A 47,889-nucleotide genomic window follows, 5' to 3' on the forward strand; every position below is an offset into this window, starting at 1 on the left:
CGCAGCCCCCGCATGATGGCGGTGTGCAGCGCCGCACCCATCGCGGGACCGACGAGCCCGACCACGACGATCAGCGCCGGCCAGACCGGCCAGCCCCACCGTTCGGTGAGGTGCCAGTACAGGAACGTGCCGAACATCGCCTGCGCACCATGGGCGAAGTTGAAGATGCCCGAGGTGTTGTACGTCAGTACGAGCCCCGAGGCCGCGATGAAGTACACCGATCCCAGGACCAGGCCCAGGGTGGTGTAGGTCAGGAACGTCGTCATGTGTTCGCCGCCTCCGGCGGTCGGATCAGGAGGACTGGGGCTTGATGACGTCGCCGGTCAGGAACTTCGTCGCGATGCGGTCGTCGTTCAGCTTCGTCCCCCAGCTCTTCGGGTCGGTCTTGACCAGGTACTCGTCGCTGCAGTCGAACTCACCGACGTTCTTCGGGTAGACCTGCTCGTACTTGGTCTTGTTGAGCTTCACCATCAGCGAGCAGGAGCCCGGCTTGTTGGCGCCCGGGTCGGTCGGCGTGTGCAGGCCGCCGCCCGTCCACTCGTGCACCTTCGACAGCTCGTTGATGACGCACTGCCGGGTCAGGTCCGAGCCGCACTTCTGCGCGGACTGCGCCCACAGCAAGAACGCGGAGGTCGCCTGCATGCCGAGCATCGCGACCTTGCCCTTCCTCGCGTTGACGAGGTCCATGTACTGCTTGACCGCGGGGATCTTGCCGGCGTTCTCCAGCGGCTGGAAGAACATGCTCACATGGAGGTTGTCACCGGCGCCCGCGGTGTTCCACTGCGCGACCTGCCGGCTGTACCAGGTCGACTCGAACACGTACTTCGGCTTCGCGCCGACCCGCTCGATCGACTCCAGCAGGCTGAACTGGCCCGGGTCGGGCGAGTCGGACGACCACAGGTAGCCCGCCCCGCACTTCTTGATCTTCTCGGCGAACGGCATGTAGCTGCTCTCGCCCTTGTCGTTCAGCCGGACGCCGCACTTCAGCGGCTTGACGCCCATCCCCCGCAGGGCGCTCTCGATCTTGCTGGTGCCGGTGCTGACCGCCGGGGAGGTGGACAGCAGGATGTCCGTCTTGTCCTTGAAGTCGGGGAACAGCTTCTCCGCGATGCGCAGACCGCCGATGTTCATCAGGTCCACCGGGTACGGGACGGCCTCGTACTTCATCGGGCCCATCGTGGCGTTCGGGCCGACCGTGAACCCGGCGACCGTCGGCAGCTTGCAGCCGACCCGGTACTGCTCGGCGGCCTCGTCCATCGCGAAGCCCTGCCCGACGAGCATGAAGTCCTGCTTGCAGGACTCCTGCATCACCTTCGCGGACTGCATGTAGGCGGCGTCGTACTGGTTGCCCTTGATCTTGCGCCCGTTGATGCCGCCCTGCTTGTTGCACCAGTCGATCATCGCGGCGACGGCGTCGCCCATCTCCTTGGACAGGCCGGGCGCGGCGGTGAAGCCGCGGTCGTCGCCGAACCCGATGCTGATCTGGTCATCGGTGACGCCCTGGTCGGTCTTGCCCTTGGCGTCGCCGGGGCCGCACGGGGACGGCAGCGTCCCGAACGACTTGCTCGCCCCGGCCTGGCCGCCCGAGCCGTTCCCGCCGGACGTGCCGTCCGTGCCCGAACGCTCGCTGGAACAGGACGCGGTCACGAGCGCGACCGCCAGGGCGCCTGCCGCGAGGCGCCCGATCTTGTCGACCTTCATCGGTCGTACTCCTTTCACCGCACAGCGGTGCTGTTTCAAGCAGGCGGGGGACGGGGTTGTGGGTACGGTCCAGCACCGGCGGTCCTCTGGTGACGCCGGCCGGTGGTGGTGACGGGAGGCGGTGACGGGAGGCGGTGACGGGGTGTGGTGAAGAGGTGAGGTGGGACGGGGTCAGCCGAAGTTGGCCTGGCCGCCGTCCAGCGGGATCGTCGCGCCGGTGAGGTAGCGCATGGCCGGCTGGACGAGCGCCACCACGGCCCGGCCGATGTCGGTTTCGCAGTCGCCGATGTAGCCGAGCGGGATCGTCTTGCGGAACTCCTCGGCCGCCTCGGGGTTGTTCTCCGCCCACCACTTCAGGCCCGGTGAGAGCGCGTGGGGGGCGATGTTGTTGGCGCGGATGCCGTCCGGGCCCCATTCGGCCGCGGCCGTCCGGGTCAGCGAGCGAAGGGCCTGCTTGGCGGCGGCGTAGGCGCCGTACGTGGCCGGGTCCCAGCGGACCATGGCGGACGTGACGAGGTTGATGATGCTGCCTCCGCCGCGCGCCTTCATGTGCGGGTGGCACGCCTTCATGAACGCGAACGCCGCGAACGGGCCGGTGACGAACCCCTTCTGGAACTTCGCGTCGCTCATCTCCAGCAGCGGGCCGTAGGAGCCGGAGTAGGCGTTGTTGACGAGGATGTCGATCCCGCCGAAGGTCTCGGCGATCCGCTCGACGACACCGGGGATCGCCTCGGTGCCGGCGATGTCGCACACGAACGGCTCCGCCTTCGCGCCCCGCTCGCGGATCAGCGCGCAGGTCGCGTCCAGTTTGGCGGCCGTCCGGCCGAGGACGGCGATCGCGGCGCCCTCGGACGCCAGCGCGAGCGCGATGCCCTGCCCGACGCCCTGGCCCGCTCCGGTGACGATGGCGACCTTGTCGCTGAGACTCTCCATGGGTACTCCTACTCAGTCCTGCTTGCGCGCCCAGCCCGGTCCGCCGGGTCATGCCCGGCCGGTCCGGTCTGCTCAGTCCTGGTGCGGTCATCGTGATGTGACGCGGCGCACGTAAAAGGTTCAGTCCCGCTCAGCGGGAACGCGTTCGTCACGGGACGCTCCGTGACGGTCCCGCTGAGCGGAATGCCCTGGTGAAGCCGGGGATGCGGCGGCCGACAATGAGCCGTCCGGCGAGGAGGAGGGGTCCGATGGAGACGATTCGGAAGCTGACCGGTCCCGGCGGCGAGTTCGAACTGAGGGAGGAGGACGTGCTCGGCGCGCGGCTGCCCGTGTTCGCGGGCCGCGCCCGCAGCCTCGGCGAGGTGCTCACCCGCTCGGTGTCCTACGGCGACCGGGACTACCTCGTCACCGCGTCCCGCCGGATGAGCTTCGCCGAGCACGCCGCCGCGGTCGCGTCCATGGCCAAGGCGCTACGGGACGATCTGGGCGTGCGCCCCGGCGACCGCATCGCGATCAACGCCGCCAACAGCCCCGAGTGGATCGTGTCGTTCTGGGCGACGATCGCCGTCGGCGGCATCGCGGTCGGCTACAACGCCTGGTGGGCGCCGCGCGAGATCGAGTACGCGCTCGGGCACACCGACCCGAAGGTCGTCATCGCCGACGAGAAGCGGGCCGCGCTGATCTCCGAGGACGTGCTGACGATCGAGAAGGACGTCCCGTCCCTGATGGCCCGCTACCCCGACGCCCGCTTCGAGATACCGGAGGTCGCCGAGGACGACCCCGCGGTCATCCTGTACACGAGCGGCACGTCGGGACGGCCCAAGGGCGCCGTCCACTCGCACCGGAACCTCACCTCGGTGATCGAGTACCACCGGTTCAACGACGCCATGATGGCCGCGTTCGGCATGGACCCGTCGACGCGCCGCTACCTGCTCGCGCTGCCGCTGTTCCACATCGCGTGCCTGCACAACCTCGCCGTCCCGCGGCTCGCCACCGGCACCGCCGTGATCCTCCACGAGGGCGGCTTCGACGTGGACAGGGTGCTCGGCCTGGTCGAGAGGGAACGCGTCACGAACTGGGGCGCCGTCCCCACCATGGCGCACCGCATGGTCGAGCACGGCGACCTGTCGAAGTACGACCTGTCATCGCTCACCGCGTTCTCGCTGGCCACGGCGCCGTCCTCGCCCGCGTTCAAGGCGCGGCTCCAGACGGCGTTCCCGCCCGCGAAGGGCGGTCTCGTCGACAGCTACGGGCTGACCGAGTCGTGCACCGCCATCTCCACCGCCACCCCCGCCGATCTCGCCGAGGCGCCCGGGACGCTCGGCCGTCCCACGATCGGCGTCCAGCTGGAGATCCGGGACGCCGGCAACAGGCCGGTTCCGGAGGGCGTGGAGGGCGAGGTCTGCGTCCGCAGCGCCTACAACATGATCGGCTACTGGCGCGATCCCGAGGCGACCGCGCGGGCCTTCGACGAGGACCGCTGGATGCACACCGGCGACATCGGCGTGATCGAGCAGGGCCGGCTCCGCCTCACCACCCGCCGCTCCGACCTCATCATCCGCGGCGGCGAGAACGTCTACCCGGCCGAGATCGAGAACGTCCTCGCCGAATACACCGGGGTCCGGGAGTGCATCGTCATCGGCGCCCCGCACCCGGACCTCGGCCAGGAGGTCGCGGCGGTCGTGGTCGCCAACGGCCCGCCGCCTTCGCCGGAGGACCTGGCGGCCTTCGCCCGCGAGCGGCTCGCCTACTTCAAGGTCCCGACCCGCTGGCACATCACCGCCGACCCGCTCCCCCGCAACGCGACCGGCAAGGTCCTCCGCAAGCAGGTCGAGGAGGCGGTGTCCTGACCCTCCAGGACCGGCCGCGAAGGCCCCGGGCGAGTTCACCGACGACCGCACGGTCCTCGCCCGGGACCTCCCCGCCAGGGGGCCGGCCGGCCTCGACCGGGCGGCCTACAGCCATTCCGCCTGGAAGAGCTGGTGCGGGATGCCGTCGCTCCAGCGGCCGGTCGAGGCCAGGGACGCGGTGAGGCGGCCGAGTTCGTCGGCGGCCATGACACCGCGTTCGCCTTCGACGACGACGATGAGGTTCTCGTCGGCGTGGTCGATGTACGGGTGGCCGGTGTGGTTGCTGGAGACCAGGCATGGCCTCACCCGGGCCTGGCCGAACGCCGCAGCCGTTTCCGCGGGGAGCAGTTCCCGCAGGAGGGTGAGCGTCGGTGCGATGTCGTCGGTGGAGCCGCCGGTGCGGACCCACGCGGAGATCTCGTCGCGTGTGGTGAGGGGGTTGCCGAGCAGGCTGTCGCCAGAGCACTTGATGTACCAGCGGCCGTCGGGGTAGCGCAGTGGCGACATGACGATGCCGCCGTAGAGGAGCTTCTGGCCGCGCTGCTTGAAGTACATGATCGCGGGCAGCTCGACCGCCGCCGGGTCGGGGACCTCGACCAGGACGACGGTGGCGCCGAAGGTGTCCATGGCGAGCCTGCGGGGCAGCAGGCCGCCCGCGTTGGTCGACGCTCCCGTGGCGACGACCACCGTGTTCGCGGTCCACGACGAGCCGGACCGGGCGGTCAGCCTCCGGCCGGGTCCCTCGGCCGTGATCGCGGTGATCTCGTCGCGGACGAGGGTGGCGCCGGCGGCCGTGGCGGCGGTGAGTTCGGCGGCGGTCAGGCCGCGCGGGTTGACGATCAGGGCGTCCCGCTGCACCACGCATTCGTGTCCCGGCTCGAAGGTCAGGCCCGGGTACCGGTCCCGGAGCCGGGCCGCGGAGAGGTGTTCGACGGGGTGCCCGACGTCCTCGGCGTTCCGCTTCAGCCTGCCGAGGTCGAACCACTCGGACGGCTCGCGGCCGTCGAGGGCGGCGGGCATGACGGCGAGCGAGTGGACCGGATGGGTGAACTCCACACCCGTGCGTTCCGTGAGTTCGCCGAACCGCCGTATCGAGCGGGCGGCGAGCAGCGAGGCGACGAGCGGGACTTCGAGGATGTGCCCGAGCCTGCCCTGGTCGTAGTGGCCGGACCACACGCCGTCGTGGCCGGCGTAGTCCGGGGGCTCCGCGGGGCCCACGATCAGGACGTGTGCGCCTTGGTCGGCGAGGTGCCGGGCGGTGGCGGCGCCGATGGGGCCGGCACCGACCACGGCGACGTCGAATCCGGTGGGTTGCTGCACGGGAATGCCTTTCGTTAGGGGGCGCCGGAGCACGGAGCGGGGCTCTCGGGCCCCGGGCTCAGAACACGCGGCGGGTCTGGGCGGTGGTGTGATGCAGGGCGAGGCCGAGCCGCGGCATCACCTCGTGCAGGAACGGCTGCGGGTCCACGCACGCTTCGGGCGCGAGGACGCCGGTGCGGTCGATCTCGCCGTCGACGAGCCGCCGCAGGAAGGCCGCGGCGGGAATCGCGGTCATGTCGGCGCCGTCCTCCAGAACCCGGTTCGCCATGTCGTGGTGCGTCTCGATGACCACGGACGCGGCGGCGCCGTCCTTCTCGCCTTCGGCGCGGATGTGGAAGACCGAGCCGATCGGGGCGTCGGAGACGTCGATCTGGACGGCGCGCCCGCCTTCCGGTGTGCAGAAGTGGCGGGCGAGGAAGGACTGCGGCGACATGGGGAGGTCACCGCGTTCGGAGCTCATCAGGCCGAGTCCGGCAAGCCGCCGGTAGATCTCGTTGCCTTCGCTCTGCCACCAGGTGAACCGGCTGGTGGCCTCCTTGAGGCCGGGGATGAACCGGGGCAGCGTGATCGGTTCGGCGTGTCCGAAGTAGCCGAACTCGCGGCGGCCGTACGGGGGGAGCAGCTCGAACGTCTTTGGATCGCTCCAGGCGGGCACCTTGCGGTACTCGCCGTCGAGGAACTGGGTGATCTCGCCGCTGAGCGAGTGGAACATGTGCTCCAGGATGGTCGGCCCGAGGTTCGCGACGAACGGGAGGCCCATGACCACGTGGACGGCGTCCGCGCGGTCGAGCCCGTCGCACGCCCAGCGCGCCATGAGGTTGGTGGCGCCGGGCGCGACGCCGCAACCGGTGAGGACGGCGACGCCCGCGGCCTTCGCCCGCTCGTCGTACGCGGGGTCGGTCACCAGAGCCTCGGCGACGTCGAACTCGTCGCAGATGTCGATGTAGTGCGCTCCGGTGTCGATGGCGGCGCCGACGATCGGCAAAGCGAAGCGGTAGAACGGGCCCACGCCGTTGAAGACCACGTCGGCGTCCGCGACGACCGCGGCGATGCTCTCCGGGTCGGTCGCGTCGAAGCGTGCGTGCCGGGCGCCGATGGCCTCGCCGAGGGCCTTCGCGCGGTCGGCGTCGAGGTCGGCGACCACCAGGTCGCCGACGCCGTCGAACGCGGCGGCGCTGCGGGCGACCCGGCTCGCGACCGAACCGCAGCTGAGAATGGCGACCTTCATGTTTCCTCCGTGGAAAGGGCGATGGGGGCGGGGCCGGCGGGTGGCCGGGCATAAAGCCGCGCGTATAACCGTGGCCGTGGAACAGCCCCGAAGGCGATGCCGATCACGTCCCTGCGGCCTGGCCACCACGGGGCGTAGTTCATGATGGGACCAGGACAGCGCTAAAGTCAACAGTGAGACCCTTTAGGGGATGAGATGAGCGACGGCACCACCCGGCGGGCAGCCCCGCCCTCCCGTCCAGAGGGCGCGGCGCCAAGCGACGCCGCCCAGACGCCGCGTGAACGCGTTCGCACCGGCGGACGCAGCGAACGGGTCCGCCAAGCCGTCGCGCAAGCCGTCCTCGATCTGCTCGCCGAACGCGTCGTCGACTTCGGTCCCAGCGAGGTCGCCGCCCGCGCGGACCTCAACCGCAAGACCATCTACCGCTGGTGGCCCACGTTCGCCGACCTGGTCCGCGAGGGGCTCAACGCCCATTCACGCGGCGTCGAAGTGCCCGACACCGGCTCGTGGGAGCAGGATCTCCGCGAACTGGCGCACCGCCTCGCGCTGTTCTTCGCGAGCCCCGTCGAGGTCAGCACCAACGCGATCATCGCCTCGCGCCGCACACCCGAGTTGAGCGCGCTCATCTTCGAGCACTTCGAGCCGGTCCAGGAGTCCTGGCGCGCCGTCGTCACCCGCGGCATCGCCCGCGGCGAGGTCCACCCCGGCTGCGCGCCGGGGACGGTGCTGAACATGCTGGTGAGCCCGCTCATCCTCACCCCCCTCACGCTCCATCGAGCCGCGACGCGGCAGGAGGTCGACACCCTCGTGGACCTCGTTCTCCGCGCGACCCGTCCCTGAGCGGACCGTCCCCGAGCGGACCGTCCCCGAGCGGACCGTTCAGGGACGGCGGGTGTGGGACAGGAGCGCGGCGGCCGGCCCGGACGGGGTGGTGCCGGTCCGCCAGACGGCGCGCAGCGACCGCTCCAGCGTCACCCCGTCGATGGGGATTTCGGCGAGCACGCCGGTGGCCAGGTCGGCGGCCACGACGAGTTCGCTGATCAGCGCCGGGCCCGCGCCCGCGACGACCGCGTTCCGCACGGCGGTGCCCGAGCCGAACTCCAGGAGCGGCGGGGCGAGGCGCAGACCGTGCGCGGCCATCGCCTGAAGGGCGGCCTGCCGGGTGCCCGAGCCCGCCTCCCGGCTGATCAGCGGGGTGGCGGCGACCTCGGCGGGCGGGACGGGACGGTTCCGGCGCGTCCAGCGGTGGCCGGGCGGCGCGACGAGGACGAGCCGGTCCCGCGCGACGGTCCGGGAACGCAGCCCGGCCGGGCGGCCCGGCGACTCGATGAAGCCGATGTCGACCTCGCCCCGCCGCGCGAGCTCGCAGACGTGCGCCGAGTTCGTCACCCGCATGCCGACGTACAGGTCCGGGTCGGCGCGGCGCAGGTCCCCGATCCAGGCGGGCAGCAGGTGCTCGGCGATGGTGAGGCTGGCCGCGACGGTGAGGTTGCCGGTGTGCTCGCGGCGGAGCGCCTCGACGCCGTCGCCGAGCGCGTTCAGGGCGTCCAGGACGCGCTGCGCCCACCCGGTCACCAGCGTCCCGGCGGGGGTGAGGGACGAGCCGCGCCGGGTCCGCTCGACCAGCCGGACCCCGAGCCGGCGTTCCAGCCGGGCCAGCCGCTTGCTCGCGGACGGCTGGCTGATCCGCAGTTCCCCCGCGGCGGCCGTCAGGCTGCCCCGCTCGGCGACCAGGACGAGCAGCCGCAGCGAATCGATGTCGGGGTGATAGGTCATGCCCGCAGGCTATGACGTAAGGCCGAACCGGCCGGTACCGGGACCGCGGACGGCGCGCAAGCCTCGAAGCATGAGCACAGTGGAGGCGGCTCGCCCGGAACGGGCGAAAGCATGGTGGGGCCGGACGGGGCCCGGGATCGCGGTGGCGGCGGGCGGCGCGGCCGTGGCGATGGCGATCAACCGGCTCGTCCCCGCGCTGAGCGCACTGACCGTCGCGGTGCTCCTCGGCATGCTGGCCGGCGGGGCGCTGCCCGCGGTGCTGTCCCACGGCCTGCGGTGGGCGACCCGCGCGTTCCTGCGCGCCGGCGTGGTCCTCCTCGGCCTGCAACTCAGCCTGACCGAGGTGGTGCGGCTCGGGCCCGGCATGGTCGCCGTGGTCGTGGCCACCGTCCTGCTCGCGTTCACCGGGACGCTCGCGCTCGGCCGGCTGACCGGCGTGCCGCGCGGCCTGGGGCTGATGGTCGCGACCGGGTTCTCGATCTGCGGGGCCTCGGCGATCGTGGCCATGGACAGCGTCGCCCACGCCAGGAAGGAGGAGGTCGCGACCGCCGTCACACTGGTGACGATCTACGGCAGCGCCGCCATCGCCGCCGTCCCGTTCCTCGGTTCCCGCGTGTTCGGGCTGGAGCCCGAGACGCTCGGCATGTGGGCCGGGCTGAGCGTCCACGAGGTCGCCCAGGTCGTGGCGGCCGCGTCCCCCGCGGGCACGGCGGCGGTCGGCACGGCCGTGATCGTGAAGCTGACCCGGGTGGTGCTGCTGGCGCCGATGGTGGCGGGGATGGGCGTCCTCGAACGCAGGGCCGGCCGTACCGCCGCCGGGAAGCGCCCGCCGATCATGCCCCTGTTCGTCGCCGGCTTCCTGGTCATGCTGCTGCTGCGCAGCGCGGACGTCGTGCCCGTCCCCGCCCTGACGGGGGCGAAGGACATCTCGACGGTGCTGCTGGCGGCGGCGATGTTCGGGCTGGGGACGTCCGTCCGTGTCGGCGCGCTGCTGCGCACGGGCCGGCGCGGCCTCCTCCTCGGCCTCCTTGCGACCCTCCTGGTCGGCGCGGTCTCCCTCACCGCCCTCATGATCATCGGCCGCTGAGAACTGTCGGAGGCGGATGGTCGACTGGTCGGCCATGAACGAGGAACACTTCTGGGACGTGATCGAGGCGGCTTGGGCGCCGCTGGGCGGCGGGGTGAACCGGACGCGCCGGGCCCTCGCGACCCGTGACCCGGGCGGCGACGTCTGGGAGATGCCGGAGCTCGCCCGCGTCGAGAGCTCGCTGGAGGAGTTCCTGGAGAACCTCGCGGCCGCGACCGGGGACCTGTCCTCGGCGGAGCTGACCGACCTGGACCGGGTACTCGAACGCAAGCTCCACGACATCGACCGGGCCGACATCCACGCGGTGACGGACGGCTCCGACGACGGCTTCCTCTACGCCCGCGGCCTGATCGTCGCCCTCGGCCGCGCCTTCTACACCGCGGTGGCGGCCGACCCCCGCATGGCGATGCCGGACGGCGAGTGCGAGGAGATGTGCTACTTCTTCGACCGCCTGCACCGCGAACGCTACGGGACGCACACCGAGACGGGCTCGGGCATCACCCGCGAATCATGCTCGAACCCGTCCGGCTGGCCCACCTTCTGATCGAGCCCCGCGAATTACAGTGCTGACTACCCGCTCGGGTCGAGTTTCCAGCATCCGGCACGGGCGACCCACGACTCCGACCATCCGATCGCTGGGAGGGAGACCGTCCGCTGAGGCGGTCTCCCGCATGAGAGGAGAACAATGCGTGCCTCACGCGCATGTACGCGCATCATGGCCGCGGGCACCACGGCGCTGGCCGTTGGCGGCCTGACCGGCGCACCCGTGCTGGCCGCGGACGCGCACCCGCCCGGCCAGGGCCGTCCGGTTCCCGCGGGCTTTCGCGCGCAGTCCACCACGTGGCCCTTACCTCGGTACGGCTGGGTGCTCGGCAGCGCGCCGTGTACGACCGGGCAATGCACCACCGTCGTCACCACCCGGGACGGCGGCGGCACCTGGTCGGCGGTCGGCGCGCCGGCCGCGCCGCTCGCGCCACCCGGCGAAGCCGGCGTCACGGAGATCAGGTTCGCGGACCCCCGGCACGGCTGGGCGTTCGGGCCGTCCTTCTTCCGGACGTCCGACGGCGGACGCGACTGGCGCGAAGCCCCACTGCCCGGGAACGGACGGCGCGTGCTCTCCCTCGCCGCCGGCGCCGGAACCGTCTACGTCGCGGTCTCACCGTGTGCGCCGGGCGAGGAACCCTCGGCGTGCCGCAAGCCGCCCTCCGTCTGGCGCGCCGGTGTGCGTCACGGAAAGTGGCGGCGCGTCCCGGTGAAGCTACCGGCCGGGGCCGCGGACGGTGTCGTCATCGCGCTGCACCACCGCACCGCCTACATCGCCGTGCCCGGTCCGGCGGGGCAGCCCGACACGTTCTTCGCGAGCGTCACGGGACGCCGCTGGTCGCCCCGGCCGTCACCGTGCGACAAGCGGCAGGCCGAGGCGCTCGTGGACGTCGCGCCGATGCCGCGCGGCCGGGTGGCGTTGCTGTGCGTCGGCGACGCGGGCTTCTCGAAGGCCACCAAGCACGTCTTCCGCTCCGCCGACACCGCCAGAACGACGTCGGACGCGGGCACCACACCGCGGTTCGGCATCCAGTCCGGGCTGGCGGCCACCCCCGCGGGCACCCTCGTGGTCAGCTCCGTGTCCTCCGGGAGCTGGCTCTACCGCAACACCCGCGGCCGGAACTGGGGCACGGTCCTGGACATGGCCGACGGGGGCAGCGGCTGGAACGACCTGCTGTTCACCACCGGCAGGGACGGTTTCGTCGTGTACGGCCCGGCCGCCGGATCGGACCGGGCCGGCGTCCTGCTCGCCACTCACGACGCGGGCGGGCACTGGGCCCCGGTGAAGATCGGCCCCTCCGCGGCCGGAGGCGGCCGGTAGCCGCGGCTTCGATCATCGGCGCCAGGCGGCCATCACGTCGGCCGGGGTCCAGGTCAGGGCGACGCTGTCGGTGATGTCCGTACCGGAGAGCGAAACCACGACGAGCCCTGTGGTCGCCGGGTCCAGGCCGGGCACCTCGGTGGCGGCTCGGCGGAGGTTCGCCAGGTCGTGGTCGTCGAACGGGCCGTTGAGCCATTTGATCGAGCCGACGAAATGGATCCGGTTCGCCACGGGGGCGCGGTCGGCGCCGACGAGGTCGATTTCGGGATCGAAGCGGCGGTTCCACCAGCCGCCGACCGCTCCGACGTCCGGCCAGGGCAGGTCCGCCAGTTCCAGAGCCTGGCGGATCAGTGGTTCCACGGCCCGGCCGCGCCAGGACGTCCAGCGGCGTTCGATCACCCGGAAGCCCGCTTCCGGCCGCCCCCGGCGGGCCTGCTCGTGGGCCGCCCGGAGGACCGCCAGGTAGAGGCGCATGTTGCTGTCGGCGATCCGGTACAGGGCGGGTTTGCCCGGCTTCGTGGACAGGGGCTGGTCCGCGACGACGACGTGTTTCTCCCGGGTGAGCCGGCGCAGGAGAGGCGACAGGGTCCCCGACGGGAGCGCTTCGCCGCGGCCGCCGGCCGCGGCGGCGATGTTCGCGTGTGTCCGGTCGCCGGAGCCGATGGCCTCCAGGACGCGCCGCGCCGTGTCGGGGTTGGGGAACTCTGCTAGAAGGGACGCCTCCGGGACGCTGAACAGGGCCGCGGCCGGGTCGGCGCACTCGTCCCGCATGAAGTCCAGGGCGGGCGTGCCGTGGGGCCAGGTCCGGACGATGCCGGGCAGCCCTCCGGAGACAAGGTGCGCGTCGATGGCGTCGACGGCGTCCAGACCGAGCGCCTGACCCACGTCGGCCGGGTTCAGCGGGCCGAGCACCAGGTTGTCGGCGCGCCCGTAGAACGGGCGGTCGTAGGCGGTGAGGCGCTCCATCATGTGCAGATCGCTGCCGAGGAGCAGGAGCAGGACGGGCTTGGCCGACAGCAGCCGGTCCCACGCGGTCTGCAGTGCGCCGTCGAACACGGGGTCCTGCTCGGCGAGCCACGGCAGTTCGTCCAGCACGACGATGGACGGAGTGTCCGGCAGCGCCGACGCCAGGACCCTGAACGCGTCCGGCCAGTTGCCGCTGTCCAGCCGGGGGACGAGTTCGGGCTCGCTCGGCAGCGCCGACTCCTTGAGGTCGCGTGTGAACGCGGCCACCGCCTCGACGGGCGACGCCCCCTTGGTGGCGGCCGAGAAGAGGTACGGCACCCCGGCACGGTCGCAGAACTCCTGGACGAGCCGTGACTTGCCCACCTGGCGCCGCCCGCGCAGGGCGACCGCCGTCCCGGCACCCGTGGCCGCGACGCGCTCCAGGCGCTTGGCCAGGAGCCCCAGTTCGGTCTTCCTGCCGATGAACACTGCCGCACCCCAACTATGTAGCCCGAATCTACGTAGATTCAGTCTACATAGACCGTGGCGGCCCCGGGCCGGGCCTGAATAATCGTGAGAAACTATGCGATCTGACTGGTAGAGGCCGGGTACGGAGGATGTGGTGGAGGTCCGCTCTTTCACGGAGGCTGATCGCGGGGAGCTGCGTGAGCTGTTCGGCCGCGCCGGCGAAGGGTCCCCAAGCGCTTCCCTGTGGGGCCACGAGGATTCCGAAGCGGCCATCTACCTGAACCCGTACATGGACCTGGCACCGGATTCGCTCTTCGTCGCCGTGATCGACGGAGCCCTGGTCGGTTACCTGACGGGATGCCTGGACGGCTCGAAGTTCCCCACCGAGAGCGAGCGCATGAGCAAGGCCATTCGGGAGCACCGGCTGTTCTTCCGGCCCGGGACCGTCTTCTTCTTCGCCCGCGCGATGCTCGACACGGCGTCGGCCACCCTCCGGCGGGAGCCCACCGCAGGAGACTTCCACGATGCCCGGTGGCCGGCGCACCTGCACATCAACGTGGCGCCGGAGGCGCGGGGCACCGGTGCCGCCGACGCGCTGATGAACCGGTGGTTGGACCGGCTCAGGGAAACCGGTTCGCCCGGATGCCACCTGCAGACCTTGACGGAGAACACCCGTGCCGTGCGGTTCTTCCGGCGCATGGGGTTCGCCGAACACGCTCCGACTCCGCTGGTCCCGGGCATCAGGTACGGCGGCGAGCGACTCCACCAGCAGACAATGGTCTGGAATCCGTAACCGGCTCCTGCCGGTCGCTCCGCCACCGCAACCCCCGCCCCCGCTGATCACTTGTTCAGCGGGGGCGGGGCGGGTTTTTGGCTATGAAGAGCCCCTCGGCCGTCACGCAGGTTCTGCCCGCCGCCTCGATGGCGCCCACCGTGCGGATCTTGCGGCCGTCCACGGAGATCTGGCGGGCGCTGATCATGAGCGGTTCGAAGAGGGGCGTCAGGTGGTGGTAGCGCAGGGTCAGCTCCGCCGTCACTCCCGACGCGCCGGCCCAGCCGTTCGCCACGCCCAATGTGTGGTCGAGCAGGAGGGCCGATATGCCGCCGTGGACGCTGGACGGCGGCCCCTGGTAGGGCAGGCCCAGCGTCGCCGTTCCCTCGATGCCGTGGGAGTCGACGGCGGTGTAGGCGAGGGGCGGGGCGATCGGGTTCTCCGGGCCGGTGACCGGGTCGTGGCGGGTCATGCCGTCGCCGCGCCACATGTCCACCAGGCGGTCGTGGACGGGCGGGGCCGCCGCCTCAAGGTCGTCGGCGACGGCGTTGAGGCGGTCGGCGATGGCCGACATGTCGGTGTCCGTCATGTCGCCGGCGCGGACGAGGGCGTCGATGACCCGGCGGGCCGCCTCGGCGGCGGCGTCCACGCCGGTCGGACGGGTGTCGGACTGCAGGTCGATCGTCATCACGCCACCGGGTCGCGGGGCAGGCCGAGGATGCGTTCGCCGATGATGTTGAGCTGGACGTCGGTGGTGCCGCCCGCGATCGACATGTTCCGGGAGTTCAGGAACATCCAGGTCGGGTCGCTCATGCCGCCCCTGCCCCGGCCGGAGAGGGCGTCCGGGCCGATCCAGTCCACGGCGGTCTCCCACACCTGCTGGATGTGCTCGACGCCGATCAGCTTGCCGATGCTGGACTCGGCGCCCGGCTGGCCGCCCGCCAGGGAGCGCAGGGTGGTGCGCAGGCCGAACAGGCTGCTGGACTGGGCGTCGCAGAGGATGCCGCCGAGGGTGGTGAGGCGCTCGTCGTCCGCGCCTTCGGCGGCCAGTTCGAGGAGGGCCTCGCCGCCGCTGCCGAGGGACGAGTCGTTGGAGAGCGAGACCCGCTCGTTCGCGAGGGTCGTGCGGGCGAGTTTCCAGCCGTCGCCGGGGCCGGCCACGAGAAGGTCGTCCGGGATGAACACGCCGTCAAGGAAGACCTCGTTGAACAGGGTGTCGCCGGTCAGCTCGCGGAGGGGGCGGATGTCGATTCCCGGTGACTTCATGTCCAGCAGGAAGTACGACAGTCCCTTGTGCTTCGGGACGGACGGGTCCGTCCGCGCGAGCAGGATGCCCCAGTCGGCCTCCCGGGCCATGGACGTCCACACCTTCTGACCGGTGATCTTCCAGCCGCCCTCGACCTTCTCGGCGCGGGTGGACAGCGCGGCCAGGTCGGAGCCGGCGCCGGGCTCGGAGAACAGCTGGCACCAGCGGATGTCGCCGCGCAGCGAGCCGGGCAGGAACCGCTCGTGCTGGGCGGGCGAGCCGTGCGCGATCAGCGTCGGGACCACCCAGTTGCCGATGATCATGTCGTGGGCGCGCAGGTCGGCGGCGCGCATCTCCTCGGCGATGACGAGCTGGGTGACCGCGTCCGCGCCCTTGCCCCACGGGGCGGGCAGGTGCGGGGCCGTGTAGCCGCGGTCGGCGAGGTAGCCGGCGCGTTCCCGGCCGGTCAGGACCTTGGCCGGTTCGAGTTCGGCGCGGACCTCGGCGCGGATCCGCGCGGCCTCCGGCGGCAGCTCGACGCGGAGTTCGCGGCGGACGCCGTCCAGGGTGAGGCGTGCGACGCGGCGGTGCCACGACGCGGTGGAGCCGAGCAGGACGCGCAGGGTCTGGGCTCGGCGCAGGTAGAGGCTCGCGTCGTGTTCCCAGGTGAAGCCGATGCCGCCGAGGGTCTGGATGCAGTCCTTGGCGGTCTGGAACGCGGCCTGGACGCTGGTGGCCCCGGCGACGGCGGCGGCGAGCGACGCCTCCCGCGGGTCGGTGCCGGGCTCCTGCGCGCGGGCGGCGTCCCAGGCGCAGGCGCGGGCCTGCTCGGCGTGCGCGAGCATCCGGGCGCAGCGGTGCTTGACGCCCTGGAACCGGCCGATCGGGCGTCCGAACTGCTCGCGGACCTTGGCGTACTCGGCGGCGGTCGCGGTCGCCCAGTCGGCCAGTCCGGACGCCTCGGCCGCGAACAGCACGGCGGCCAGGTCGCGGACGGTCTGGTCGTCCACGTCCAGCACCGACGCGACGACGCCCTCGCAGGAGATGGTGGCGAGGCGGCGGGTCAGGTCGTGGCTGGGGAGTTCGTCGACGCCGACCGGGCCGCGGGGCAGGACGACCCAGGCCGTCCCGTCGCCGTCCTTCGCGGGGAGGACGAGGACGTCCGCCGGCGGAGCGCCCAGGACCGGGCCCGAGACACCGGTCACCGTGATCTCCGAGCCGCCGCGCGACAGCGTCAGGCTCCCCGCGTCCAGCCCCACCGCGCCGGCCTTCGTGCCGTCGGCCAGCAGCGGCAGAAGCTCGGCGTGCCCCGCGCGGTGCAGCACGGCGCTCGCGAGGACGGTCGGCAGGAACGGCCCCGGCGCGATGGCGCGGCCCAGTTCCTCCAGGACGACGGCCAGTTCGGTCAGGCCGTAGCCCGCGCCGCCCGCGTTCTCCGGAAGGTGCAGGCCGAGCAGGCCCTGCGCGGCGAGGTCGTCCCAGAAGGGGGGTGTCTTCTCCCGGTCGGCGTCCACGGCGGTGCGCACCACCGCCGGCGTCACCTGCCGATGGGTGAAGGCGCGCACGGCGTCGCGGAGGTCGCGGTGCTCCTCGGTGAGCCCGATGGTCATGGATGTCCTCAGATCCGTTCGATGATGGTGGCGGTGGAGTGCGCGCCGCCCGCGCACATCGTGACGAGCGCGGTCGACCTGTCGGAACGTTCCAGTTCATGCACGGCCTGCGTGATGAGGCGGGCGCCGGTCGAGCCGACCGCGTGGCCGAGCGCGATGGCACCGCCGTTGACGTTGACCTTGTCCATGTCCGCGCCGAGCACGGACGCCCACGACAGGACGACGGACGCGAACGCCTCGTTGATCTCGACGATGTCGATGTCGGACAGCTTCATGCCCGCCCGGTCCAGGACATGCCGCGTCGACTCGATCGGCCCGTCCAGGTGGTAGTACGGGTCGGAGCCGACCATCCCGGACGCGACGATCCGGGCGCGCGGGCGAAGCCCCAGCTCGGCGGCCCGGTCGGCCGACATCAGCAGCACGGCGGCGGCGCCGTCGCTGATCTGGGACGAGTTGCCGGCGGTGTGGATGCCGTCCGGGATGACCGGGTTCAGCCCGGCGAGCGCCTCGGCGGTGGTGTCGCGCAGGCCCTGGTCGCGGGTGACCGTGGCGGTCTCGCCGGTCGGGCCCTCCTTGGTCATGACCGGCGCCTCGACCTCGATGATCTGGCCGGCGAAGCGGTCCCGCTCCCACGCCGCCTTGGCCTTGGCCTGCGAGGCGAGCCCGAGCGCGTCGGCGTCCTCGCGGGTGATGCCGCGCCGCTGCGCGATGCGCTCGGCGGCGGTGAACTGGTCCGGCATGTCGAGCCGCCAGTCGTCGGGGACGGGGCCGCCGGTCTCGGGGGTGAGCGCCTGCCTGAGGAACACCCGGCTCATCGCCTCGACGCCGCAGCCGATGCCCGTGTGGATCGTCCCCGCCTCGATCAGCGCGGCGACCAGGTGCACGGCCTGCTGGGACGATCCGCAGGCGCAGTCGATGGTCGTGCACGCCGCCTGGTAGGGCAGCCCGGCGTGCAGCCACGCGTTGCGGGTCACGTTGTTGGACTGCTCCCCCGCCTGCGTCACGCAGCCGCCGACGACCTGCCCGACCGTTCCCGCGTCGACGCCGGCGCGGTCGAGCAGGCCCCGCTGCGCCAGGCCGAGCAGCTGGGCCGGGTGCAGCCCCGACAGGGCGCCGCGGCGCTTGCCGACCGGCGTCCGGACGGCGTCGACGATGACGGCTTCAGCCATGAGAGATGTCTCCTTGTCTCCAGCGGACCGTTCCCAGCCGGCCGTTCCGGCCGGCTGGGAGGACCGGGTCAGTTCTCCGTCAGGACCCGCTTGGCCCAGCGGTAGTCGGCCTTGCCGCTCGGGGACCGGACGATCGTGTCGGTGAAGGTGACCGCGGCGGGAATCTTGTAGCCGGCGAGCTGCGCGCGGCAGTGCGCCCGCAGGTCCTCGGCGGTCGCGGACGCACCGGGCCGCAGCTCCACGACGGCGGCGACGCGTTCGCCGAACCGGTCGTCGGGGACGCCGGCGACGAGCGCGTCCATCACCGCGGGGTGCGACTTGAGCGCCTGCTCGACCTCCTCGGGGAACACCTTCTCCCCGCCGGTGTTGATGCAGCCGGAGCCGCGTCCGAGGACGACGACCGTCCCGTCCGCCTCGACCCGGGCCATGTCGCCGAGGATCGTCCAGCGCCTGCCGTCGATGACGGGGAACGTGCGGGCCGTCTTGTCCGGGTCGTTGTGGTAGCCGAGGGGGACGTGCCCGGAGCGGGCGACGTACCCGACCTCGTCCGAACCGGGCGGGATCGGCTTCATGTTCACGTCGACCACGGTGACGCGGGGGTCGGCGGCGAGCCGCATCAGGCCGTCGTCGCCGATGCTGATGTTGCCGTCCACACCCGACTCGGACGCGCCGAAGGCGTTGTTGATGTAGATGTCGGGGATCAGCTCGGCGAACTCCGCCTGCACGCTGCGCGACAGGATCGCGCCGCCCGAGCCGAGCACCTTGAGGGAGGACAGGTCGTACTCCGCGCCGTGCGCGCGGATCGCGTCGGCGAGCGGACGCGCGATCGCGTCCCCCACCACCGCGACGATCATGGGCTTCTCCCGGTCGATCGTGCGGAGCGCCTCGATCGGGTCGAAGCGCCGCATCAGGATCGTCTTCGAGCCGGTGAACATCGCCATGAACATCGTGTAGGACGCTGCGCCGTGCATCAGCGGCATCGTCAGCAGGTAGCTGAGCTCGAACCCGGTCTTCGCGCCCTCGGCCAGGTCCTCGGCGGTGAGGCGCGGGTCGCCGTAGGGGTTCCCGCCCTTCAAGGCCGCCATGTAGAAGTCCTCTTGGCGCCACACGACGCCCTTGGGGTTGCCGGTGGTGCCACCGGTGTAGAGGACGTAGTGGTCGTCGGCGCTGCGGCCCTCCCGCAGGGACGGGTCGGGCTCGCCGGGCTCGGACGCGTAGTCGCCGACGCTGATCCGCGACGGCCATTCCGGCTTCCCGGCCGTCTCCCCCGTCCGGACGACCGTGACGGTGCGCAGCCCGGGGCAGTCGCCGGCGACCCGCGCGGCGGCCGGGGCGAACTCGTCGTCCACGACCAGGCCCGCGAGCCCGGCGTCGGTGTAGAGGTAGTGCAGCTCCCGGTCGGTGTACCGGTAGTTGATGTTGACCGGGACGGCCCGCGCCTTCAGGCAGCCGAGCAGCGTCTCGACGTACTCGGTGCCGTTCAGCATGTGCAGGCCCACATGCTCGCCCGGCGCGATGCCCGCCGAACGCAGCCGCAGCGCCACCGCGTCCGCGCGCGCGTCCAGCTCGGCGAAGGTCAGCCTGCGGTCGCCGCAGACGATGGCCACGCGGTCGGGGACGGCCGCCGCCACCGCCTCGAAGAGGGTCGCCAGATTCAGCGTCATGCCCGTGAGACTAGAATTCGTTCTCATTCGAGCACAAGGGGGGTCCCGCTCAGTGGTCTTCGTTTCTCGCGCCACCTGCACATACCCGCTCAGCGGGACGGTACCCCAGGTGGAACTAGAATTCGTACTAGCCTCCGGCGTGCGACCGAACATCCGATCCGGAGGCTCCGATGAACGCTGACCTCTCCCTGGCGGGCCGCACCGCCATCGTCACCGGCGCGGGCGCCGGGCTGGGCCGCGCCGAGGCCCTCGCCCTGGCCGCGCGGGGCGCCAATGTCGTCGTCAACGACATGGGCCCGGCGGCCGACGACGTCGTCGCCGAGATCAAGAAGGCGGGCGGCGAGGCCGTCGCGGTGAAGGGGGACGTCGGCGACTGGTCGATGGGCGACACGCTGGTGTCCGCCGCCGTCGACACGTTCGGCTCGCTGGACGTCCTGGTGAACAACGCGGGCGTGCTGCGCGACAAGATGCTGTTCAACCTGTCCGAGCCGGACTGGGACGACGTCATCCACGTCCACCTGAAAGGCCACGCGTCGGTGTCCCGCGCCGCCGCCGTGCACTGGCGCGCCGCGAGCAAGGCCGCCGGCGGCCCGGTCTACGGACGGGTGGTCAACACGGCGTCGGAGGCGTTCCTGTTCGGGTCGGCGGGCCAGCCGAACTACTCCGCCGCCAAGGCGGGGATCGTGGCGCTCACGCTGTCGACGTCCGCGGGGCTCGGCCGCTACGGGGTGCGCGCCAACGCGATCTGCCCCCGCGCCCGCACCGCGATGACCGAGGAGACCTTCGCCGAGGGCACCGCCCCCGGCGGCCTGGACGTGATGGCGCCCGAGCGGGTCGGCACGTTCGTCGGCTACCTGGCCTCCCCCGCGGCGGAGAAGATCACCGGGCAGGTGTTCATCGTCTACGGCGACATGGTCGCGCTGATGGCCGCGCCGACCGTGGAGCGCAAGTTCACCGCGGCCGAGGGCGTCTTCTCCGCCGAGGAGTTCGGCGAGCAGATCACGCCGTACTTCGAGGGCCGCGACCCGCACCAGACCTACGCCGCCTACAGCGTCGCCGCGCTCGACAACACCGGCACCGGCAAGTACTGAGCCGCGCCGGACGGCCGCCCCTCCACCGGAAAGGGGCGGCCTTTCGGTGTTCAGAAGACGGACGGGTCGCGGAGGCTGGCCTCCGCGCCGCCGTCCACGTAGATGACCTGGCCGGTCATGTGGGTGTTGGCCGGGGAGATCAGCCAGCGCAGCGCCTCGGCGATCACGTTCGCGTCGGCGTAGCCGTGCAGCGGCATCGGGACGGCCTCGTTCATGATCTTGAGCATGTCCGCGTCCGCGAACAGCGGCTCGGTCATCGCCGTCCGGACCACGCCGGGCGCGATCGCGTTCAGCGGGATGCCCGCGCCCGCCCATTCGGGGGTCGTGCAGACACGGCGGAGCCACTGGGCGATCGCCGACTTCGACGACGAGTACGTCTGGTTCCCGGCGCCCGCCTCGACGACCCTCTCGGCCGCCAGCAGCGCGGCGGGCTCGTCGCCGTCCAGGCAGGCGCGCACGATGGCGTCGTCCACGGGATGGGTCCCGGCGATCGAGCCGACGACGGCGGCGCGCGGCGCCTGCGCGCGGGCCAGGGCCGGGCGCAGGCCGTCCAGCAGGGCGACGACGCCGAAGTAGTTGACCTTGACGGGGAGCGGGGTGAAGTCGGAGACGCCCGCGCAGGCCACGACACCGTCCAGCGTCCCGCCCGCGCGGTCGAGCACCTCCGCGACCGCCCGCGACCGGCCTTCGGGCCCGCCGAGGTCGGCGCATACGTCGGCGTCGCGCAGGTCGATGCCGATGACCGTGTCGCCCTGGTCGCGCAGCAGTGCGGCGAGGGCCGCGCCTATGCCGGACGCCGTCCCGCTGACGGCGATGGTGCGTGCCATATGCCAAGTCCCTTCTAGGTGTGGGCACCGCCGTCGACGCGGAAGTCGGCGCCGGTGAAGTAGGCGGCGTCGGAGGACCCGGCGAACGCGATCGCGGCGGCGATCATCTCCGGGTCGGCCGCGCCGAAGTAGGAGCGGATCTTTGAGAAGTACCCGAGGTCGAGCCCCGCGGGGAAGATTCCGGGGTTCCTGGTCAGCGGGGTGTCGACCGCGCCCGGGGAGACCGGCACCACCCGGATGCGGCGCGCGGTCAGCTCGGCGGCGAGGCTGAGGGAGAACGCCAGCACCGCGCCCTTGGACGCCGAGTACGCCGTCATGAACGGGCTGCCCTGCGTCGCCGACAGCGACGCCGTGTTGACGATCACGCCCGTCCCGTCCGGGAGGTGCTTGAGCGCCTCGCGGCAGAACAGGGCGGTTCCGACGAGGTTGACGGAGAACAGCCGGTTCAGGTCGGCCACGGTCAGCGTCTCGATCGGGGTGGTCTTGTGGACGCCGGCCACGTTGACGAGGACGTCGATGCCGCCGAGCGTCTCGGCCGCGGCCGCGACGGCGGCGATCACGGCGGGCTCGTCGGTCACGTCGGCGGCGCGGGTCGCGAGGGTGCCCGGCCCGGTGACCGCGGCGGCGGTCTCGGCCAGGCCCTCGGCGGACAGGTCCACGGCGTAGACCGCGGCTCCCTCGGTGGTGAGCCGGATCGCGGTGGCCCGTCCGATGCCGGACGCGGCCCCGGTGAGCAGCACTTTCACGCCGTCATAGCGGTTCATGGCGGCACGCTAGCCGCGGCCCCGGGCCGTCCACCGGGACCATCCCGATCACCGGGAGGTCTGCGGCGCGTTCGAGCGGGAGGCCAGCAGCAGCCGGCAGGCCAGGCGGATGTCGCTCTCCACGTCCGCCATGGACGCGCGCCCGTTCAGGCTCGACTGGAGCACCCCGTACCAGCACTGCATCAGCAGCCGGACGAGGGTGACGTCCTGCGCGGTCGGGACCTCGATGCCCACGGCGCGCAGCAGGATCTCCCGGAACGTGTTGTCGATGTGGATGGTGTCGGCGACGGTCGCGACATGAGCGGTGTTCGACGCGTGCAGCATCGACGCCGACAGCACGGGCTGCGCCATCAGGCTCCGGCTGGCCTGCACCAGCAGGTCGGCGACCGCGTCCTCGGGGCTGACGCCCGGCGCGGGCGCCGACACGTGCTCGCGGAGCCGGTCGACCTGCGCCGCCATCACCGCGGTGAACAGGTGGACCTTCGACGGGAAGTACCGGTACAGGGTGCCGATGGCCACCCCCGCGGCCTTCGCCACCTCGTGCATCTGGACGCGTTCGAGGGACTTCTCCGTGCCGATCCGGGACGCGGCGCGGAGGATGCGCTGGCGCCGGTCGTGCTGCTCGGGTGAGCTCGGCTCGGCGGACATCCTCGCCGCTGCGATCCTCGCCACGGTCCTCCCCTCGGCTCCGACTCCGGTACTGACAGGAACAATATCCAGGCCCCCGGCCCTGCCCGCGATCGGCGATACCGGTCAGTGGGACGGCCTGCCCCGCCACGGCACGGGCCGCGCTTACGTTGTGCGCGCGCTGATCCCGAGGGAGGGGACATCACATGACCTGGGACGACGAGTACGACGTGGTGGTGGCCGGCTCGGGGGCCGGCGCGATGACCGGGGCGCTCGCCGCCGCCGCGAGCGGGCTGCGGACGGCCGTCCTGGAGAAGACGAAGGTGCTCGGCGGGACGTCCGCGTACTCGGGTGCGGCGATCTGGCTGCCCGGGACGCGGGTGCAGGAGCGGGCCGGGATCGCCGACTCGACCGAGTCGGCGCGCACCTACCTGCGGGCGCTGCTCGGCGACGACGGCGCGGCGCACCGCGAGGCGTTCCTGGAGACGGCGCCCGAACTGGTGGAGTTCCTGGAGAAGGACCCGGCGCTGGAGTTCGAGTGGCGCGCCTTCCCCGACTACTTCGCCGCGCCGGGCCGCCTGGACATGGGGCGCTCGTTCGTCCCCCTCGACCTGCCCGCGGACCGGCTCGGGGACCTGGCCGGGCTGGTGCGCCCGCCGGTCGACCGGGACAGGGCGGGGCGCGGGCACGCGGCGTCCAGGCCGCTGGCGCAGGGCCGGGCGCTGATCGGCCGGCTGCTGCTGGCGCTCACCGCGACCGGCAACGGCGTCGTCCGGACCGAGACCCCCCTGACCGGGCTGATCGTGGCGGACGGCAGGGTCGCCGGCGTGCGGGCCGGGCCGCTGCGGCTCCGGGCGGCGCGCGGCGTGCTGCTGGCCGCGGGCGGGTTCGAGGCGTCCGCCGGGTTGCGGGCCGCACGCGGCGTGCCGGGCGGCGCGGACCAGACGATGGCGCCGGACGGCGCGAACACCGGCGACGCGATCGAGGCGGCGGCGCGGATCGGCGCGTCCACCGGCCTGCTCGACCAGGCGTGGTTCTGCCCCGGGCTCCGCACCCCGGACGGCCTGCCCGCGTTCACGCTCGGCTTCCGCGGCGGGCTCATCGTGGACGGCTCGGGACGCCGGTTCGCCAACGAGTCGCTCCCCTACGACCAGATGGGGCGGCGGATGGCCGCCGCCGAGGGCCCCTTCCACCTGATCTGGGACGCGCGCTCGGGCGGGCTGCCGGCGATCTCCGTCCCGCCCCTGGCGGCGGACGGGCAACTGGCGTCGGGCGCGTGGGTCCGGGCGGACACGCTCGCCGGCCTGGCCGCGAAGACCGGCCTGCCCGCGGGCACGCTGGCCGAGACGGTCGAGCGGTTCAACGGCTTCGCCGAGAAGGGCGTGGACGACGACTTCCACCGCGGCGAAGACCCCTACGACCGGTACTTCTCCGGCGGCAGGCCGTGCGTCGTCGCCGTCGGCGAACCCCCGTACTACGCGGCGGAGGTCGTCCTCAGCGACCTCGGGACGAAGGGTGGGCTGCGCACCGACCCCGACGGCCGCGTCCTGGACGGCTCGGACCGTCCCATCCCCGGCCTCTACGCCGCGGGCAACACCAGTGCGTCGTTCACCGGCCCCGTCTACCCGGGGCCCGGCATCCCGATCGGGTCGGCGATGGCGTTCGCCTACCGCGCCGTGCAGGACATCAGAAGGAACCACACGTGAGACCCCTCGCAGGACATCAGGAGGAACCACGCATGAGATCCCTCAGAACACGCACCGTCACGGCGATCGCCTGCGCGGGGGCGATCGGCCTCGCCGCCGTCGCGGTCGGCGCCGGCCCCGTGAACGCCGACGCTGTGAACGCCGGCCCCGTGAACGCAGGCGCCGTCCCGGCGGGGCAGCGCGGGACGCTGCTCGGCCAGCGCCCGCTGACGAACGCGGCGGCGCTGCCCAGCGCGTCCGCCAACCGGTTCATCACCTACACCTCCGAAGGCGTGGGCGGCAAGCGGATCACGGTGTCGGGCACCGTCGCCGTCCCGAAGGGCAGGGCGCCGCGCGGCGGCTGGCCGGTGCTGAGCTGGGCGCACGGGACGACGGGGACCGCCGACATCTGCGCGCCGTCCGCCGACGCCCCGGACGGCCCGGCGCACGACTACCTGTCGGTCACCGAGGCGTACCTGGACAAGTGGGTCGCGCACGGGTTCGCCGTCGTCCAGACCGACTACGAGGGCCTCGGCACGCCCGGCGGGCACCCGTACATGAACGGCGTCAGCGAGGCGAACACGGTCACCGACATCGTCCGCGCCGCCCGCAGGGCCGACCCCCGCATCGGACGTGACTGGTTCGTCGCCGGGCACAGCCAGGGCGGCCAGGCGACGCTGTACACGGCGGCGGCCCGGCAGAAGCCGCGCGACATCCGCCTCAAGGGCGCCGTGTCGATCGCGCCCGGCTCCAACATGAGCCAGACGGCCGTCTACGTCAAGGCGCAGTACCCGGATGCGGAGGTGGCGCTGCCGTTCCTGTTCGTCCTGCTCAACGGCGCATACGCGGCCGACCCGTCGATGGTCCCCGAGGACCTGCTGACCGACGAGGCCGGGGCGGTGGCCAAGGCCGGACGCACCGGCGCGTGCCTCGCCCAGCTCAAGCGGCTCAGCGCGGACCTCCCGCTGCACAAGGTGTTCCGTCCCGGCGCGGACCTCACCGCGTTCGAGACCTACTACAACTCGCAGGAGGCCCTCGGCCTGGAGCTGGAGGTCCCGACGCTGGTCGCCCAGGGCACCGCCGACCGCGAGGTCTCCCCCGCCGCGACGCGGAACATCGTGAACGACCTCTGCAAGCGCTACGGGGGCATCACCTACCGGACGTTCGACGGCGCCGACCACCGAGGCGGCATCGGCGCCTCCTTCGAAACGTCCCTGAAGTTCGCCCAGGACATCCGCGACGGCCGGACTCCTCAACCGACCTGCTGACCGGAGTGCGCGGTCTCGTCCCCGCGGTCGGACGAGACCACGCACCGGCCGCCTCCCATGCCATGGCATCGGCTTGGCCGAATCCGGGCTCGAATCGGGTGGTAGCGATGACCAGGGATCACTACATGTAGTAGCTGATCAACTGCATGGAGTGACATACAGTCCTGGTGTCTGCCGGGCAATCGAGGAGGAAGAGAAGATGACCGCAGCAAGGTTCACCCGAACCTGCGCCGGCCTCGCCTGCACAACGGCGATGCTGATCGGGACGTTAGTGCCGGCCGCGTCCGCGGGAGAAGAGACCCCCACCAAGACCCGGCGCAACACGCTCACCGCGATGCACGGTGAGGCCATGGCGCACGCGAGCTACCACTTCTACGCCCAGCAGGCCGGGCGCGAGGGTCTGGGCAAGGTGCGGGTCCTGTTCGCGAAGACCGCGCACACCGAACTCCACGACCACTTCACCGGCGAGGCGGGCCTCATCCACTTCGTCCGCGGCGACGCGGCCAACCTGCGCGAGAGCATCAGGGGCGAGCGGGAAGAGGCGACGTACATGTACCCGCGGTTCGCCAGGGAGGCGTGGCAGGACAAGGACTACAACGCCGCCCGCCTGTTCATGGAGATCGCCCGCGACGAGAAGCGGCACGCCCGCCAGTTCGAGAAGGCGCTGTACGCCATCACCTACCACCGCGGGCGCATCCCCGAGGGATTCGCTCCCGAACCCGTCGAGGTCCCCGCGGGCAAGCCGAAGGTGCGTTCGGCGAGGACGCTCCGCAACCTCGAAACCGCCATGCGCGGCGAGGCGTTCGCGAACGCCAAGTACACGCTCTACGCCGAGCACGCCGAGGCCCGCAGCCCGGAGCTGGCGCGGCTGTTCCAGCGCGCCGCCGCGGTGGAGCTGACCGAGCACTTCGCCGGGGAGGCCGTCCTCGCCGGGCTCGTCCACCGCACCGCGGACAACCTGCGCAGAAGCATCGCCGGCGAGACCTACGAGGCCACGACGATGTATCCCGAGTTCGCACGCGTCGCCCGGGCCGAGGGCGACTGCAAGGCAGCGGAGCTCTTCACGGAGATCGCCGGGGACGAGGCCGCGCACGCGCGGGCGTTCCTGCGGGCGCTCCGCCATCTCCACCACTACCACCACATGGCGCGCACCGATTCCTGACGGGCGCACGGCGCACGCCGCCGCCGGCGGCGGCGTGCGCCGTGGTCACACCAGGTTGTCTTCGACCTTGAGGCCGAACACGCCCCGGCCCCACATGGAGAGGGCGTGTTCGACGTCGTTCGCCACGTGGACGCTGCCGGCGTGGGCGTCGCGCCAGGCACGCTCGATGACGTTGCCGCGGTGCAGGGAGTTCCCGCCGGCGGTCTTGAACAGGATGTCGATCGCCTGGATGGCGCGCTCGGTGCCGCGGACCTGGTCGCGGCGGGCGCGCAGCCGCAGTTCCATCGGGATCTTCTCGTTGCGCGCCGCGTACTCGTAGATCTCCCGGATGTTCCGGTCCGTCTGCAGGATCGCGGCGTCGATCTCGGACGCGGCGCGGGCCACGGCGACCTGGGCGTGCGGGTCCTCGACGAACCGGCCGCCGCCGAGGCTCAGCCGGATCCGGTCGCGCATCTTCGCCACGTACATCGCGTGGCAGCCGGCCGCCATCCCGATCACGCTGGCGGTGACGGTGCTGGTGAAGATCGTCCCGAACGGCATCCGGTACAGCGGGCCGGTGTTGACCTTGCGGCCGGGGTTGCGGAGCTGCGCCTGCTCGAAGTTGCGCATCGCCCGGTGGGACGGGACGAACGCCTTCTCCACGACGATGTCGTCGCTGGCGGTGCCGCGCAGGCCCATCGAGTCCCACACCTCGCGGACCTCGAAGTCCTGCCTGGGGACCAGCACCGTCATGAAGTCGACCGGGCGTCCCTCCGCGCCGACGACGAGCGCGCCGAGAAGGGCCCAGGAGGCGAACTCGACACCGGACGAGAACGACCAGCGTCCCGTCACCTCGTAGCCGCCGTCGACCGGGGTCAGCCGGCCGATCGGCGCGTAGGACGAGGAGATGAGCGTGTCCGGGCCGGCCCCCCACACCTCGCGCTGCGCCTCGTCCGCGAACAGGCCGAGATGCCAGGAGTGGACGCCGAGGATCGCGGCGACCCAGCCGGTCGAGCCGCAGGCCCCGGAGATCTCCCGGACCACCTCGTAGAAGGCGACCGGGTCGGTCTCGGCGCCGCCGTACCGGGTGGGCTGCAGCATCCGGAACACCCCGGCGGCCGTCAGCTCCCGCATCGTCTCGGCGGGAATGCGCCCCTTCTCGTCCACGGACCGGGCCCGCTCCGCGATCCCCGGCAGCAACCCGCGCACGGCGTCCAGGACCTCTTCACTCCCGCTCATCCCCGCCCTCCCTTTCCTATTGCGGCCTTTGCAGGAGACCATGCTCGCGTATCGCCGCGGACCCCCGCGTCCCGGCCACCGGGACTCGCCGGTCGGGACGGTGACCTGCGTCCTAACGTTCGAATCACCCATCCATCGCCGAAGGGATGATCCACGTGACCGCAACCGAGTCGGACGCCGTCCGCGCCATCGAGGCGGAGGCGATCTCCCGCCGTTTCGCCCGGGGATGGCACTGTCTCGGGCTCGCCGACAAGTTCAAGGACGGCAAGCCCCACACCGTCCACGCGTTCGGGCAGAAGCTCGTGGTCTTCACTGGCGCGGACGGGAAGACGAACGTCCTGGACGCCTACTGCCGGCACATGGGCGGCGACCTGTCCCAGGGCACGGTCAAGGGCAACGAGATCGCCTGCCCGTTCCACGACTGGCGCTGGGGCGGCGACGGGCGCTGCAAGTCGATCCCGTACTCGCGCCGCGTCCCGCTGCGCGCCCGCACCTCCGCGTGGCCGACGCTGGAGCAGGACAAACTGCTGTTCGTCTGGAACGACCCGGAGGGCAACAAGCCGCCGGCGGACGTGACGATCCCGCAGATCGAGGGCGCGACCCGCGACGACTGGACCGACTGGCGCTGGACGGAGACGGTCGTCCACACCAACGCGCGCGAGGTCATGGACAACATCGTCGACATGGCGCACTTCTTCTACATCCACAAGTCGTTCCCGACGTACTTCAAGAACATCTTCGAGGGCCACACCGCCACGCAGATCATGAAGGGCCGGAGCCGGGAGGACGCCCGCCAGCAGCGGGAGGGTAGCGGGGGCGGGCCGCGGATGCTCGGCAACACCTCCGTCGCGGCCTACCACGGCCCCTCCTTCATGATCGACGAGCTGACGTACCACTACGAGGGGTACGACCTCAGCTCCATCCTGATCAACTGCCACTACCCGATCGACGAGAAGTCCTTCTCGCTGCACTCGGGCATCATCGTCCAGCACAGCGACGCGCTGCCGCCCGAGGCGGCGGAGGCGACCGCGCAGAAGCTGTCGGACTTCATCCTGGCCGGTTTCGAGCAGGACATCGAGATCTGGCGGAACAAGACCCGCATCGACAACCCGCTGCTGTGCGAGGAGGACGGGCCCGTCTACCAGCTGCGCCGCTGGTACGAGCAGTTCTACGTGAACGCCGCCGACGTCAAGCCGGAGATGACGGACCGCTTCGAGTACGAGATCGACACGACCCGCCCGGTCGAGTCGTGGGAGAAGGAGGTCGCCGAGAACCTCGCGCGCCGGGAGGCCGAGGGGGCCTCGGCGTGACCTCCCGCCAGGACGAACGCCTCCTGGACGGTCCGCTGGTGCCCGTCTCCTGCCGCCGCTGCGCCGCCGGGGTACTGGTACGCAAGTCGAGCTGGGAGCAGACGAGCATCCAGTGGAGCGCCGCCGCGCGGGCCGCGTGCGTGAACCTCGACGAGGACCCGCACGAGACCTGCCCGGCGCTGCGCTCGGCGATCCAGGAGGCGGCGCTCACCGGCGCCCTCAAGGTCGTCGATGGGTGAGCTCGCCGGGCGGGTCGCGGTCGTGACCGGCGCGGGCGACGGTATCGGACGAGGCGTCGCCCGCCGCTTCGCCGCCGAGGGCGCCCGCGTCCTGGTGGCGGAGCTGGATCCGGACGGCGGTGCCCGGACGGCACGGGAACTGGCCGACGAGTTCGGGGCGGAGGCCCTGTTCGTCCAGACCGACGTCACCGACAGAACGCAGGTTCTGGGCATGGTCGCGGCGGCCGTCGAGACGTGGGGGTCGGTGGACGTCCTGGTCAACAACGCCTGGGGCGCCGGGACGGTGAGCCGCGTCGAGACCAAGACCGACGACCAGCTCGCCCGCGGCTTCGCCATGGGCTACTACGGCCCGTTCTGGGCGATGCGGGCGGCGTTTCCCCACATGAAGGCGCGCGGGTGGGGACGCGTCATCAACATGTGCTCGCTGAACGGGGTCAACGCCCACATGGGGACCCTGGAGTACAACTCGGCCAAGGAGGCGCTGCGGACGCTGACCCGCACGGCCGCCCGCGAATGGGCGCCGGCGGGTGTCGTCGTCAACGCGATCTGCCCGGGGGCCAAGAGCGCCGCGTTCCGGCGGATGGCGGCCGGGCATCCGGAGATCGAGGCCGCCGCCGACCGCGCCAACCCGATGGGCCGCCTCGGCGACCCGGAGACCGACATCGCACCGGTGGCGGTGTTCCTGGCGTCCGAGGGCGCCCGCTACCTGACCGGAAACACCCTGTTCGTGGACGGCGGCGCGCACATCAACGGCGTCGCCTGGACCCCGGACCTGGACGGAGAACAATGATCGACGAATACGGCCCGTGGGCCGTCATCGCGGGCGGCTCGGAGGGGGTCGGCGCCGCCTTCGCCCACCGGCTCGCCGACGCGGGCCTGAACCTGGTGCTGATCGCCCGCAAGCCCGGCCCGCTGGCGGAGACCGCGGCGGCCGTCCGGGCGAAGGGGGTGCGGGTCCGGACCCTGGAACTGGACCTGGTCTCCCCCGACCCGCTGAAGAAGGTCCGCGAGCTCACCGACGGCCTGGACGTCGGCCTGCTGATCTTCAATGCGGGCGCGAACAGCTACGGCCACGAGTTCGTCACCGGCGACCTGGAGCGCTTCCAGGGCGTCATCGACCTCAACATCACCGCGCAGCTGGCCTTCACGCACCACTTCGGCGGGCTGATGAAGGAGCGCGGCCGCGGCGGCATCCTGCTGGTCGGCTCGCTCGCCGGCTACATGGGCCAGCCGCAGATCAGCATCTACTCGGCCGTCAAGGCGTTCGGCCGGATCTTCGCCGAAGGGCTCTGGCTGGAGCTCCGCGAGCACGGGGTGGACGTGCTGGAACTCGTCCTCGGCGTGACCCGCACCCCGGCAATGGAACGCGCCGGCCTCAACATGGACATGCCGGGCCTCAACGTCGCCGAACCCGACGACATCGCCCGCGAGGGCCTTGAGCACCTGAAGGACGGCCCGGTCTGGGTCGCGGGCGGCAACTACGAGATGGCGCGGAAACGCGCGGGCTTCCCCCGCGACCGCCTGGTCGCCGGCGCGCACGCCGCCATGCGGAGAATGCTGCCCAAGCCGTCCTGACGCCCCCGGCGCGTGCCTGGTAGAGGCGGCGGCGCGGACGGGGTGAAAGATTCGGGGACGTCCCGACATGAGCAGGTGACCACCGACTCCAGGAGGCCACATGCCAAGGATCCCCGATGATGGATGAGGACGAGTTCGCGGCCGTCTACGCCGCGACCTACAAACCGCTGCTCGGCTACGCGCTGCGCCGCTGCGACACCCCCGAGGACGCCGCCGACGTCGTCGCCGAGACCTTCGCGACCGCCTGGCGGCGCGCCGCCGACATGCCCGCGGGCGACGAGGCCCGGCTGTGGCTGTACGGGGTGGCGCGCCGCGTCCTCGCCAACCACCGGCGCGGCGTGCTGCGCCACTCGCTGAAGACGGCGGCACTGCGCGCCGAACTCGCGTCGATCACCCCGGCACGGGACGAGACACCCGTGGCGGACGTCTTCCGCGCCCTGCCCGGCCGCGACCGGGAACTGCTCGCCCTCGTCGCCTGGGAGGGCCTGTCCGTCGCCGAGATCGCCACGGTGCTCGGCTGCTCCCGCAACGCGGTGAGCATCCGGCTGCACCGCGCCCGCCGCCGCTTCGCCCGCGCCCTGCGGGCCGCCGGCATCGACCGTCCCGGGCAGGTCACGCCCGCCCTGCAGAGGAGTGCGACATGATCGACGACCTCGTCGCGGGCCTGAACCCCGTGCACGACGACGACATCACGAGCGAGCCGTCCGGCCCGGCCGGGCGGGAGCTGCTCGCCGGCGTCACCGCCCTCGCACCTCGCCGCCACCGCCGCGTCCCCCGCCTCGCGATCGGCGCGGTGGCCGCCGCCGGCGTCGCGGCCGCGGCCGTGTTCGTACTGCCCGTCCAGGACTCGGGCCCGCTGCGCAGCTACGCCAACGCCGCCGTGCGGGTCGAGGTCAAGGGCGGCGAATACGAGGTGGAGGTCAAGGACGCCTACGCCGGCCAGCGCGAGTTCCGGGAGGCGTTCGCGAAGGTCGGCCTCGACGCCAGGCTCAGCATCGTCCCGGTGTCCCCGGGCCGCGAACGCACCGTGATCCGGACCGGTTCGCTGCACGCGACCCGCGAGGGCCAGATCCCGCCCGGCGGGGTGACCGGCACGGAGACCACCGTCCTGCAATGCCCGCCCGGCCAGGCGGCCTGCCCGCTGAAGGTCCGGCTCGGCGGCGCGCTGTTCCGCCTGGCGGGAGCCGACATCGTCATCGGCCGCAAGGCCCGCCCCGGCGAGATCTACCAGGACGCCACTCCGGCGCGGGGCGACCGCCCGGCGAGCCTCCACCTCACCGGCCGGACCGTCGGCCAGGCGCTCGCGGACCTGCGGAGCAGGAACCTGACCTGGGCCTTCTTCCTCGGCGAGTTCAAGCCCGACGGGTCGGGCGGGGGGTGGAACCCGCCCGAGTCCTGGCGTCCGGCCGACGGCCGCCGCGTCACCGGCGCGTGGATGCGGAGCTCCGATTCGGTCGGCCTCCTGGTCACCCCGGTCAAGAACGACCCGCAGCCGACCCCGGACGGCTGAGCTTGACCTCAAGTTCGGTTGAGGCCCTGGCGTCCCGCATGACCGACGACGAAGGGGTCGATCATGCGGGACGCGGGATTCGATGAGCCGGGTGGACCGGAGGTTCTCCAGGTCCTGGACGTTCCGACACCGGAGCCCGGCCCCGGGGAGGTCCGGGTCCGGGTGAGGGCGGCCCGGGTGCAGCCCTTCGACCTGGCCGTCCGCGAGGCTTGATCACACCCGGTGGTGCGGACGATCAGGGGGTGCGGAGGGTGTAGGTGCCGGCGTGGTGTTCGTAGATGGGGTCCGGGGTGTGGTGGGCGGTTTCGCGGAGGGTTCGTTTGATGACCTTGTTGGTGGGGGTGCGGGGTAGTTCCTCGACCAGGCGGATGTAGCGGGGCGTCCACTTTGTGCCCAGGTCGGGCTGGGCCTTGAGGAACGCGGTGAAGTCGGCGGGGTCGAAGGTCCGGCTCGGCGCCATGGTCACGGCCGCCATCACCTGGTCGCCCACGTGGTCGTCCGGGACGGCGTAGACGGCCACGTCCGTGAAGGGTTCGTAGCGGGCCAGGAGGCGTTCCACGGGGGCCGCGGCGAAGTTCTCGCCGTCCACGCGCAGCCAGTCGTCGTTGCGGCCGGCGAAGTACCAGTAGCCGGCCTCGTCGCGGTAGGCGAGGTCGCCCGACCACGTCCAGCCGTTGCGGACGCGTTTCGCCGTCGCCTCCGGGTTGTTGTAGTAGCCCTCGAATTTGGCGGCGCCCATGGTGTCGACGATCTCGCCTATGGCCTCCTCGGCGTTGAGCAGCGCGCCGTTCTCGTCAAACTTGGCGCGGGGGCACTCCTGGAGGGTTTCCGGGTCGATGACGACCGTGCCGGCTTCGGCCACGCCCAGGGAACCGGGGGGCGTGCCCGGGACGCGGTTGAGCCGGATCTCGCCTTCGCTGGAGCCGTACGAGTCGATGACGGTGCAGCCGAAGCGGCGGGCGAACTCGTGGATGTCACGCTCGTTCGCCTCGTTGCCGAAGGCGATGCGGAGCGGGTTGTCGGCGTCGTCCGGCTTCTCCGGGACGGCCAGGACGTAGCTGAGGGGCTTGCCGACGTAGTTGAAGAACGTCACGCCGTAGCGGCGGACGTCCGGGAGGAAGCCCGAGGCCGAGAACTTGCGGCGGAGCGCGATGCGGCCGCCCGTCGCGACGGCGGGCGCGATTCCGGCCATCAGGGCGTTCGAGTGGAACATCGGCATGACGACGTAGAACACGTCGTCACGGGTGAGGCCGCGGCGGTCGCGCTGCTGGACGGCGATCCGGCCCAGCCGCCCCTGGGAGCAGACGACCGCCTTGGGGGCCGATGTCGTGCCCGACGTGAACACCAGGGAGAAGATCGTCTCCGGCCCGACCCGGGGGAGGCCGGCGGCTTCGACGGCGGCCGGGCGTTCGGTGTGGGCGGGGGTGTCGACGGTCAGGGACGGGACGTCCGCCAGCCCTTCGAGCAGCGGCGTACGCGAGGTCTCGGTGACCAGCAGGGCGCAGTCGGTGTGGGTGATGTCGCGGGCCAGTTCGGCGCCCCGGCGGGTCGGGTTCAGTTCGACGACCGGGACGCCGGCGAGGGCCGCCCCCAGGAGCCAGAAGAGGTGCTCCGGGCCGTTCTCCAGGAAGAGTCCCACGTGGCCGCCGGCCGCTCGGGCCAGGGTCGCCCGGCGGCGGGCCTCGGCGATGACCTCGCGCCACGTCCAGGAGGAGTCCTCGAAGCACAGGGCCGTCCGGTCGTCATCGGCGCGGGCCGCGACCAGTTCGGCGAACGTGACCTCGTGGGCGGGACGGTCGTCGTGCAGCGCTGGCATGGCACTCCCTTGTCAGGCATCGCGCCACCTCCGGACGGGGCGGGTCTCGATGAAGTCGATCTGGAGGGCGCGGCTCGCGAACCGCCAGCCGCCGGCCGAGCGCCGGTAGGTGTCGGTGTAGCGCAGGTGCCAGGCCAGGTCGGACGGCTTGCCGGGCTCGCGTTCGGTGAGGTGGTGGGCGACGCAGGCGATGTGCCCCGTCGCCGCGTCCGGGCCGGCGGCGTCGAGGACCTGCCCTGCGAGCTCGTGGAAGGTGAGCGGGATTCCGTTGAGGGACGACAGCGCGCCGGCGATCTCGTCCCGTCCGGTGAAGGTCCGCGCCGGGTGCAGCTCTCGGGGCGCGTCCGGCAGGACGAGGACGGCGTCGGCGGTGAACAGCCCGGCGAGGGCGGGCAGGTCGCGGCGGTCGGCGTACAGCGCGTACCGGGCGACGAGGTCGAGCAGTGCGACCCGGTCGCCCGTTCCGAGCGTCATGGCAGGCCCAGGCGCTCGGCGCACGCCGAGAGTTCGTCCTTCGCCTCGTTCAGGTCCTTCGTCGGCTTTCCGCGCAGGACGAGACGGTCCGCGCCGAGGGTCCGCAGTTTCTCCGCCTTCTCCGGTGTGACCGCGGAGAGGGAGTGGCCGAGGGTGAGTTCGAGCGCGTCCGGGTCGCGGCCGTTCCCGTCCGCCTCCTCCCGCATCAGCGCGACCAGCGACCGGAGCTCGTCACCGGCCACGCCGAGCGGCTGGAGGCCGTCGCCGTAGCGGCCGGCGCGGCGGGCGGCGGCCCTGGTGTGGCCGCCGACGTGGATCGGCACCCCGCCCTCCTGGACGGGTTTCGGGTAGCTCATCGCGCCCTTGAACCGGAAGAACTCCCCGTCGTGGGCGGCGCCCTCGGGGGCGGTGTCGGCCCACAGCTTGCGGAGCACCTGGAGCTGCTCGTCGCCGCGGCGGCCGCGCGAGCCGAAGTCGGCGCCGCACGCCTCGATCTCCTCGCGCATCCAGCCCATGCCGACGACGAGCCGCAGCCGCCCGCCGGACAGCGCGTCGATCGTGGCGAGCCGCTTGGCGAGCACCACCGGATGGTGGTTGGGCAGGACGAGCACGCCGGTGGCCAGGCCGATCCGGGACGTCCGGCCGGCGAGGAACGCCAGCAGGTCGAGCGGGTCGGGGATGTCCAGGTCGTCGGCCAGTTCCATGCGGCCCGACGCGTCGTAGGGGTAGACGCTGGCGTAGCCGCTCGCCACCACCGCGTGCTCGACCGCGCCGACCGACTCGAAGCCGCACGCCTCGGCGTGCCGGACGTACCCGCCGATCCACGCCGGATCGGCGGTGACGCCCGCGGCCACGGGGAGCAGGACGGCGTACTTCACTCCGATCCCTTCCCGCGTGCGGCGGCGCGTCCGGCGCGGCGGCCGAAGAACGTGCCGTCGCCGAGGGACGTCCCGCTGACGTAGCCCTCGCCGTGCATCCCGGACGCCGCGCGGCCGGCCGCGTACAGGCCGGGCACCGGGTCGCCCGAGTGGTTCAGGACCTCGCCGTCCACGGACGTGTGCAGCCCGCCGAGCGTGAACCCGGCCGCGCCGGTGCCCTGCCCGGCGCCGCCGCCGAAGAAGCCCGCGGCCGGGTCGATCGCCGCGAACGGGGACTTCAGCGGACGCAGCCACTTGGCGTCCTTGTGGAAGTAGGGGTCCTCGCCCTTCTCCGCGTGCCGGTTGTACGTCTCGACCGTGGTCTCCAGGGCGCCGGGGGGCATGCCGAGCGACTCCTCCAGTTCGGCCAGGGTCTCGGTGACGTACTTGGGGAGGACGCCCCACCGGTCCGCCTCCGCGACGGACTCGTACCCCTCCTCGTCGATGATCGTCCAGTAGGGGCCGGGCTGGTGCCTGACGGCGTGGACGCTGTAGTGGCCGGGGTAGACGTCCTCGTTGACGAAGCGGCGGCCGAGGCCGTCCACGAGCATGCCGCGGCAGACCATCGCGGGCAGCGCGGTGAGCGCGATCTCGACCACCGACATGCGGCGGGTGGCGGCGCCGGTCGCGGTCGCCATCCGGATGCCGGAGCCGTCGTCGAGGCCGTCGCTGACCTTGCCGTGCCCGAGCAGCACCGGGGCGTGGTGGGCGAGCATCTCCTCGTTGTCGACGAATCCGCCGGTCGTGAGGACCACCGCCGTCCGGGCCCGGTAGGTGACCCGCTTGCCGTACCTGCGCGCCACCAGACCGGCGACCCGGCCGGTCTCGTCCAGGACGAGGTTCGTCGCCTGCGTGTCGACGTGCGTGCCGGCGCCCGCCCCGGTCGCGGCGGCCGACAGCCTCTCCATCAGCACGCCGCCGCCGAACCCGCGCGCCGCCGGGCGGTGCCCGCGCGGCACGGGGCGCGCGAGGGTGTTGTACGGCCAGGAGTTCTCCCCCAGCCACATCAGCCCGTCCTCCGACATGGGCATCCATGTCGGCGAGTCGTGCAGGCTGTGGTTGAACTCGACCCCGCACTCGCGGAACCACGCGAAGTGCTCGACGCTCCCGTCGCAGTACAGCCGGATCTTCTCGGTGTCGGCGTTCGGGCCGAGCGCGGCCTCCAGGTAGGCGTACATGTTGTCGGGGTCGTCGTCGAACCCGCACGCCTTCTGCACCTCGGTGCCGCCGCCGAGGTACAGCTCGCCGCCGGACTGCGCGGACGAGCCGCCGGGGCCGCTCGCCCGCTCCAGCACCAGGACGTCCGCGCCGGCGCGGGCGGCCTCGAACGCCGCCGCCGCGCCCGCGCAGCCGAACCCGACGACGAGCACGTCGCACGCGTGGTCGAACTCGCCGATGTCGCTCAGCGCCACCGGCTCGACGGAAGAACGCCTTCGGTCGATTGATTGGTGGTGGGTGGGGGCTGGAGGACGGGACACTCGATCACTTCCCGGGCGGGGTGAACGCGGCCAGCGGCTCGGAGCCGGACCAGTCGTGACCCCAGTAGCTGTCCCTGGTGATCTCCTCGGCGGTGTAGTACGTCTCGTCCACGAGCAGGCCCTCGCAGCCGTACTCGATGTCCCAGCCGCCGGGCGCCCGGACGTAGAACGACACCATCTTGTCGTTGGTGTGCCGGCCCAGCGTGGACGAGATGGAGAAGCCCTTCTCCTTGACGGTGTCGAGCGCGATGCCGACCGCGTCCAGGGTGTCGACCTCCACCATCAGGTGGACGAGCCCGGGGTCGCCGTCGTGCGGGGCCGGGCAGACCGCGAGGCTGTGGTGCCGCTCGTTGACGCCCATGAAGCGGATCCGCACCGCACCGCCGCCGACCTTCATCGCGCCGCGCGGCAGGAACCCGAGGACCTCGTTGTAGAACGCGGCGGTCTCGGCGAAGTTCGGGGTCGGCAGGACGACGTGGCCCATGCCCAGCGGCCCGGTGACGAACTTCTGCGCGAAGGCGGTGCGGACGGGGCTGTGGTCGAGCACCGGGCCGAAGAACACCTCGACGGGGGTGCCGCCGGGGTCGGTGAAGGCGATGACCTCCTCGGCGTCCCGTTCGGCCGCCTCCTTGGGGGTCAGCGCCGTCACGGCCGTCCCGGACTTCTCGACGGCCTCGCGGACGGCGGCGAGCGCGTACTGGTCGCGCACCTCCCAGCCGACGGCCAGCACCCGGTCGCTGTCGCCGGGCAGCACCTGGAGGCGCGACCGGCGCTCGTCCATGCGCAGGTACAGGCCGTCCGGGTCGGCGCCGCCGCCCTCGGCGAACCCGAGCCCGTCGAGGGCGAACTCGCGCCAGCGTTCGATGTGGCGGGTCTGGACCTTGAGATAACCCAGCCCTCGGATCTGCGTCACTATCCTCGATCCCTTCTGCTTCGTTGAGTTGCGGCGTGTTGGGGTCATGAAGGCGCCCATGACCCCGACACGCCGCAAGTGAGCGTTTAGATCATCGACCGCAGCGGACCCTGCGGGGGCTCGATGTCCAGGTCCGTCAGCGCGGACACGTGGTAGACCGAGCCCGGCACGTGGATCGCGTGCGCGAGGCCGACGTGCGCGTCCCGCCAGAACCGCTGGATCGGGTTGTCGGTCCGCATCGCGTTGCCGCCGGACCGGACCACGATCTCGGTCATCGCCTGCACCGCCCGCCACGCCGCGCGCACCTGGGTGCGGCGGCCGGCGGCGCGCTCGGCGAACGTCGGCACGTGCCCGGAGGCGACCATGTCGTACATGCGCGAGCAGTTGTCGAGCAGCGCCGTCCGGGACGCCTTGATCTCCTCGGCCGCCTCGCTGATCGCGTACAGCACGTACGGGTCGTCCTTGATCTTCGTGCCGGTGATCTGGACGCGGTTCCGCTGGTAGGCCAGGTGGTGGTACAGCGCGCCCTCGGCGATGCCGATCACCGCGGAGGTGATGCCGAGCGGGAACACGCAGGAGAACGGCATCAGGTAGGACGGGTTGGTCAGCCCGGCCTCGCGCGGCGCGGTCCCGTCCACGACCTTGGTGTACTCCAGCGTCCGGTACGCCGGGACGAAGGCGTCCTTGACGATGATGTCCTTGCTGCCGGTGCCGCTCAGCCCGGTGACGTTCCAGGAGTCCTCGACGATCTCGTAGTCGGAGCGGGGCAGGATCAGGTGCAGCGACCGGGGCGGCTGCGCCATCTTGCCCTCCTCGTCGCCCAGCATTCCGCCGAGGAAGATCCAGTCGCAGTGGTCGGTGCCGGACGAGAACTGCCAGCGGCCGTTGAAGATGTAGCCGCCGTCCACCGGCCGGGCGATGCCCATGGGCGCGTACGGGGACGCGATCCAGGTGTCGGGGTCCTCGCCCCAGACCTCCTGGCGCACCTTCGGGTCCGCGTAGGCCATCTCCCACGGGTGGACGCCGACGATGCCGGCGATCCAGCCGGTGGAGCCGTCGAGGGAGGCGGTCCCCATCACCGTCTCGGCGAACTCGCGGGGGTGCGCCTCAAGACCGCCGTGTTCCTTCGGCTGCAGCAGCCGGATCGCGCCGGACTCGCGCAGGATCGACGCGGCCTTGTCGTCCAGCCGGCCGAGGGACTCGTTGGCCGGGCCGAGTTCGCGGATCTGCTCCGCCCGCTCCATGATCGTGTCAAGCACGCGGTTCGCCATCGCCTGTCTCCCGTGGTGTGTTTCAGCCGTCGTAGGTGATCTTCAGCCGGTCGGTGACCGGCCTCGCCTGACAGGCGAGGATGAGGCCGTCGGCGAGATCCTGCTCGTCGAGGACCGTGTTGGCGTCCATGACCGCCTCCCCCTCCACGACCACGCAGGCGCAGGCCGCGCACGACCCCTCGCGGCAGGAGAACGGGGCGTCGACGCCGGCGCGCCGCAGCGCGTCGAGCAGCAGTTCGGACTTCGGCCACGGCACCGTGCGGGTCTCGCCGTCCATCTCGACCTCGATCTCGCCGGCGTCCCCGCCCGCGGCGGGCTCGTCGGCGGGCTCGGGCTCCTCGAACGGGTCGCCCTCCAGCGAGAAGAAACGCTCGACGTGGACGCGCATGCCGAGGCCGGTGAAGGTGTCGGTGACCAGGTCCATGAAGACCCCCGGCCCGCACACGAACGCCTGCCGCCCGGTGTACGGGGCGGCCAGGGACCGCAGGACGGCGGGCGTCGGAAGGCCCTGCACCGACTCCAGGATGTGGACGACCGTGAGCCGGCCGGGGTGCCGCTCGGTCAGCGCCCGCAGCTCGTCCGCGAAGATCACCGACCTTTCGTCCCGGTTGGCGTAGAGCAGCGTCACCGTGCCGCTCCCGCCCGCCAGGCACGACTTCAGGATGGACATCACCGGGGTGATGCCGCTGCCGCCCGCGACGAGCAGCAGGTCGTCGTCCAGCGAGGACGGCGTGAACGTGCCCGCCGGGCGCAGCACCTCCAGCACGTCGCCCGCCGTGACGTTGTCGCAGATCCAGTTGGATCCGAGACCGCCCGCGACCCGCTTGACCGTCACCTTCAGCCGGTCGTCGGTGAGCGGCGAGCTGCACAGCGAGTAGCAGCGCGCCGCCCAGCCGTTCTCGACCGGGACCCGGACGGTCAGGAACTGCCCGGGCCGGTAGGTGAACCGGCTCCGGTCGCCCTCGGCGGGTTCGAGGACGAGCGAGCGGGCGTCGGCCGTCTCGTGGACGACCTCCACCACCCGCGCCTTCAACGCCGTCATGAGGGTCCCGCGGCCTTCCCGGCGGCGTGCCGCGCGGCGATGTAGCCGAACACGATGGACGGGCCGATCGTCGCGCCCGGTCCCGCGTACTCGTTGCCCATCACCGACGCCGCCGAGTTGCCCGTCACGTACAGGCCCTCGATGACCGTCCCGTCCTCACGCAGGACGCGGGCGTGCTCGTCGGACACGAGGCCGCCCTTGGTGCCGAGGTCGCCGACCTCCATCCGGAACGCGTAGTACGGGGCGCCGTCGATCACGTCGAGGTTCGGGTTCTTCAGGTTGGGGTCGCCGTAGTAGCGGTCGTAGGCGGAGTCGCCGCGACCGAACTCGGGGTCCTTGGCCGCGCGGGCGTACTCGTTGAACGTCTGGACGGTCTCCGACAGGGCGTCCGCCGGGACGCCGATCTTGCCGGCCAGCTCGGCGAGCGAGTCCGCCCTGAACGCGATGCCCTTGTCGTAGAACGCCTTCGGGATCGGCGCGCCCGGCAGGATCTGCGCGAACGGGTAGCGGGCGCGGGCCTTCGCGTCCATCACGAACCAGCAGGGGACGTGCCCGCCCGCCAGCTGGTCGTGGACGAAGTTGACGTACGGCGCCGACTCGTTGGTGAACCGCCTGCCCTCCTGCGACACGATCACCGACCGCGGGATGCACCGCTCCGACAGCAGCGGGATCGTCGCCCCGGCCGGGTGCCGGACCGCCGGCATCCACCAGGCGTCGTCCATCAGGTCCAGGGCCGCGCCGACGCGTTCACCGGCGCGGATGCCGTCGCCGGTGTTCTCGCGGGCGCCCATGGCGAAGTCCTCCTGGCCGCCCTTCGGCAGGTACCTGTCGCGCATCTCCTGGTTGTGGTCGAACCCGCCCGTCGCGAGCAGGACGCCCTTGCGGCCGCGGATGCGCACGGTCTCGCCGTCGCGGGTGGCGACGATCCCGATGACGCGGCCGTCCTCGCCCGTGACCAGCTCGGTCATGGTGGTCTTGAGCCAGAGCGGGACGCCGGCGTCCTTGAGCGCCATCCGCAGCCGCGCCGCGAGCGCCCGGCCGCCCGTCGCCATGTGCCGGCGGCGGATCATGTTGGACGATACGCGCCACGCCGCGACCAGCGACGCGCGGCGGCCCGTCCAGGTGCGCTTGGCCATCGCGAGGTCGTGGTAGTCCTTCGCGGTGATCCACAGGCCGAGCGGGCCCTTCAGGTTGTTCGGCCGCTGGTAGCGCTCGTCCTCGCCGAGCTTGCGGGTGTCGAACGGCTTGGCCTCGATGGACCGGCCGAGCGCGCGCCCGCCCTCGTACTCGGGGTGGTAGTCGGAGTAGCCCTTCGTCCAGAAGAACTTCATCCACCTGCTCCGGCAGATGAGTTCCATCGCGGCGGGGCCGTTGTCGACGAAGGCGTCCAGGCGCGCGGCGGGGACGCGGCCCTCGGTGAGCCGGTCGAGGTAGGCGCGGATCGACTCGCGGCTGTCGTCGTGGCCGAGCGCCTTCAGCGTCGGGTTGTTCGGGATCCAGATGCCGCCGCCGGAGATCGCGGTGGAGCCGCCGAACCTCTTGCCCTTCTCGACGATCAGCGCGGACATGCCGGTGTCGTGCGCGGTCAGCGCCGCCGCCATCCCGCCGCCGCCGCTGCCGACGATGACGAGGTCGTACTCGTGGTCCCAGTCGCTCATGGGGGCCTCCGGCGAGGCGGCGGCCTCCCGCGCCTCCTGGTTCGCTTCGCTCATTTCGCGTCCTCGGCGGTCAGGAAGGCGAGGACGGCGTTCTCCCAGGCGGCCTTCTGCTCGATCATCACCCAGTGGCCGCAGTTCGGGAAGATGCTGACCTGGACGTCCGGGATCGTCCGCATCGGGATCAGCGCCATGTCGACGGGGCTGACGCGGTCGTCGCGTCCCCAGGTGATGAGGGTCTTGGCCTTGAGCTTGTGGAGCATCGCCCAGTAGGGCGGCTCGTCGGAGGCCGCCATCGCCTTGGCGCGGGCCGCCATCGCCTTCGATCCGTACATGCGGCGGGCGCTCGCGAGCGTGTCGGGGTCGGTGGCCTGCCGCCAGCGCTCCTCGATCATCTCCTCGGTGATCGTCCGCGGGTCGTGGACCATCGAGTTCAGCCACCGGACCAGGCCCTCGCGGGTCGGGTCGTCGGTGAACTCCGCCAGCAGCCTGATGCCCTCGCCGGGCGCGGGGCTGAACACGTTCCGCCCGATCCCGCCGATGGTGACCAGCCGCCGGACGCGGTCCGGGTGCCGCAGCGCCACCTGCGTCCCGATGATGCCGCCCATCGAGTTGCCGATCACGTCGACCCGGCTCAGGCCCAGGCCGTCCAGGAACCGGACGGCCGCGCCGCCGGCCGCCATCATCGGGTGCTCGTCGGTCGGGTCGCTGACCCCGAAGCCGGGGAATTCGAGGACCAGGCACCGGAAGTGCCCGGCGAACCGGGAGAGGTTGCCGCGGAAGTTCCGCCAGCCGGTGACGCCGGGGCCGGACCCGTGCAGCATCAGCAGGGGCGGGCCCTCGCCGGCCTCGTGGTAGCGCAGGACGCCCCGATCGGTGGCGAGCTCGCGCAACGTCGACTCGTAGGTCAGCTCCGCAGGCATGATCTCCCAGTCCTTCGACGGTGGCTTGACGGGAACGTAATCTTCGGGGGGACAAGGTCACCCGGGACATCCCGATCAGCGGGACGCGGGTCTCATCCGGGTTCGGCGGGGCCGGTCCGGGACGCGCTTCCACTCATCGGGATCGGCGCGTACCCGGGCGTCCGGGCCGTGTCTACGGTTCCGGCGAACCGGTCACTTGACCGGCACAACGTCCCCCTGCTCACTGGACATTGCGGCTTATTGGGCATTGTTGAGGGAGATGTTGTCGTTGAACAGACCGCGTCCCGCACCGAGCCCCGAGGTGAACAGATGCCAGCCGAGCCCGCGCTCACCGCAGACACCGGCGTGACGCCGTCCGATGCCGCCGCTCCCGAGCCGGCGGAGTTCCGGAAGGCCATGGCGGAGTTCGCCACGGGCGTCACCGTGGTCACCGCCCTCGACGGCGGCGAACCCGTCGGCTTCGCCTGCCAGTCGTTCGCGTCGGTGTCCCTCGAACCGCCGCTGATCCTGTTCTGCGCGGACAAGCGCGGCCGGTCGTGGCCGCGGATCCGCGCGGCCGGGCGGTTCTGCGTCAACGTGCTGGGCGAGGAGCAGCGCGACCTGTGCGAACGGTTCGGGTCCAGCCGGGGCAGGAAGTTCGAGGAGCTGGACTGGGAAGTGTCGGAGTGGGGCACGCCCACACTGCCGGAGGTCCTGCTCGCCGTCCACGCGGTCGTCCACGACGTGCACGATGCCGGCGACCACGATGTCGTGATCGGGCGGGTCCTGGAGGTGGAGCGGCACGAGGTGCGCGACGGCGCCTGGCGGCGTCCGATGGTGTTCTTCCGCAGCCGGTTCGGCGTCGGCGAGCCGGACGCGCCGATCGCCCCGGACCCGTGGGGCCTCGGCGACCGGTGGGGCTGGGGCTGAGGTCCGCCCGGCGCTCACATCCAGTCGCCGCGTCCGTCCACGGCGAGCAGCCGGTTCATCGTCTCCGGCGACCACGTCGTCTCCTGGCTCGCCCGGGAGACGGCGCGCCGGCCCCGCGGGCGCCCGGCGCCCGGCGCCGACCCGGGGAAGAGGATCTGCGAGGTCTCGCGGGCGGCGGTGACCACCAGCGGCGCGACGTTCTCCAGTGGCGTGCGGATATCGCCGACCAGGGAGATGCCGGCGACCGGCCCCTCCGCGCCGCGGATCGCCGCGGCCACGCAGGCGATGCCGGGGAACGACTCGCCACGCTCGAACGCCAGCCCGCGCCGCTGCCGGATGCGGTGCAGCTCCTGGTGCAGGGTGCCCAGCTCGCCGATGGTGCGGTTGGTGAACCGGGTGATCTCGGTGCCGAGCAGCGCGTCCACCTGCTCGGGCTCCAGCCATGCCAGCATCGCCTTGCCGAGCGCGGTGCAGTGCGCCGGGGCGCGCCCGCCGACCCGGGACGGGACGGACGTGGCGAGCCGTCCGCCGAGCTTGTCCAGGTAGAAGACCTCGGCGCCGTCCAGCACGGCCAGGTGGGCGACGAGCCCGGTGGTGACCTGCAGTTCGTGCAGCAGCGGCGCCGCCGCCTCGCGGATCTTGCCCTGTCCGCCGTCCTGGCCGCCGAGGCCGAGGGCGCGCTGGCCGAGGCCGTAGCCGAACGAGTGGTGCGCGAGCCAGCGCTGCCGGACGAGCTGGTCGAGGATGCGGTGCGCGGTGGAGCGCGGCAGCCGGGTGCGGCGCGCGACGTCCTCCAGGGTCAGCCGGGCCGTCGGCCCGTTGAACGCGTCGAGGATCAGCGTCATCCGCTCGATCATCGACGGCGGCGACTCTCGCCGCGCGGGCATCGCCGTCATGGCCTCCGGTGTCGCTGCCCCGTGCGTCATCACCTCGGTCATCGCACCTCCAGAACATGACTGAAATGAATTCTTGTTACCTGGAATGTAGCAACCGCTTGGTGCTATGGGAAGAGGCAAGTAAGTCCAGGTCAGCGGAGGCTATGACGCTCAGACCGGCATCCGGGCCGTCCGAGGTGCCGTGATAGAACGTTTTCCTGCCGAAGAAGGGAGCAACGATGCGTGTCGGCATCGTCACGCCGGTGGTGGCCCAGCCGCCGCCCGGCCACGCCGCATGGGAGCGGGACGCCGGAATCGAGGAGATCGCCCGGATCGCCGAGACCGCCGACCGGCTCGGCTACCACCACGTCACCTGCAGCGAGCACGTCGCCGTCCCCGCCGAGGCGGCCGAGCAGCGCGGCGGCGTCTACTGGGACCCGCTCGCCACGTTCGGCTACCTCGCCGCCCGCACGTCCCGCATCCGGCTCGCCACCCAGGTCCTGGTGCTCGGCTACCACCACCCGCTCGCGATCGCCAAGCGGTACGGGACGCTCGACCGCGTCAGCGGCGGCCGGCTCACGCTCGGGCTCGGCGTCGGGAGCCTGGAGGAGGAGTTCGACCTGCTCGGCGCCCCCTTCGCCGGGCGCGGCGCCCGCGCCGACGACGCCCTCGCCGCCCTCCGGGCGTCGCTGGGCCGCCGGACGCCGGAGTACCACGGCGCGCACTACGGCTACTCCGGCCTGGTCGTGGAGCCGCACGCCGTCCAGGAGCACGTCCCGCTGTGGATCGGCGGCCGCTCGGCACGCTCCCTGCGCCGCGCCCTGACGGCCGACGGCTGGGTCCCGTTCGGCCTCCCGCTGAAGACGCTGGCCGGGATGCTCGCCGACGCCGACACCCCGCCGGGCTTCGAGGTGGTGCTGGCCCCGTCCCGTCCCCTGGACCCGCTCGGCGCCCCGGAGGCCGCCGGGAACGCCCTCGCCGGGCTCCGGGAGGCCGGAGCCACGATCGCGGGCGTCACGTTCACCTCCACGTCCCCCGAGCACTACTGCGACCAGCTGGCCGCGCTGCGCGACCTGGCCGGCGCCCATGGGCTGACCTTCGAGGAGAAGCGGTGACCGTCGAATCCCGCCTGGCCGCCCTGGAGGACCGCCTCCGCGCCCTGGAGGACGAGCGGGACATCACCCGGCTGATCCTCTCCTACGGCCCGCTGGTCGACAGCGGCTGCGCCGCCGGCGTCGCCGCCCTCTGGGAGCCGGACGGCGTCTACGACGTGGACGAGCTCCTCATGACCGGCCAGGCCGAGATCGAGGCGATGGTCCGCTCCGCCGGCCACCAGCGCTGGATCACCGGCGGCTGCGCCCACGTCGTCGGCCCGCCCCACATCACCCTCGACGGCGACGAGGCCACCGCCGTCGGCTACACCCTCATGATCGTGAAGAGGCCCGACGGCTTCGTCCTGCGCCGCGCCACCGCCAACCACTGGCGGCTGCGCCGCACCCCCGCCGGCTGGCGGGCCGTGACCCGCACCAACCGGGTCCTGGACGGCCGCGAAGAGTCCCCGGACCTCCTGGCCTCCCACTTCCCCCGGGCCATCCGCTTCACCGGCGAGCCTGAGGAAGGCGGAATCGGCTCATAGTGAACGCTGCCATTGCGTGCACGCGTCCAGGCGGTCTATGGGATTTTTGAAGGCGATTGCCGGGTGCTGGAATGGCGGGCGGGTGGGAATGGATCCGTTGCGTTCTGACGACCCCAGTCGGGTCGGCTCGTATCGGCTGCTCAGGCGGCTGGGCGGCGGTGGGATGGGGCAGGTCTATCTGGGCCGGACGGCCGGTGGCCGCAACGTCGCGATCAAGATGGTGCGCGGCGAGTACGCCGCCGATCACCAGTTCCGGCTCCGCTTCCGGCGGGAGGTCACCGCGGCGCGCCAGGTCAGCGGCCCGTGGACGGTCCCGGTCCTCGCCGCCGACACCGAGGGGCCGCGCCCATGGGTGGCCACCGGTTTCGTTCCCGGCCCCTCCCTGTCCTCGGCGGTCCGCGAATTCGGCCCCCTGCCGGAACCGACCGTCCTGGCCCTGGGCGTCGGGTTGTGCGAGGCGCTGTCGGCCATCCACCGCCTGGGGCTGGTGCATCGGGACGTCAAACCGTCCAATGTCCTGCTGGCCCTGGACGGCCCCCGGCTGATCGACTTCGGCATCGCCCGGGTCCTGGACGGCACGGCGGAACTCACGCGGTCGGGGCTCATCCTCGGCTCGCCCGGTTACATGTCGCCCGAGCAGGCCCAGGGCCGCGAGGCCGGAGCCCCCACCGACGTCTTCTCCCTCGGCGCGGTGCTGGCCTACGCGGCCACCGGGACCGCTCCCTTCGGCGACGGCGTCAGCGCGGCCACACTGCTGTACCGGGTGATCCACGAGGAACCGGACCTGGCGGACCTGCGCGGTGATCTGCGCGAATTGGTGGCGGACTGCCTGGCCAAAGACCCCGCCCGGCGCCCCGCTCCGGGCGATGTGCGCCGCCGGCTGCTCGCCCTCGACGGCGGCACCGCGCACCTCGGCAGCGAGAACTGGCTGCCACCGGCGATCTCCGACTCGGTGGGACGCCTCGCCGTCGAACTCCTCGACCTCGACGACGCCTCCACCGAGCCCCCGGTCCGGCCGCCCACGGCCCCGGCCCTCGGCCCGCCCGCGGCGCCCGTCCCGCCCCCGGCGTC

The 47,889-nt window shown here is 72.2% G+C and carries 46 protein-coding genes; 21 read left to right on the forward strand and 25 right to left on the reverse strand.

What is annotated here, in order from left to right; translation table 11 throughout:
* From AF1_RS14140 to AF1_RS14150, 3 genes are all read right to left on the reverse strand, one after another.
* A partial coding sequence (locus AF1_RS14140; RefSeq protein ID WP_409360248.1) for an ABC transporter permease subunit occupies nucleotides 1-266 on the reverse strand: 266 nt, incomplete at its 3' end.
* Nucleotides 267-291: 25 nt separating this feature from the next.
* The gene (locus tag AF1_RS14145; RefSeq protein ID WP_067797987.1) at nucleotides 292-1,701 is read right to left on the reverse strand and encodes a type 1 periplasmic-binding domain-containing protein; all 1,410 of its coding nucleotides are present in this window, start codon (nucleotides 1,699-1,701) and stop codon (nucleotides 292-294) included.
* A gap of 171 nt (nucleotides 1,702-1,872) precedes the next feature.
* On the reverse strand, nucleotides 1,873-2,634 hold the full coding sequence (locus tag AF1_RS14150) for an SDR family NAD(P)-dependent oxidoreductase (protein ID WP_067797990.1): 762 nt from the start codon (nucleotides 2,632-2,634) through the stop codon (nucleotides 1,873-1,875).
* 248 nt (nucleotides 2,635-2,882) lie between these two features.
* On the opposite strand from AF1_RS14150, the gene AF1_RS14155 reads away from it, so the two are divergent.
* Nucleotides 2,883-4,484 carry a class I adenylate-forming enzyme family protein gene (locus AF1_RS14155; protein ID WP_207394065.1) on the forward strand — a complete coding sequence of 534 codons (1,602 nt, stop codon included), beginning with the start codon at nucleotides 2,883-2,885 and terminating at the stop codon, nucleotides 4,482-4,484.
* 105 nt (nucleotides 4,485-4,589) lie between these two features.
* Here the strand turns inward: AF1_RS14155 and AF1_RS14160 are convergent, their stop codons facing one another.
* A complete protein-coding gene (locus AF1_RS14160) occupies nucleotides 4,590-5,804 on the reverse strand; it encodes an NAD(P)/FAD-dependent oxidoreductase (RefSeq protein WP_067797996.1) in 1,215 nt (404 codons plus the stop codon).
* A gap of 58 nt (nucleotides 5,805-5,862) precedes the next feature.
* Nucleotides 5,863-7,032: a saccharopine dehydrogenase family protein gene (locus tag AF1_RS14165; RefSeq protein WP_067797999.1), complete on the reverse strand. Its 1,170-nt coding sequence runs from the start codon at nucleotides 7,030-7,032 to the stop codon at nucleotides 5,863-5,865.
* A gap of 195 nt (nucleotides 7,033-7,227) precedes the next feature.
* Here AF1_RS14165 and AF1_RS14170 point away from each other — a divergent pair, with 195 nt between their 5' ends.
* The gene (locus tag AF1_RS14170) at nucleotides 7,228-7,872 is read left to right on the forward strand and encodes a TetR-like C-terminal domain-containing protein (protein ID WP_084262882.1); all 645 of its coding nucleotides are present in this window, start codon (nucleotides 7,228-7,230) and stop codon (nucleotides 7,870-7,872) included.
* A gap of 39 nt (nucleotides 7,873-7,911) precedes the next feature.
* Here the strand turns inward: AF1_RS14170 and AF1_RS14175 are convergent, their stop codons facing one another.
* On the reverse strand, nucleotides 7,912-8,808 hold the full coding sequence (locus AF1_RS14175) for a LysR family transcriptional regulator (protein ID WP_067798002.1): 897 nt from the start codon (nucleotides 8,806-8,808) through the stop codon (nucleotides 7,912-7,914).
* Nucleotides 8,809-8,878: 70 nt separating this feature from the next.
* Between AF1_RS14175 and AF1_RS14180 the strand changes: the two genes are divergently transcribed.
* The 3 genes from AF1_RS14180 to AF1_RS14190 all read left to right on the forward strand — a co-directional run bounded on the left by AF1_RS14180 (nucleotide 8,879) and on the right by AF1_RS14190 (nucleotide 11,759).
* The gene (locus AF1_RS14180; RefSeq protein ID WP_067798005.1) at nucleotides 8,879-9,895 is read left to right on the forward strand and encodes a YeiH family protein; all 1,017 of its coding nucleotides are present in this window, start codon (nucleotides 8,879-8,881) and stop codon (nucleotides 9,893-9,895) included.
* A gap of 34 nt (nucleotides 9,896-9,929) precedes the next feature.
* Complete coding sequence (locus tag AF1_RS14185; protein WP_242608840.1) at nucleotides 9,930-10,439, forward strand: DUF4240 domain-containing protein; 510 nt, start codon at nucleotides 9,930-9,932, stop codon at nucleotides 10,437-10,439.
* Nucleotides 10,440-10,580: 141 nt separating this feature from the next.
* Complete coding sequence (locus AF1_RS14190) at nucleotides 10,581-11,759, forward strand: WD40/YVTN/BNR-like repeat-containing protein (protein WP_131732669.1); 1,179 nt, start codon at nucleotides 10,581-10,583, stop codon at nucleotides 11,757-11,759.
* Between the two features lie 12 nt (nucleotides 11,760-11,771).
* On the opposite strand, the gene AF1_RS14195 is transcribed toward AF1_RS14190, so the two are convergent.
* Nucleotides 11,772-13,193: an AAA family ATPase gene (locus AF1_RS14195; RefSeq protein ID WP_067798014.1), complete on the reverse strand. Its 1,422-nt coding sequence runs from the start codon at nucleotides 13,191-13,193 to the stop codon at nucleotides 11,772-11,774.
* Nucleotides 13,194-13,326: 133 nt separating this feature from the next.
* Here AF1_RS14195 and AF1_RS14200 point away from each other — a divergent pair, with 133 nt between their 5' ends.
* The gene (locus AF1_RS14200) at nucleotides 13,327-13,965 is read left to right on the forward strand and encodes a GNAT family N-acetyltransferase (protein ID WP_067798017.1); all 639 of its coding nucleotides are present in this window, start codon (nucleotides 13,327-13,329) and stop codon (nucleotides 13,963-13,965) included.
* A gap of 55 nt (nucleotides 13,966-14,020) precedes the next feature.
* Here AF1_RS14200 and AF1_RS14205 read toward each other — a convergent pair whose 3' ends face one another.
* The 4 genes from AF1_RS14205 to AF1_RS14220 all read right to left on the reverse strand — a co-directional run bounded on the left by AF1_RS14205 (nucleotide 14,021) and on the right by AF1_RS14220 (nucleotide 19,633).
* Nucleotides 14,021-14,632 carry a PaaI family thioesterase gene (locus AF1_RS14205; RefSeq protein ID WP_067798020.1) on the reverse strand — a complete coding sequence of 204 codons (612 nt, stop codon included), beginning with the start codon at nucleotides 14,630-14,632 and terminating at the stop codon, nucleotides 14,021-14,023.
* Nucleotides 14,632-16,800: an acyl-CoA dehydrogenase gene (locus AF1_RS14210; protein WP_067798023.1), complete on the reverse strand. Its 2,169-nt coding sequence runs from the start codon at nucleotides 16,798-16,800 to the stop codon at nucleotides 14,632-14,634. Before AF1_RS14210 ends, AF1_RS14205 begins: the two co-directional genes overlap by 1 nt.
* Nucleotides 16,801-16,808: 8 nt before the next feature.
* Nucleotides 16,809-17,969 (reverse strand): steroid 3-ketoacyl-CoA thiolase, encoded by a 1,161-nt coding sequence (locus tag AF1_RS14215; RefSeq protein WP_067798026.1) that lies wholly within the window; start codon nucleotides 17,967-17,969, stop codon nucleotides 16,809-16,811.
* Nucleotides 17,970-18,037: 68 nt separating this feature from the next.
* Entirely contained in the window at nucleotides 18,038-19,633 is a 1,596-nt protein-coding gene (locus AF1_RS14220) for an acyl-CoA synthetase (protein WP_067798029.1), read from the reverse strand.
* Nucleotides 19,634-19,803: 170 nt separating this feature from the next.
* Here AF1_RS14220 and AF1_RS14225 point away from each other — a divergent pair, with 170 nt between their 5' ends.
* The gene (locus AF1_RS14225) at nucleotides 19,804-20,724 is read left to right on the forward strand and encodes a 3-oxoacyl-ACP reductase (RefSeq protein WP_067798033.1); all 921 of its coding nucleotides are present in this window, start codon (nucleotides 19,804-19,806) and stop codon (nucleotides 20,722-20,724) included.
* A gap of 50 nt (nucleotides 20,725-20,774) precedes the next feature.
* Here AF1_RS14225 and AF1_RS14230 read toward each other — a convergent pair whose 3' ends face one another.
* The 3 genes from AF1_RS14230 to AF1_RS14240 are packed head-to-tail and all read right to left on the reverse strand — an operon-like array spanning nucleotide 20,775 to nucleotide 22,987.
* Complete coding sequence (locus tag AF1_RS14230; protein WP_067798036.1) at nucleotides 20,775-21,551, reverse strand: SDR family oxidoreductase; 777 nt, start codon at nucleotides 21,549-21,551, stop codon at nucleotides 20,775-20,777.
* A 14-nt stretch (nucleotides 21,552-21,565) separates the two neighbouring features.
* Nucleotides 21,566-22,315 (reverse strand): SDR family NAD(P)-dependent oxidoreductase, encoded by a 750-nt coding sequence (locus AF1_RS14235; protein WP_067798039.1) that lies wholly within the window; start codon nucleotides 22,313-22,315, stop codon nucleotides 21,566-21,568.
* Nucleotides 22,316-22,363: 48 nt separating this feature from the next.
* Complete coding sequence (locus AF1_RS14240) at nucleotides 22,364-22,987, reverse strand: TetR family transcriptional regulator (protein ID WP_067798042.1); 624 nt, start codon at nucleotides 22,985-22,987, stop codon at nucleotides 22,364-22,366.
* A 161-nt stretch (nucleotides 22,988-23,148) separates the two neighbouring features.
* Between AF1_RS14240 and AF1_RS14245 the strand changes: the two genes are divergently transcribed.
* The 3 genes from AF1_RS14245 (at nucleotide 23,149) to AF1_RS14255 (ending at nucleotide 27,057) form a co-directional block, all read left to right on the forward strand.
* The gene (locus AF1_RS14245) at nucleotides 23,149-24,648 is read left to right on the forward strand and encodes an FAD-binding protein (RefSeq protein ID WP_067798045.1); all 1,500 of its coding nucleotides are present in this window, start codon (nucleotides 23,149-23,151) and stop codon (nucleotides 24,646-24,648) included.
* 32 nt (nucleotides 24,649-24,680) lie between these two features.
* Complete coding sequence (locus tag AF1_RS14250) at nucleotides 24,681-25,895, forward strand: alpha/beta hydrolase family protein (protein ID WP_067798048.1); 1,215 nt, start codon at nucleotides 24,681-24,683, stop codon at nucleotides 25,893-25,895.
* A 199-nt stretch (nucleotides 25,896-26,094) separates the two neighbouring features.
* Entirely contained in the window at nucleotides 26,095-27,057 is a 963-nt protein-coding gene (locus AF1_RS14255) for a ferritin family protein (protein ID WP_207394064.1), read from the forward strand.
* Between the two features lie 45 nt (nucleotides 27,058-27,102).
* Here the strand turns inward: AF1_RS14255 and hsaA are convergent, their stop codons facing one another.
* Nucleotides 27,103-28,275, reverse strand: a complete 1,173-nt coding sequence (hsaA, locus tag AF1_RS14260) for a 3-hydroxy-9,10-secoandrosta-1,3,5(10)-triene-9,17-dione monooxygenase oxygenase subunit (RefSeq protein ID WP_067798051.1) — start codon at nucleotides 28,273-28,275, stop codon at nucleotides 27,103-27,105.
* A 146-nt stretch (nucleotides 28,276-28,421) separates the two neighbouring features.
* On the opposite strand from hsaA, the gene AF1_RS14265 reads away from it, so the two are divergent.
* From AF1_RS14265 to AF1_RS34350, 7 genes are all read left to right on the forward strand, one after another.
* Nucleotides 28,422-29,585, forward strand: a complete 1,164-nt coding sequence (locus tag AF1_RS14265) for a Rieske 2Fe-2S domain-containing protein (RefSeq protein ID WP_067798053.1) — start codon at nucleotides 28,422-28,424, stop codon at nucleotides 29,583-29,585.
* Nucleotides 29,582-29,824, forward strand: coding sequence for a ferredoxin (locus AF1_RS14270; protein ID WP_067798056.1), 243 nt, complete (start codon nucleotides 29,582-29,584; stop codon nucleotides 29,822-29,824). Before AF1_RS14265 ends, AF1_RS14270 begins: the two co-directional genes overlap by 4 nt.
* Nucleotides 29,817-30,614, forward strand: a complete 798-nt coding sequence (locus AF1_RS14275) for an SDR family NAD(P)-dependent oxidoreductase (RefSeq protein WP_067798059.1) — start codon at nucleotides 29,817-29,819, stop codon at nucleotides 30,612-30,614. The genes AF1_RS14270 and AF1_RS14275 overlap by 8 nt, the downstream gene beginning before the upstream one ends.
* A complete protein-coding gene (locus AF1_RS14280; RefSeq protein WP_067798062.1) occupies nucleotides 30,611-31,399 on the forward strand; it encodes an SDR family NAD(P)-dependent oxidoreductase in 789 nt (262 codons plus the stop codon). Before AF1_RS14275 ends, AF1_RS14280 begins: the two co-directional genes overlap by 4 nt.
* A 116-nt stretch (nucleotides 31,400-31,515) precedes the next feature.
* Nucleotides 31,516-32,043 (forward strand): RNA polymerase sigma factor, encoded by a 528-nt coding sequence (locus AF1_RS14285; protein WP_306303164.1) that lies wholly within the window; start codon nucleotides 31,516-31,518, stop codon nucleotides 32,041-32,043.
* A complete protein-coding gene (locus tag AF1_RS14290; RefSeq protein WP_067798065.1) occupies nucleotides 32,040-32,909 on the forward strand; it encodes a hypothetical protein in 870 nt (289 codons plus the stop codon). The genes AF1_RS14285 and AF1_RS14290 overlap by 4 nt, the downstream gene beginning before the upstream one ends.
* A 63-nt stretch (nucleotides 32,910-32,972) precedes the next feature.
* Nucleotides 32,973-33,122 carry a hypothetical protein gene (locus AF1_RS34350; RefSeq protein WP_275938306.1) on the forward strand — a complete coding sequence of 50 codons (150 nt, stop codon included), beginning with the start codon at nucleotides 32,973-32,975 and terminating at the stop codon, nucleotides 33,120-33,122.
* A gap of 22 nt (nucleotides 33,123-33,144) precedes the next feature.
* On the opposite strand, the gene AF1_RS14295 is transcribed toward AF1_RS34350, so the two are convergent.
* The 9 genes from AF1_RS14295 to AF1_RS14335 all read right to left on the reverse strand — a co-directional run bounded on the left by AF1_RS14295 (nucleotide 33,145) and on the right by AF1_RS14335 (nucleotide 43,398).
* On the reverse strand, nucleotides 33,145-34,725 hold the full coding sequence (locus tag AF1_RS14295; protein WP_067798068.1) for an AMP-binding protein: 1,581 nt from the start codon (nucleotides 34,723-34,725) through the stop codon (nucleotides 33,145-33,147).
* 12 nt (nucleotides 34,726-34,737) lie between these two features.
* Complete coding sequence (locus tag AF1_RS14300; protein WP_067798071.1) at nucleotides 34,738-35,199, reverse strand: nuclear transport factor 2 family protein; 462 nt, start codon at nucleotides 35,197-35,199, stop codon at nucleotides 34,738-34,740.
* Nucleotides 35,196-36,077, reverse strand: coding sequence for an LLM class F420-dependent oxidoreductase (locus tag AF1_RS14305; RefSeq protein ID WP_067798074.1), 882 nt, complete (start codon nucleotides 36,075-36,077; stop codon nucleotides 35,196-35,198). Before AF1_RS14305 ends, AF1_RS14300 begins: the two co-directional genes overlap by 4 nt.
* The gene (locus tag AF1_RS14310; protein ID WP_255218805.1) at nucleotides 36,074-37,594 is read right to left on the reverse strand and encodes an FAD-dependent oxidoreductase; all 1,521 of its coding nucleotides are present in this window, start codon (nucleotides 37,592-37,594) and stop codon (nucleotides 36,074-36,076) included. Before AF1_RS14310 ends, AF1_RS14305 begins: the two co-directional genes overlap by 4 nt.
* A gap of 4 nt (nucleotides 37,595-37,598) precedes the next feature.
* The gene (locus tag AF1_RS14315; protein WP_067798077.1) at nucleotides 37,599-38,507 is read right to left on the reverse strand and encodes a VOC family protein; all 909 of its coding nucleotides are present in this window, start codon (nucleotides 38,505-38,507) and stop codon (nucleotides 37,599-37,601) included.
* Nucleotides 38,508-38,593: 86 nt separating this feature from the next.
* Nucleotides 38,594-39,778, reverse strand: coding sequence for an acyl-CoA dehydrogenase family protein (locus AF1_RS14320; protein WP_067798080.1), 1,185 nt, complete (start codon nucleotides 39,776-39,778; stop codon nucleotides 38,594-38,596).
* 22 nt (nucleotides 39,779-39,800) lie between these two features.
* Nucleotides 39,801-40,820, reverse strand: a complete 1,020-nt coding sequence (locus AF1_RS14325; protein ID WP_067798083.1) for a ferredoxin--NADP reductase — start codon at nucleotides 40,818-40,820, stop codon at nucleotides 39,801-39,803.
* Nucleotides 40,817-42,532, reverse strand: a complete 1,716-nt coding sequence (locus AF1_RS14330; protein ID WP_242608838.1) for an FAD-binding protein — start codon at nucleotides 42,530-42,532, stop codon at nucleotides 40,817-40,819. Before AF1_RS14330 ends, AF1_RS14325 begins: the two co-directional genes overlap by 4 nt.
* Entirely contained in the window at nucleotides 42,529-43,398 is an 870-nt protein-coding gene (locus AF1_RS14335) for an alpha/beta fold hydrolase (RefSeq protein WP_067798085.1), read from the reverse strand. The genes AF1_RS14330 and AF1_RS14335 overlap by 4 nt, the downstream gene beginning before the upstream one ends.
* A 309-nt stretch (nucleotides 43,399-43,707) precedes the next feature.
* Between AF1_RS14335 and AF1_RS14340 the strand changes: the two genes are divergently transcribed.
* Nucleotides 43,708-44,307 carry a flavin reductase family protein gene (locus tag AF1_RS14340; protein WP_067798087.1) on the forward strand — a complete coding sequence of 200 codons (600 nt, stop codon included), beginning with the start codon at nucleotides 43,708-43,710 and terminating at the stop codon, nucleotides 44,305-44,307.
* Between the two features lie 14 nt (nucleotides 44,308-44,321).
* Here AF1_RS14340 and AF1_RS14345 read toward each other — a convergent pair whose 3' ends face one another.
* Nucleotides 44,322-45,245 (reverse strand): IclR family transcriptional regulator, encoded by a 924-nt coding sequence (locus tag AF1_RS14345; protein WP_067798090.1) that lies wholly within the window; start codon nucleotides 45,243-45,245, stop codon nucleotides 44,322-44,324.
* Nucleotides 45,246-45,421: 176 nt separating this feature from the next.
* On the opposite strand from AF1_RS14345, the gene AF1_RS14350 reads away from it, so the two are divergent.
* From AF1_RS14350 to AF1_RS14360, 3 genes are all read left to right on the forward strand, one after another.
* Entirely contained in the window at nucleotides 45,422-46,297 is an 876-nt protein-coding gene (locus AF1_RS14350) for a TIGR03619 family F420-dependent LLM class oxidoreductase (RefSeq protein ID WP_067798093.1), read from the forward strand.
* Nucleotides 46,294-46,818 carry a nuclear transport factor 2 family protein gene (locus AF1_RS14355; RefSeq protein WP_067798096.1) on the forward strand — a complete coding sequence of 175 codons (525 nt, stop codon included), beginning with the start codon at nucleotides 46,294-46,296 and terminating at the stop codon, nucleotides 46,816-46,818. Before AF1_RS14350 ends, AF1_RS14355 begins: the two co-directional genes overlap by 4 nt.
* Nucleotides 46,819-46,981: 163 nt before the next feature.
* A partial coding sequence (locus tag AF1_RS14360; protein WP_217999821.1) for a serine/threonine-protein kinase occupies nucleotides 46,982-47,889 on the forward strand: 908 nt, incomplete at its 3' end.

Source organism: Actinomadura formosensis NBRC 14204, assembly GCF_001552155.1.
Taxonomy (GTDB): Bacteria; Actinomycetota; Actinomycetes; order Streptosporangiales; family Streptosporangiaceae; genus Spirillospora; species Spirillospora formosensis.

Coding starts and splice junctions, on each gene's coding strand:
- AF1_RS14205 (WP_067798020.1), bottom strand. CDS start 14,632: ATGACGATCGACCTGCAGTCCGACACCCGTCCGACCGGCGTGGACGCC.
- AF1_RS14255 (WP_207394064.1), top strand. CDS start 26,095: ATGACCGCAGCAAGGTTCACCCGAACCTGCGCCGGCCTCGCCTGCACA.
- AF1_RS14185 (WP_242608840.1), top strand. CDS start 9,930: ATGAACGAGGAACACTTCTGGGACGTGATCGAGGCGGCTTGGGCGCCG.
- AF1_RS14235 (WP_067798039.1), bottom strand. CDS start 22,315: ATGAACCGCTATGACGGCGTGAAAGTGCTGCTCACCGGGGCCGCGTCC.
- AF1_RS14170 (WP_084262882.1), top strand. CDS start 7,228: ATGAGCGACGGCACCACCCGGCGGGCAGCCCCGCCCTCCCGTCCAGAG.
- AF1_RS14285 (WP_306303164.1), top strand. CDS start 31,516: ATGATGGATGAGGACGAGTTCGCGGCCGTCTACGCCGCGACCTACAAA.
- hsaA (WP_067798051.1), bottom strand. CDS start 28,275: ATGAGCGGGAGTGAAGAGGTCCTGGACGCCGTGCGCGGGTTGCTGCCG.
- AF1_RS14345 (WP_067798090.1), bottom strand. CDS start 45,245: ATGACCGAGGTGATGACGCACGGGGCAGCGACACCGGAGGCCATGACG.
- AF1_RS14290 (WP_067798065.1), top strand. CDS start 32,040: ATGATCGACGACCTCGTCGCGGGCCTGAACCCCGTGCACGACGACGAC.
- AF1_RS14250 (WP_067798048.1), top strand. CDS start 24,681: ATGAGATCCCTCAGAACACGCACCGTCACGGCGATCGCCTGCGCGGGG.
- AF1_RS14265 (WP_067798053.1), top strand. CDS start 28,422: ATGATCCACGTGACCGCAACCGAGTCGGACGCCGTCCGCGCCATCGAG.
- AF1_RS14165 (WP_067797999.1), bottom strand. CDS start 7,032: ATGAAGGTCGCCATTCTCAGCTGCGGTTCGGTCGCGAGCCGGGTCGCC.
- AF1_RS14330 (WP_242608838.1), bottom strand. CDS start 42,532: ATGAGCGAAGCGAACCAGGAGGCGCGGGAGGCCGCCGCCTCGCCGGAG.
- AF1_RS14215 (WP_067798026.1), bottom strand. CDS start 17,969: ATGGCTGAAGCCGTCATCGTCGACGCCGTCCGGACGCCGGTCGGCAAG.
- AF1_RS14325 (WP_067798083.1), bottom strand. CDS start 40,820: ATGACGGCGTTGAAGGCGCGGGTGGTGGAGGTCGTCCACGAGACGGCC.
- AF1_RS14300 (WP_067798071.1), bottom strand. CDS start 35,199: ATGACGCTCGGAACGGGCGACCGGGTCGCACTGCTCGACCTCGTCGCC.
- AF1_RS14180 (WP_067798005.1), top strand. CDS start 8,879: ATGAGCACAGTGGAGGCGGCTCGCCCGGAACGGGCGAAAGCATGGTGG.
- AF1_RS14320 (WP_067798080.1), bottom strand. CDS start 39,778: ATGGCGAACCGCGTGCTTGACACGATCATGGAGCGGGCGGAGCAGATC.
- AF1_RS14295 (WP_067798068.1), bottom strand. CDS start 34,725: ATGCCAGCGCTGCACGACGACCGTCCCGCCCACGAGGTCACGTTCGCC.
- AF1_RS14280 (WP_067798062.1), top strand. CDS start 30,611: ATGATCGACGAATACGGCCCGTGGGCCGTCATCGCGGGCGGCTCGGAG.
- AF1_RS14245 (WP_067798045.1), top strand. CDS start 23,149: ATGACCTGGGACGACGAGTACGACGTGGTGGTGGCCGGCTCGGGGGCC.
- AF1_RS14155 (WP_207394065.1), top strand. CDS start 2,883: ATGGAGACGATTCGGAAGCTGACCGGTCCCGGCGGCGAGTTCGAACTG.
- AF1_RS14150 (WP_067797990.1), bottom strand. CDS start 2,634: ATGGAGAGTCTCAGCGACAAGGTCGCCATCGTCACCGGAGCGGGCCAG.
- AF1_RS14340 (WP_067798087.1), top strand. CDS start 43,708: ATGCCAGCCGAGCCCGCGCTCACCGCAGACACCGGCGTGACGCCGTCC.
- AF1_RS14190 (WP_131732669.1), top strand. CDS start 10,581: ATGCGTGCCTCACGCGCATGTACGCGCATCATGGCCGCGGGCACCACG.
- AF1_RS14175 (WP_067798002.1), bottom strand. CDS start 8,808: ATGACCTATCACCCCGACATCGATTCGCTGCGGCTGCTCGTCCTGGTC.
- AF1_RS14350 (WP_067798093.1), top strand. CDS start 45,422: ATGCGTGTCGGCATCGTCACGCCGGTGGTGGCCCAGCCGCCGCCCGGC.
- AF1_RS34350 (WP_275938306.1), top strand. CDS start 32,973: ATGCGGGACGCGGGATTCGATGAGCCGGGTGGACCGGAGGTTCTCCAG.
- AF1_RS14210 (WP_067798023.1), bottom strand. CDS start 16,800: ATGACCATCGGGCTCACCGAGGAGCACCGCGACCTCCGCGACGCCGTG.
- AF1_RS14275 (WP_067798059.1), top strand. CDS start 29,817: ATGGGTGAGCTCGCCGGGCGGGTCGCGGTCGTGACCGGCGCGGGCGAC.
- AF1_RS14230 (WP_067798036.1), bottom strand. CDS start 21,551: ATGGCACGCACCATCGCCGTCAGCGGGACGGCGTCCGGCATAGGCGCG.
- AF1_RS14225 (WP_067798033.1), top strand. CDS start 19,804: ATGAACGCTGACCTCTCCCTGGCGGGCCGCACCGCCATCGTCACCGGC.
- AF1_RS14145 (WP_067797987.1), bottom strand. CDS start 1,701: ATGAAGGTCGACAAGATCGGGCGCCTCGCGGCAGGCGCCCTGGCGGTC.
- AF1_RS14335 (WP_067798085.1), bottom strand. CDS start 43,398: ATGCCTGCGGAGCTGACCTACGAGTCGACGTTGCGCGAGCTCGCCACC.
- AF1_RS14220 (WP_067798029.1), bottom strand. CDS start 19,633: ATGACGCTGAATCTGGCGACCCTCTTCGAGGCGGTGGCGGCGGCCGTC.